Source organism: Ancylobacter moscoviensis (assembly GCF_007559435.1).
GTDB lineage: Bacteria > Pseudomonadota > Alphaproteobacteria > Rhizobiales > Xanthobacteraceae > Ancylobacter > Ancylobacter moscoviensis.
In genome coordinates, this window is sequence record NZ_VMBP01000002.1 from 502,945 (window position 1) to 559,381 (window position 56,437).

The following is a 56,437-nucleotide window of genomic DNA, read 5'->3' on the forward strand; positions in this document are numbered from 1 at the left end:
CGGCGGTGCGCTGCTGCGCGAGAAGATCGTCGCCTCCGCCTCCCGCCAGATGATCGTGATCGCCGACGCCTCCAAGAAGGTGGAACGGCTCGGCGCCTTTCCGCTGCCCATCGAGGTGGTGGATTTCGGCGTTGCCGCCATCCGCCGGGGCATTGATCGCGCCGCCCGCGCGGCCGGCTGCGAGGGGCTGCTGACCCTGCGTCGGCGTGCCGATGGTCATGTTTTCGTCACGGATCAGGGACACCTGATCCTCGATGCCGCCTATCACAGCATCGCCGATCCCCAGGCTCTGGCCGCGCAATTGTCGAGCGTGCCGGGCGTTGTGGAGCACGGCCTCTTCATCAATCTGGCGAGCCGCGTCATTCTCGCGGGCGCCGGCGGCGTGACGGTCATAGACCGCGCGTGATCAATGTTTGTCAGGGAGACATTCATGCGGCTTGATATTGCAGGACGGCTGACCGGTGTGGCGCTGGCGCTGGCCGCCCTCGCGGGCGCAGCTCCCGCATTGGCCCAGAACCAGCCGTTCAACATGGGTGATGCGAAGGCCGGCGCTGCCGCACCGAGCCCGGAGCGGATGAAGCTTGCCAACGAACTGCTCGTGGCCAATGGCGAGGCGACCAGCTTCGACGCCATGATCCCCGGCATTATCGAACAGGCGGCGGGCAGCTTCGTGCAGGCCAATCCGGATCTCATCCGCGACCTGCGCGAAGTCGCCAAGCAGCTCGTGCCCCAGTACGAGAGCCGCCGCAGCGAGATCGTGCAGATCCTGGCCCGCACCTATGCCACGGCCTTCACCGACTCCGAGCTTGAGGAACTGCTGACCTTCTACCGCTCGGCCGTGGGCCGGAAGCTGGTGGAGAACCGCCAGAAGCTGCTCGACGCCGGCCTCAGCGGCATTCAGGCGTGGAGCGCCACCTTCTCCCGCGAGATGGAAGGGCGGGTCCGCGAGGAGATGAAGAAGCGCGGCTTCACCATCTGAGGTGTCACCTTCTCTCCGAGACGCTTCCAATCGGAAATGAAAATGCCCGGCTCACGCCGGGCATTTTGCTTTTGGGAGTATGGGACGGAGCGCCGCGCGGGCGCTCAGTCCTCGTCGCCGCCGACCGGGGCGCGGCGTCCGGTGAGCAGGAAGTAGATCAGCGGCCCGAACAGGGCGAGCGCCGAGAGCGCGTAGAGCGTCAGCGCGATCGGGCTCTGGAACAGCACCACCGGGTCACCGACGCTGATGGCGAGCGCCCGGCGCAGCTGCTGCTCGGCGAGGGGGCCGAGGATGAGGCCGACCACTACCGGAGCAATCGGGTAGTCGTAGCGGCGCAGCACGTAGCCGAGCAGGCCGAAGACCAGCAGCATGCCGAGTTCGACCAGCGAGGGATTGGCGCCGAGCGTGCCGAGCGTGGCGAACACGAGGATGCCGCCATAGAGCCAGGGGCGCGGGATCGCCAGCAGCTTCACCCACATGCCGACCAGCGGCAGGTTGAGGATCAGCAGCATCGCGTTGGCGATGAACAGGCTGGCGATCAGGCCCCAGACGAGCTCCGGATTGGTGGTGAACAGCAGCGGGCCGGGATTGAGCCCGTATTGCTGGAAGCCCGCGAGCATGATCGCGGCCGTGGCCGAGGTCGGCAGGCCGAGCGTGAGCAGCGGCACCAGCACGCCGGCCGCGGCCGCGTTGTTCGCCGCCTCGGGGCCGGCGACGCCTTCGATGGCGCCGTTGCCGAACTCGTCGGGCTTCTTGCAGAGCCGCTTTTCCAGCGCGTAGGAGAGGAAGGTCGGGATTTCCGCGCCGCCCGCCGGCATGGCGCCGATGGGGAAGCCTAGGCCCGTGCCGCGCAGCCAGGGCTTCCAGGAGCGCCGCCAGTCCTCCTTGTTCATGAACACCGAGCCCTTTACCGGCTCGATGGTCTCCTCGGCGCGGTTGCCGGCGGCGACGACCGACAGCGTCTCGCCGATGGCGAACAGGGCGACGGCGAGCGTCGTCACCTCCACGCCGTCCAGGAGGTCGGGCACGCTGAACGACAGGCGCGCCTGTCCGCTCTGCAGGTCGATGCCGATCAGGCCCAGCGCCAGGCCGATGAACAGGCTGGTGAGCCCACGCGTGACCGAGGAGCCGAAGGCGGCGGAGACGGTGGTGAAGGCCAGCACCATCAGCGCGAAATAATCCTCCGGGCCGAAGGAGATAGCGATGTCGACAACCGTGGGCGCGACCAGCGCGAGGCCGATGGTGGCGATGGTGCCGGCGACGAAGGAGCCGATGGCGGCGGTGGCGAGCGCCGGCCCGCCGCGCCCGGCGCGGGCCATCTTGTTGCCCTCCAGCGCCGTGACGATGGACGAGCTTTCACCCGGCGTGTTGAGCAGGATGGAGGCGGTGGAGCCGCCATACATGCCGCCATAGTAGATGCCGGCGAACATGATGAGCGAGCCGGCCGGGTCCAGCTTGAAGGTGACCGGCAGCAGCAGCGCGACGGTGAGGGCCGGTCCGATGCCCGGCAGCACGCCGACGGCGGTGCCGAGCATGACGCCGACGAAGGCGAAGACCAGATTCATCGGCTGCAGGGCGATCATGAGGCCCTGAGCGAGGGCGGCAAAGGTATCCATCGGGCGCGTTCCCTCAGATCAGCCGCTCGAGCGGGCCCTGCGGCAGCGAGAGCTGGAGCCCCTTGGCGAAGATGACGTAGATGACGAAGCACAGCACGGTGCCGGCGAGCAGATGCGCCCAGACCGGCCCCTTGCCGAAGCCCTTCGCGGTGGCGGCGAACAGCCAGCCGGTGGCGATGGAGAAGCCGAGGAAAGGCAGCAGCACGATCTGCCCGATAAGGCCGGCGAGTACCCAGGCCATGGGGCCGATCTCGTCGCGCGGCCGTTCGACGGCGCCCTGGCGGATCGCTTCCACGGCCGTGGCGATGGACAGCAACGCGAGGCCGGCCGCGATGATGGTCGGGAAGGCGGCGGGGCCGACGGCCGAGTGGGCGTTGATGCTGGCGAGCCGCCAGGCGTCCCATCCGACGACGAGCGCCAGCGCGGCGAGCCCGAAGGCGATGACGAAGCCGGCCTTGTCGGGCCGCTTGGTGGTGGTGATGCGAGGATCGCTCATCGGGCTGCTCCCGGCGGGTAGAAACAAGTCTCCCCCGCGGCCTCGCGGCCCGGGGGAGCGGAAGGTAGACGGTCCGGCCACCCCTTACTGGGCGAGGCCGATATCCTTGAGGATCGTCTGGGTGGACGCGATGTCCTTGGCGAGCTGCGCCTCGAAGGCCGGGCCGGAGAGGTAGGTGTCGGCCCAGCCCTTCTGGGCGAGCAGGTCGGTCCAGGCCTTCGACTTAGCCATCTTGTCGACGGTCTCGGTCAGGGCCTGCTTCTGCTCGGGCGTGATGCCCGGAGCGGCGGCGACCATGCGCCAGTTCTGGATCTCGACGTCGACGCCGCTTTCCTTGAACGTGGGCACGTCCTTCGCCTCGGGCAGGCGCTCGGCGCTGGAGACACCGAGGATGCGCAGCTTGCCGGCCTTCGCCTGCGCGTCGTACTCCGACAGGCTGGAGATGCCGACCGTGACCTTGCCGCCGAGCAGCGAGGCGAGGGATTCGCCGCCGCCGGAGAAGGCGATGTAGTTCACCTTGGTCGGGTCGACGCCGAGGGCCTTGGCGATCAGGCCGGCGGTGATGTGGTCGGTACCGCCGGCAGAGCCGCCGGCCCACGACACCTTCTGCGGATCGGCCTTCAGCGCCGCCACGAGGTCCGCCATCGACTTCAGCGGCGAATTGGCCGGCACGGCGATCGCCTCGTATTCGCCGGTGAGGCGGGCGATCGGGGTGACCTGCGAGAGGTTGACCGGCGACTTGTTGGTGATGATCGCGCCGACCATGACGTAGCCGCCGACGATCAGGGCCTTCGGGTCGCCCTTGCTGGTGTTGACGAACTGCGCGAGGCCGATGGTGCCGCCGGCGCCGGGCACGTTCATCACCTGCACGTTCGGCACGAGCTTGTCGGCCTGCAGCACCTGCTGCATCGAGCGGGCGGTCTGGTCCCAGCCGCCGCCGGGGGCGGCGGGGGCGATGATCTTCAGCTCGCTGACCTGGGCGGAGGCGGCGCCGAACGGCGCGACGGCAACGGCTGCGGCGAGCAGCGCTCCGCGGAACATATGCTTCATGGTTTCCTCCAAGGGATAAGTCGGCGGCACATTGGACGCTGGCCGCCGCTTGAACGCCGACTGGAAGCTAGAGCGCGAAGGCCCATCGTGTCGAGTTCCCCGGATGTCTAAGGCTTTTCGCGCGGCAGCTATGCACCGCCTTGACGCCGGGCTCCGTCGGGGCGACATGCCTGAGGCATTCGCAGCGCAGCGGGAGAGCCGGGCAATGGACCATTTCGACGTCGACCTGTTCGTCATCGGCGCGGGCTCGGGCGGCGTGCGCGCGGCGCGCATCGCGGCCGGCTACGGGGCGAAGGTGCAGATCGCCGAGGAATACCGGGTCGGCGGCACCTGCGTGATCCGCGGCTGCGTGCCGAAGAAGCTGTTCGTCTACGCCTCCCGCTTCGCGCACGAGTTCGAGGACGCCGCCGGCTTCGGCTGGAACGTGGAGGGCGTCTCGTTCGACTGGCCGACGCTGGTCGCCAACAAGGACAAGGAGATCGCCCGCCTGGAGGGCGCCTATCGCGCCAATCTGGAGCGTTCGGGCGTCGAGATCATTGCCCAGCGCGCGGTAATCGAAGGGCCGCATGCGGTGCGCCTTGCCGATGGCACGCGGCTGACCGCGCGGACGATCCTGATCGCCACCGGCGCCCGCCCCAATCTCGGCCTCGACTTTCCCGGCCGCGAGCTCGGCATCACCTCCAATGAGGCGTTCCATCTGGAGCGTTTTCCCCAGCGCATCATCGTTCAGGGGGCCGGCTACATCGCGCTGGAATTCGCCAGCCTCTTCGCCGGTCTCGGCGCGCAGGTCACGGTGGTGCATCGCGGCGACAAGCTGCTGCGCGGCTTCGACGAGGACATCCGCGCCCGCATGATCGACGAGATGAAGCAGAACGGCATCGCCTTCGAGCTCAACGCCACCATCGACGGCATCTTCGCCTTCGAGAGCGGCAAGCGCGTGCGGCTGAACGACGGCCGCGACCTCTTCGCCGACGAGGTGATGCTGGCCATTGGCCGCGTGCCGAACACCATCGGGCTGGGGCTCGATACGGTGGGCGTCGAGCTGAACGAGGCCGGCGCCATCGCGGTGGACGCGGCCTCGCGCACCAGCGTGCCGTCCATCTATGCCGTCGGCGACGTCACCGACCGGGTGAACCTCACCCCCGTCGCCATCCGCGAGGGTCACGCCTTCGCCGATACCGTGTTCGGCGGCAAGCCGTGGTCGGTGAACTACGACGTCATCCCGACGGCGGTGTTCACGGAGCCGGAGATCGGCGTGGTCGGCCTCCCGGAGGCCGAGGCGCGCGCGCAGGGGCGGCGGGTCGACATCTACAAGACCGACTTCCGCCCGATGAAGGCGACCCTGTCGGGCCGCGTCACGCGCGTCTTCATGAAGCTCGTGGTCGATCAGGCCGACGACCGGGTGCTCGGCGTCCACCTGATCGGCGAGGGCTCGGCGGAGATCGCGCAGATCGCCGCCATCGCGCTGAACCTGTCGGCGACCAAGGCGGATTTCGACCGCACCATGGCGCTGCACCCTTCCGCCGCCGAGGAACTGGTGACGCTCCGGGGCAAGCACGAGTCGAGCGACCCGCTGCCGGAAGCCTCCACCGAGGCGACCCCGGCGCTTTGAGGCGGCGCGCTTCCCGCGCGCCTACCTCTTCCGGGCAATCGTGCAAGATTGACCCTGCGGCGGCATACTGGCGCTGCCGCGAGCCTTGGGTGTATAAGGCCCGCCTTTCCCGCCGAGGACGAGCTTCGGCGGCGTTTTCTGTTTGTTGGAGGCCGTCATGTCTGATCGCTGGACGCCGGATAGCTGGAGGGCCATGCCCATTCAGCAGGTGCCGGAATATCCGGACGCCGAAGCCCTGGCTTCGGTGGAGCGTCAGCTTGCCTCCTTTCCCCCGCTGGTTTTTGCAGGTGAAGCCCGCCGGCTGAAGCGCGAGCTCGCCAAGGTGGCGACCGGCGAGGCGTTCCTGCTCCAGGGCGGCGACTGCGCCGAGAGCTTCGCCGAGCATTCGGCCGACAACATCCGCGATTTCTTCCGCGTCTTCCTGCAGATGGCGGTGGTGCTGACCTATGCCGGCGCCTCGCCGGTGGTGAAGGTCGGCCGCATCGCGGGCCAGTTCGCCAAGCCGCGCTCGGCGCCGATGGAGAAGGTGGGCGATGTCGAGCTGCCGTCCTACCGGGGCGACATCGTCAACGACATCGAGTTCACCGCGGCCTCGCGCATCCCCGATCCGCGCCGCCAGCTCGAGGCGTACCGCCAGTCGGCGGCGACGCTGAACCTGCTGCGCGCCTTCGCGAATGGCGGTTATGCGAGCCTCGGCAACGCGCATCAGTGGATGCTGGGCTTCATCAAGGATTCTCCGCAGTCCGGCCGGTACCAGGCGCTCGCCGATCGCATCACCGAGGCGCTCGACTTCATGCGCGCCATCGGCATCGATCCGGAGAACCACCCGGAGATGCGCACGACCGATTTCTTCACCTCGCACGAGGCGCTGCTGCTCGGCTACGAGCAGGCGCTGACCCGCGTGGATTCCACCACCGGCGACTGGTACGCGACCTCCGGCCACATGATCTGGGTCGGCGACCGCACCCGTCAGGCGGACCACGCGCATATCGAGTATTGCCGCGGCGTGAAGAACCCGCTCGGTCTGAAGTGCGGTCCCTCGCTGAAGCCGGACGACCTGCTGCGCCTCATCGACACCCTCAATCCGCAGAACGAGCCGGGCCGGCTGACCCTCATCGCCCGCTTCGGCGCGGACAAGGTCGGCGAGCACCTGCCGGCGCTGCTGCGCGCGGTGAAGCGCGAGGGCCGCACCGTGGTGTGGTCGTGCGACCCGATGCACGGCAACACCATCAAGGCGGCCTCCGGCTTCAAGACCCGGCCGTTCGACCAGATCCTCAAGGAGGTGAAGGACTTCTTCGCCGTCCATGCGGCCGAGGGCACCTATGCCGGCGGCGTGCATCTGGAGATGACCGGCAAGAACGTCACCGAGTGCACCGGCGGCGCACGCGCGATCTCGGACGCGGACCTCAAGGACCGCTACCACACCTATTGCGACCCGCGCCTCAACGCCGAGCAGGCCATCGAGATGGCCTTCCTCGTCGCCGAGCTGCTCAAGCAGGAGCGTGCCGGGCGCGCGCGTCCGGTGATCGAAGCCGCGGAGTGAGCAGGGCAGGCCGGGCGAAAAGCCCTTTGCCGGTTCCGGCACCCACGTTAAGGAAACACCGCAGCCTCGGCTGCGGTGTTTTCGTTTGGAGCTCGGCGTGCCGCAGGACGTCTCGCAGCAGGACACTTCGTCTGGGAATGCCGGGCGGCCGGACAACGGCCGCGAGGTCATCTTCGCGAGCGAGAATGTCCGTGTCGTGCGCACGCCCGGACGGCGCACCGATGTCGCCTTCGTTACCTTCGAGGCGCACCAGATCAATCCGCCGCGCGACCGCCAGGGCTTCGGCGAGAAGTTCCTGCAGGACAACGGCTTCACCGCCTATCACCTGCTCGCCAACGACAATTTCTGGTTCCAGTACCCCGAGATGGAGCAAGTGCTCGCGGCGGTGCGGGCGGACGTCGCGCCGGGCACCGAGATCGTCGCCTATGGCGTCAGCATGGGCGGCTATGCGGCGTTCCGCTTCGCCGGGCTTCTCGGCGCGGCGCGCGTCATCGCCTTCTCACCGCAATACAGCATCGACAAGAAGGTAACGCCCTGGGACAAGAGGTGGGACCGGCTGTTCGACCGTCCCCGCCAGGTTCTGTGGGAGCACCTGACGACCCCGCGCGGGGTGCCGATCTATCTCTTCTACGACCCGCACAACCGCGACCGGCATCATGTGCGCCTGCTGGCGAAAGAGGCGGATGTGGTGCGCGTGCGCGTGCCCTATGCCGGCCACGCGACCATCACCGTCTTCATGGAAACCGGCCTGCTCGGCCGCACCATCCTTGACATCGGCGAAAACCGCTTCGACGCGGCCGCCTGCGAGCGCGAGCTGAAGACTCATCTCGAGCGTTCCCCGCTCTATGTCGCCAAGCGCGCGCGCAAGCGGGACCGGTTCCTGCGGCGCCTGCGGGCCGATTTCATCGACTGGTTCGGCTAGAAAGACGTTTAAGATCAGCTTCTTGCCGGATGTTGAGGCGCTCGTGAGGGCGGGGGCATTGCCGCGCTTGGGGGCACTTCGCTAGTTTGCCGGCGATGCGGACGCCTTTTTGCGCCGGATGAGTTTCAGGAGGCTGCCCCGTGCGGCAGACCATTTTCGAAAGTGCTGACGTCTCCGTCGTCAAGGTGCCCGGGCATCGTGAGGATGTGGTGTTCGTCACCTTCGAGTCGTTCAACCCGAACCACAAGCCGGACCGCGCGGGCTTCGGCGAAGGTTTCTTCCGCAGCCGCGGCTTCACCGCCTATCACGTCCTGCCCTCCGCAAATGTCTGGTATCACTATCCGGAAATGAAGGAGGCGCTGGCCCGGCTGCGGGCCGATCTTCCGGCAGGGGCGCGGGTCGTCACCTACGGCATGAGCATGGGCGGCTACGCGGCCTATCGCTTCTCCGACTGGGTGGGGGCGGATGTGGTGATCGCCTTCTCCCCGCAATACAGCATCGATCCGTGGCGGGTGTGGTGGTGGGAGCGCCGCTGGGGCTCGGAAGGCAAGTCCTTCATCTGGGACCGCCAGCCGCCGCGCCGGGAGGCGGTGAAGTATGTCTTCTACGATCCGCTGAACCAGGACCGCCGGCATGTGCGGCGGCTGCGGCGGGAGGCGCCGCTGGAGCTCGTGCGCGCCTATTTCAGCGGCCACGCCACCATCACCTTCGTGCAGGAGTGCGGCATGCTGGAAGCGGCGGTGATCGGCATTGCCGAGGACCGCTTCGATGCGCGCGATTTCGAGCGGCAGCTCTGGCGCCAGCGCACCGCCTCCGCGACCTATCACAAGATGCGCCGGCGCAAGAAGACCGGCATCTTCCGGCGCCTGCGCTACATCTGCATCGAGCGTTTTCTTGCCCGCCGCCTCGGCGTGGCAGAAGGCTCGGACCCGGCCGGCCTGCTGCCCGGCCAGGGCCCGGTTTAGCTCGCGGCGCGGCGCGGGAGGGGCGTCCCCGTCTCGGTCAGCCCCAGCCTTCCAGTACGATCTTGCCGATCGACCGCCCGCTCTCGATGGCGGCGTGGGCGCGCTTGAGATTGGCTGCGTTGATGGTGCCGAAATGGGCGCCGAGCGTGGTGCGCAACGTGCCGGCGTCGACGAGGCGCGACACCTCCTCCAGAATCTCGTGCTGGCGGATCATGTCCGGCGTCTGGAACATGGAGCGGGTGAACATCAGCTCCCAGTGCAGCGACAGGCTCTTGCCTTTCAGCGGCAGCGCATCGAGCGTCTGCGGGTCGTCAATGATGGCGATGCGGCCCTGCGGTTTCGCGCCCTTCACGATCTCCGCCCAGTGCTTGTCGGTGTTGGTGAGCGTGTAGGTGTAGTCGACGAGCCCGAGCCCGGCCGCTTCCAGCTCGGCGGCGAGAGGGCGGGAATGGTCGATCACCGCATGCGCGCCGAGGTCCTCGATCCATTTGCGGCTTTCCGGCCGCGAGGCGGTGCCGATGACGGTCAGCTGCGTGAGCTGACGGGCGAACTGCACGGCCAGTGAGCCGACGCCGCCGGCGGCCCCGACGACGAGCAGCTTCGCTCCCGCATCCTTGGCGGGCACCTGCAGCCGATCGAACAGCCCTTCCCAGGCGGTGAGCGAGGTCAGCGGCAGGGCGGCGGCCTCCGCGAAGCCAAGGCTCTTCGGCTTGTGGCCGGCAATGCGCTCGTCGACGAGATGCAATTCGGCATTGGTGCCTGGCCGGTTCAGATCGCCGGCGTAGAACACCGCGTCGCCCGGCCGGAACAGCGTGACGTCCGCCCCCACTGCCTCGACGATGCCGGCCGCGTCCCAGCCGAGGATGACCGGCGCCTCGTCCGTACCGGCGCGGCGCATGCGTACCTTGGTGTCCACCGGATTGACCGAGACCGCCTGCACGCGCACCAGCAGGTCGCGTGGACCGGGAACCGGGGCGGGGGCGTCGAAATCGAAGAGCGAGCGCTCCTCGGCGATGGGTAGCGACTGGACGTAGCCGACGGCTTTCATGGAGGTCTCCTGCGTGCGGCGCATGTGAGTTGATCGTGGCTCCGAGATGTTGCCATGGGCCGTCGAAGCGCAAGAACGCACGAATTTGTCGGCAGGTATCGAAATTGTAAGTCCCTTCCGCAAACGCCTCGCGCTACCTAGATTTCCGGCTCCGATCGGGAGATGAGGACATGGCGAGGCGCCACGGCAACTATTCGCGCGGCAAGGGCTGCGCCGTCGAGGCGGCGCTGGAGGTGATCGGCGCCAAATGGAAGGGCGGCATCATCTACCACCTGCTTTGCGGCGAGCTGCGCTTCAGCGAGCTGCGCCGGCGCATGCCGACCGTGACCCAGCGCATCCTCGCCAAGGCGCTGCGCGAACTGGAGGCGGACGGCGTCATCTCCCGCACCGTCTACCCGACCGTGCCCCCGCAGGTGGGCTATCGGCTGACGGCCGAGGGCGAGCGGCTGCGCGTTGCGGTTCAGGAGCTTCATGCCTGGGGCGCGCGGCGCAAGCCGCCGGTCGAGCTCGTGCCGGCCGACGCGGTGCCGAGCGACGTCGCGGCGGAATGAGCTTTTCGCCTTCCGGACTCGCCATCGGCGATCCGGCTGATTAGAAGGCCGGTAGCGCCATATCTTCGCCTTGCCGTCGAATCGGGCAGGGTGGGTGTGGCGCGCACGGATGTTGTTCGGACCGCCCATCGGATCATCATGACCACCACCCCGGAGCAGCCCGTCGCGGGGGGCGTCTCGCCCCGGCGGCGCTATTTCGAGCCGAAACGGCGTAGCAAGCTGCGGCGGTGGATCACCGGCACCAGCCAGAAGATCGGCCGCTCCGTCGGCCGCCTGCTGTTCGACACGGAGGGCCGGCCGCGCCCGTGGCTGCGCACGCTGCTGTTCGATGCCTATCAGCGTCCGCGTCCCGGCCTCGAAGGCGTAGTCTTCAAGGAGCCCGGACGTCCGCGGCGTCCCTTCGCCGACTGGCTTTCCCACGCCGACGACACGCTGGCACCGCTGGTCGCGCATCTGCCGTTCCCATCCCCGGACGAAGGCGGGCGCCGCGCCGTGCTCGTGGTCGTGGTCGTGGCGGGCGATGCCGCTCCCGTCGAGGAGCTGGTGCGCACGCTGGCCCTCCAACACACCGTGGTCCTCCTGCGGCTCGACGGCCGGCCGGAGAGCGTCGCCAGCGCGGTGCTGGTGTCGATCGACGTCGCCGCATCTCGCGCCCCGCGCCCGGTGCTGCTGGACGCGCTGGCCCGCCGCGCCGCCGCCTGCCGCCCGCTCTTCGCCGTGACGGCGGGGCTCGACGTGGCCGATGCCGCCGACCTGCTGGAGCAGCGCAACGTCCCGGTGGTGGCGCTGGCCGGGTCGCCGGAGAGCTACGCCGCCCGCCACGAGGCGCTGGAGCGCGTGCTCGACCGCGCCGGCGCCGTGGCCTTCCCGTCGGAAGTGGCGAGGAGTGCCGCGCTTGCGCTGCTGCCGCGCTTCGCCGGCCGCCGGCGTCTCGTCGTCGCGTCGGCGCCGGAAGAGGTCGCCGCCATTGGCCGCGAGATCGGCGCCGAGCTCGACAACGAACTCGCGCTGGTGCTCGCCACTGGGCCGGAGCGGTTGGAAATGCTCGCCATCGTGCGCGAGGACGACCCGCCCGGTGAGATCGATATTCCGGCACGCCTCGCCACGCTGATCGCCAACTGGCGCCGCAAGGCGCTGCTGCGGCGTCACCCGAACCGCCCGCCGCTGCGCCGGCCGTTCTCCGGCTTCCACCCGCTGATCTATGCCGAGCACCATCCCGTCGCCTGCTTCGACGGGCGGCGCTATCCGCTCTCGCACTGGATCGAGCGCGGCCGGCCGGAGGGGCCGTGGACGATGCCGGTCATCGGCCCGCCTGCCGCCCCCGTGGCGAGCGGACTCAGGACCGCGCTGCACGGTCATTTCTTCTACACCGATCTGCTGCCGGAGCTGTTGCAGCGCCTGTCGGCCAACGCCTCGCGCCCCGATCTCTTCCTCACCACCGACACGGCGGCGAAGGTGGAGGAGCTGCGCGCGATGACGGCGGACTATCCCGCGCGCGTGCGCATCGACATCGTGCCGAATATCGGCCGCGACGTCGGCCCCTTCCTCACCGCCCTGCGCGATGCGCTCACCGGGGGCGGCTACGACGTCTTCCTCCACGTGCACGGCAAGAAGACCAAGGGCCGCCGCCGCGCCATCGGCGATCCCTGGCGCAACTTCCTGTGGGAGAACCTGATCGGCGGCGAGCACGCCATGCTCGACGCGGTGCTCGCCCATATGGCGGCGCATCCCGGCGTCGGCCTGGTCTTTCCGGAAGACACGCATCTGCTCGACTGGGCGCGCAACGCCCGCGTGGCCGAGGAGCTGCGCCGCGATATGGGGCTCACCGAGCCGATGGGCACCTATGTCGACTTCCCGGTCGGCAACATGTTCGCCGTGCGCCCGGCGGCGCTGGCGCCGGTGCTCGCCCTCGGCCTCGACTGGCAGGACTATCCCGCCGAGCCGATCCCGGACGACGGCACGGTGATGCACGGGCTGGAGCGCCTGCTGCCGATGGTGGTGCGCAAGGCCGGCTTCGGCGTCGCCGCCGTGCGGGTGCCGGGCGCTGACTGGGATTGATTGCGGGGACCTCTCGGGAACGCTAAATCACCGCCATGTCACAGGAACCTGCCGACCAGCTCCTCATCGCGCTTGCGCAGCTCAACCCGATCGTCGGCGACGTCGCCGGCAATATGCGTCAGGCGCGCGAGGCGCGGGCGCAGGCGGCTGAGCAGGGAGCCGAGCTTCTCGTCTTCACCGAGCTGTTCCTCTCCGGCTACCCGCCGGAGGACCTCGTGCTCAAGCCGTCCTTCCAGGCGGCCTGCCGCGCGGCGGTGGAGGAACTCGCCGCCGATACCGTGGACGGCGGCCCGGCGCTGCTCATCGGCACGCCGTGGCTCGACGGCGGCAAGCTCTACAACGCCGTGCTGCTGCTCGATGAAGGCCGGGTGGCGGCGGCGCGCTATAAGGTCGACCTGCCCAACTACGGCCCCTTCGACGAGAAGCGGGTTTTCGCTGCTGGCCCGATGCCGGGGCCCATCCCCTTCCGCGGCGTGCGGATCGGTGTCCCGGTCTGCGAGGATATCTGGTCGCAGGACGTGATCGAATGCCTCGCCGAGACGGGCTCGGAGCTGCTGCTCGTGCCCAACGGCTCGCCCTATCGGCGCAGCGTCTACGACGAGCGGATGAATGTCGCGGTCGCCCGTGTGGTCGAGAGCGGGCTGCCGCTCGCCTATGTGAACCAGGTGGGCGGCCAGGACGAACTGGTCTTCGACGGCGGCTCCTTCGTGCTCAATGCCGACCGTACGCTGCCCATCCAGCTGCCGAACTTCCAGGAGAGGGTGCGCCTCACCCGCTGGGAGCGCTGGGCCGATGGCTGGCGCTGCGAGGAGGGCGCGCGGGCGCCGCTGCTGCTCGAGGACGAGGCGGACTATGCCGCCTGCGTCATGGGGCTGCGCGATTACGTGGAGAAGAACCGCTTTCCCGGCGTCGTGCTCGGCCTGTCGGGCGGCATCGATTCCGCGCTCGTTGCCGCCATGGCGGTGGACGCGCTGGGCCCCGAGCGGGTGCACTGCGTGATGCTGCCCTATCGCTACACCTCGAACGAGTCGTTGTCGGATGCCGCCGGCGTCGCGCAGGCGCTGGGCGTGCGCTACGACATCCTGCCCATCGCCGAGGGTGTCGAGGCGCTCGAGAAGGTGCTGGCGCCGATGTTCGACGGCCAGCCGCGCGATGTGACCGAGGAGAATCTCCAGTCGCGCGTGCGCGGCACGCTGCTGATGTCGATCTCCAACAAGTTCGGCGCCATGGTCGTGACCACCGGCAACAAGTCGGAGATGTCGACCGGCTACGCCACGCTCTACGGCGACATGAACGGCGGCTATAACCCGCTGAAGGACCTCTACAAGACGCAGGTCTTCCGGCTCTGCGCGCTGCGCAACCGCTGGAAGCCGGCCTATGCCCTCGGCCCCGCCGGTCCGGTGATCCCCGAGAACGTCATCACCAAGCCGCCGACCGCCGAGCTGCGCGAGAACCAGAAGGACCAGGACAGCCTGCCGCCCTACGATGTGCTCGACGCCATTCTGGAACGTCTGGTGGAGCGTGAGCTGCCGGTCGCCGACATCGTGGCGGAGGGGTTCGAGGCGGCGCTGGTGGCGCGGGTCGAGCGCCTGCTCAACATCGCCGAGTACAAGCGCCGACAGGCGGCGCCGGGCGTGAAGGTGACGGCGCGCAATTTCGGACGCGACCGGCGCTATCCCGTCACCAACCGCTTCCGCGAGACCGCATAGCGCCGGGCGCCGGGCCTTCCCGCTGTCGTGATGCGCCGGGTCCGCGCTCCGGTGCTATCACTTGTCCTACCTGCGATTTTGCAGGGCGTGCGGCCGGAGTTGAGGCCTATGACGACGGCGAGGACGGTCTGGTTCGCGATCCTGCTGGCCGGATGCTTCGCTGGCGTGCCGGCTGCCGCACAGGACATGCTGCGCTATCTCGATCTGAACTCGCCGCGTATGACGACGGCGGAGATGAGCCGCGCCGATGTCGAGGCCCGGATCGCTGCCGCAAGGCTGGGCGAGCCTGTCGATCTCGCGGGGCGTCAGCTCAACGGTCTCGATCTGTCCGGCCTCGACCTGACCGGAGCGAATTTCCGCGCCGCCCTGCTCAACGGCGCAAATCTCTCCCATGCGCGGCTTGATGGGGCGGTGTTCGATCAGGCCTGGATGCTGAAGGCTGACCTTTCCGGTGCCAGCCTGAAGAAGGCCCGCCTGTTCGGCACGCAGGCACAGGATGGCCGGTTCGCCGGCGCCGATCTCTCCGGCGCGCGCATCGCGGGCGATTTCTCGCGCGCCGATCTCGCCAGGGCCGATCTCTCCGGCGCCGACTTCAGTGCCGACATGCGCAACCAGTCGATGGGCCTGATGCGCGGCGTACTGAACTCGGCCAATCTCGAAGGGGCCGATCTGAAAGGTGCCAACCTGTCCCGTGCCCAGCTTCGCCATGCCAATCTCAGGACGGCGGATCTGGCAGGCGCCTCGCTTGTCGGCATGGAGGCCGCCGGCACGGACTTCACCGGGGCCAATGTGGCGGGCGCGGATTTCAGGAACGCCGATGTCGACTCGGCGCGGCTGATCGATCTCGCCGGCCTCGCGGAAGCGAAGAATCTGGATGCGGCCCGGAATCTCGGCCTCGCCATACGCAAGTGATGGGCGTGCGGTTGTAAGCCGGTCGCGCCTCGGCGATAAGGCGCGCATCATGAGCATCAAACCCGTCCTGCGCTTCGCGCCGTCGCCGACCGGCCTCCTGCATGTCGGCAATGCCCGCACGGCGCTCTACAACGCCCTTTATGCCCGGCGCGAGGGCGGCACCTTCATCCTGCGCTACGACGACACCGACACGGCCCGCTCGACCGAGGCGTTCGCGGACGCCATTGCCGAGGATGTCGAATGGCTCGGCATTCGTCCCGATCGGGTGGAGCACCAGTCGCGCCGGCTTCCGCGCTATGATGCGGCGGTGGAGCGGCTGAAGGCGCAGGGCCGGCTCTATCCGGCCTATGAGACGGAAGAGGAGCTGGAGACGCGGCGCCTCTCGCGGCGTCGGCGCGGCCTGCCGCCGATCTATGACCGGGCGGCGCTGAAGCTCACCGAGGCCGACCGCGCGCGGCTGGAGGCGGAAGGACGCCGGCCGCATTGGCGCTTCCGCCTCGACGGGCGTCAGGTCGTCTGGACCGACATGGTGCGCGGCGAGCAGGGCGTCGACACCGCTACCCTGTCCGATCCCGTGCTGGTGCGCGAGGACGGCAGCTATCTCTACACGCTGACCTCGGTGGTCGACGATATCGAGATGGGCGTCACCCATGTGGTGCGCGGCGAGGACCACGTCACCAATACCGGCGTGCAGATCGAGATCATCGAGGCGCTGGGGGCGAAGCCGCCCGCCTTCGGTCACCACAATCTCCTGATCCTGCCGAGCGGCGAGGGGCTGTCCAAGCGCCTCGGCCATCTCTCCCTGCGCGCGCTGCGCGAGGCGGGGGAGGAGGCGCTCGCGGTGGCCTCGCTCGCGGTACTGACCGGCACGTCTCTGGCGGTGGAGCCGGTGGCGGATCTCGAAGCGCTCGCCGCGCGGATCGACTTCGCGAAGATTTCCCGCGCGCCGGCCCGCTTCGATCCGGCGGAACTGTCCGCGCTCACGGCGGCGACGCTCCACCATCTGCCCTTCGCGGCGGTGGCGGATCGCCTCGCCGCTCTTGGCGTTGGGGGCGGGGAGGCGTTCTGGCTCGCGGTGCGCGGCAATCTCGCCCGGCTCCCGGATGCCGCCGTGTGGTGGCGCGTGGTCGAGGGGCCGCTTGCTCCCGTCGTCGCAGCCGAGGACAGGGAGTTCCTCGCGGGCGCGGGGGCGCTGCTGCCGGAGGAACCGTGGGACGGCGACGTCTATGCGCGCTGGATGGCGGCGGTGAAGCCGGCGAGCGGGCGGTCGGGCCGCGCGCTGTTCCATCCGCTGCGGCTTGCCCTTACCGGCGCGGAGAGCGGGCCGGAACTGAAGGCGCTGCTGCCGCTCATCGGCCGTGCCCGGGCGCTCGCGCGCCTGCGCGGCGAGCCGGGCTGACGATCAGGCCATCAGGATTTAGTTCAGGTCTCAGGGCTTGGCGCCGGCCGGCGGGTTGGCCGGGCGCGGCTGGGACATCTCGCGCGCGGCGTCCTCGGTGACGACGATGTCGCCCTTGCGCAGCGTCATGTCCTGCTGCTGGCCGAGCGCCTGCGCCCAGTTCATGCCGGCGGGGCGGCAGGAGCAGGCGGCGACGAACTGCTTCTTGTAGAGCAGGGCGTTGGGCAGCGACATGTAGGTCTGCCCGTTGGTGCCGACGGCCTGCTCGATGTCCTCGCCCGGATTGCGATAGGCGAACAGTCGCGCCTCGGTGCCGGGGCACTGGCGCTGGCACTGGGCCTCGTCCGAGGGGAAGCGCGACGGGCTGGCGGAGAAGGAGATCGGGAAGAAGAAGCCGTCGCAGGTGCGCACGCAGACGGTCCGATAGGTCGAGACCTTCGGCATCTCCATCGGCTGAACGTTTTCAAGAGAAGGGGACTCCTCCGGCTCCTGCGGGGTGCGCGGTGCGCCGAAGAGCTGTTCGAAGAAGTTGCGCGGGCGCCTCTGCTCCCCGGCGGCGTCGTTGCGCCGGCCCTGGCCGAGCGCGGCCTGGTACTGCGGGCCACAATTGTTCTGCGCCAGCGCGTAGATGAGTTGGCGGCGCTGGGACTCGGTGCCGCTGCGCTGGCCGCGCGCCTGCACCATGGTGCGGTCGAGCGCCGAGCGCGCCTGCGTCAGGCGGCTGTTGAGCGCCTCGCACTGGGGCGGCAGCTGCGGCTGGAAGATGAGGAAGCCGCGCTTGTCGCAGCCCAGCTGGCGCGCCTGCGCCGCAAGGTCCGCGACCTCCTTCTGCTGGCGCGCGATGGTTCCGCCGAGATTGGGCTGCCCGCCCTGGCCGCTGTCGAGCGCGGAGAGCTGGCCCTCCAGCCGCATGCAGGTCGCACGATCGCCGCCCGGTGCGCCCTGCGCGTGCGCCAGACCTACGGAAGCGGCGAGTGTCGCGGCGGCGAGAAGGCAGGCGGCGAGGCGGGGGCGTTGAAACATCATCAGTCGGGACTGCAATCGGACCTGTCAGACGGCACCACGGAGCGGCACCACGGGCAGGTGTGCCGGAATCGACGCGAAGGCGCAATGAGCACGGCGAGCTTGTCGAAAGTTTGAACCCGCTTTCCGACACCGATGCAACTCTTTCGCGTGGCGATCCGCCATCGTCCCGCGCAAAGGCACCTCTTGCGCGGAAGAACGCCGTTGCGGGAAAGCACGCCATACCCATATGCGGATGCGGTGATGATCCGGAGTTTCCCATCCATGACCCGCGCCGTTCGCGCCGCACTGCGCTCCCTGCCTCTTGCCGCCCTCGTTCTCGCGGGCGCGCTCGGCCTCGCCGGTCCGGCACGGGCACAGGAGCCGGACCTCATCTTCCGCAAGTCGACTGTGTGGAACTTCCTGACCCCCGACGACAAGCTGGCGACCTACGGCATCGACGATCCCGTGGTCGCGGGCGTCGCCTGCCATTACACCGTGCCGGAAAAGGGCGGCATGAAGGGCATGCTGGGCGTCGCGGAGGAGGTGTCGGACATCTCCATCGCCTGCCGGCAGATCGGGCCGATCTCCTTCCGCAGCAAGTTCGGGCAGGGCGATGTCGTCTATCGCGAGAGCCGCTCGCTCATCTTCAAGAAGATGCAGATCGTGCGCGGCTGCGACACCCGGCGCAACGTGCTGGTCTATCTCGTCTATTCGGACAAGCTGATCGACGGCAGTCCGAAGAACTCGACCTCGACCGTGCCGATTATGCCGTGGGGCGCGACGAACGAGGCGCCCAAATGCGCTGATTACCTCAAGTGAGGGCGCCGCGGCTCAGCGCGTGCAGGTGATCGCGACCGAGTCCTGGCAGTTGCTGCCGTAGCAGGCCGTGCGCACCGGAGTGGTGCCGACCGAACCGAGCACCGCGTCCGACTTCACCGTGCCGAAATTGACGGCGCGCTCGTAATCATGGACCCGGCACCAGGCGTCCGCCATGGCCTGTCCGCAGGTCGCGCCCGAGGCGATGCAGGCATCGATGCCGTAGCCGTCCGAGGAATCGATCAGGAACAGCTTGTCGGCTCCCCCGGCGAGCGCGAGGCCGGGCGCCAGGCAGAGGGCAGCAGCAAGAATGGCCGGGCGGAGACGGCGAACGGCGGGGAGCATCGCGGACATGGGACGGATCGTGTGTTGGGGCGGCTAGCGTGGGGCTTGCGGATACACGGCAAGTGAACGCGAATATGGCGGGAAGGTTTGAACCGAGCCTTAACACCGCCATCCGGGCGCCCACTTTCGGCGCGGCGGAGATAGCGCTCCGTCCCGCGTTTCGTCAACCTCGGGCGCAACGGCCTCGTGCGAATGCGCTCATTCCCCGCAAATGAGCCGTTATCCGATGCAAAACCGCGCTCCGGCTTGACGCGGCGGGCCAAACGGACGACAGACGCGGCGCCGTCCCTCGCATCGGACGGCAGGATCCTGAAGGCGAGAATTGATGTCGGGTACGAACGGGCAGGGGCTTCCCGAGCTGAAGCTGTACAACACGCTCACGCGCGCCAAGGAGGTGTTCACGCCTCTCGATCCGGCGCATGTGCGCATGTATGTCTGCGGCCCGACCGTCTACGATTTCGCCCATATCGGCAATGCGCGCCCGGTGATCGTGTTCGATCTGCTCTACCGGCTGCTGCGCCACCTCTATGGCGCCGACCACGTCAAATATGTGCGCAACATCACCGACGTGGACGACAAGATCAACGCGCGCGCCGCCACGGAACTCCCCGGCATCGACCTCAACGAGGCGATCGCCCGCGTGACCTTCACCACCGAGGCGCAGTTCCACGACGATCTAGAAGCGCTCGGCGTGCTTCATCCCGACGTGGAGCCCCGCGCGACCGAGCACATCGCCGAGATGCGCCAGCTCATCGAGATGCTGGTCGCCTCCGGCCACGCCTATGTGGCGGAGGACCACGTGCTGTTCTCGGTGCCCTCCATGCCCGACTACGGCAAGCTCTCGCACCGGCCGCTCGACGACATGCTGGCCGGTGCCCGCGTCGACGTCGCGCCCTACAAGAAGGATGCGATGGACTTCGTGCTGTGGAAGCCCTCCAAGCCCGGTGAGCCCGGCTGGCCGTCGCCGGCGGGCATCGTCGCTCCGGGGCGTCCGGGCTGGCACATCGAGTGCTCCGCCATGAGCTGGAAGCATCTGGGCGAGACCTTCGACATCCATGGCGGCGGCATCGATCTCGTCTTCCCGCACCATGAGAACGAGGTGGCACAGTCGCGCTGCGCCTTCCACACCGGCATCATGGCCAAGGTCTGGATGCACAACGGCTTCCTGCAGGTGGAAGGCGAGAAGATGTCGAAGTCGCTCGGCAACTTCATCACCATCCGCCAGCTTCTGGCGGACTGGCCCGGCCCGGTGCTGCGCCTCAACATGCTGAAGACCCATTACCGCCAGCCCATCGACTGGACGGTGAAGGGGCTGGAGGAAAGCGCGAAGACGCTGGAGCAGTGGTTCGACGCCGCCGCGCCGGATGCCTATCCGCGTCCCGCCCCGGCGGTGCTGGAGGCGCTTGCCGACGACCTCAATACGCCGAAGGCCATCGCCGAGATGCACGCGCTGAAGGATCACGCGGGCAAGAAGGCGCTGGCCGGCACGCTTGCCTTCTTCGGCTTCGAGGCCGCGCCGCTGCATGAATGGGCCGCCGCCCGGGCGCCGGCGCTCGTCATTCCCGAGACGGAGATCGAGGCCCGCATCGCCGAGCGGATCGTCGCCCGGCAGAATCGCGACTGGGCCGCGTCCGACCGTATCCGCGACGAGCTTCTGGCGCTCGGCGTGGCGCTGAAGGACAACAAGGACGGCACCACGAGCTGGGAGCCGAAGCGGTGAGCGATGGGCCCACCGCCGCGCTGCGTCCGGCCTTGCCGGGCGACACGCCGGTGCTCGCCGCCATCGCGCAGGCGGCCATCTTCGAGCTGACCGGCGACGATTACGACGAGGACCAGCAGGAGGCCTGGGCCGCCGCGGCAGGCGACGAGGAAGCGCTGGCGGCGCGGCTCGCCGACCAACTGACGCTGGTGGCCACGCGCGGAGGAATCCCGGTCGGTTTCATCGCGCTGGCCGACAACCGTCTCGTCGACCAGCTCTACGTGCATCCGGACGTCGCCGGCGAGGGAGTCGGCGCGCTGCTATGCGACGCCATCGAAAGGCTGGCGGCCGCCCGCGGGGCGAAAAGCCTCACCGTCGATGCGAGCGACACGGCGCTCGGCTTCTTCCAGAAGCGTGGCTATGTGCCAAAGCATCGCAACACCGTGCCGCGCGGCGGCGTGTGGCTCGGCAACACGACGATGGAGAAGAACGTCGGGGAGCCCGACCCGATCCATTGATCGGGAAATGGTCGAGTCTCTCCCCGGAACGGCTCTCTTTCCCCCGCCATGGCCGGGCTCGTCCCGGCCATTCTCTTTCCGCCGATCCAATCAAGGCGCATCCCGGGGCGTCTGTGGGAATGCGTGCTCTTGCGCGCCCGGCGTCGATGCGCCGCTCACATCCGGTCGAGCACGCGCTCCTCGGCCGCGCCGTGCAGTTCCTGATCGCCGAGATGGGCGACGGCGCCGTGGAGCTTGGGCAGCACGGCGCGCACATTGTGCGCCACCAGCAGTTTCACCGGGCGGGCCGTGTTCACGAAGCCGGTTGCCTGCATGTGATCGAGCAGGCCGAGCAGCGGATCCCAGAAGCCCGAGACGTTGAGCGCCATCACCGGCTTGGAGTGCCGGTTGAGTTGCACCCAGGTGAGTTGCTCGATCAGTTCCTCCAGCGTGCCGATGCCGCCGGGCAGGGCGATGAAGGCGTCCGCACGCTCGAACATCAGGCGCTTGCGCTCATGCATGTCCTTGGTGACGATCAGCTCGTGGGCGTGGTCGAACGCCTGCTCCTTGCCGATCAGGAAGTCCGGAATGATTCCCGTGACCTTGCCGCCGGCCTCCGCGCAGGCGCGGGCCGTGGCGCCCATCAGCCCGACGCCGCCGCCGCCATAGACGAGGCGGATGTCCTCGGCGGCGAACAGCCGCCCCAGCTCGATCGCGGTTTCCAGATAAATGGCCTCGGCTCCCGGAGCCGCGCCGCAATAGACACATACACTTTTGATCTTCGTCATGGACGCCATGGTGCACCGCAGCAGAAGCGCGTTCAAGCGCTCTCGATCCCCTGACATGACATCCCCGCGCGAGAGGTGCAAACCGCGACGGGGCGGAATGGTTCGACGTCAGCAATTCACGGTCGTTTGTTGGAAATTTGTCTTGATCTCATCGTTGATCGACGATAAACGATCACCATGTCCTCCACCGGCACCGACGAACTCCTCGCCTTGCGGCTGCGGGCCCTCGCGCATCCGGCGCGGCTGGCGATCCTGCGGGCGCTGGCGGAGACCGAACGCTGCCAATGTGGCGAGATCGTGCGCGGGCTCCCCCTCGCGCAGTCGACGGTCTCGCAGCATCTGAAGGTCCTGAAGGAGGCCGGGCTCATCACCGGCACGATCGAGGGGCCGCGTTCCTGCTACTGCCTTGACCGGGAAGCCTTCGCATCGCTGGCGCGGCAGGTCGGGCCGCTGCTGGCGCGTCTTTCCGGCGAGGGCGGCGAGCCACGTGCGGCCTGCAGTCCTGGCCCGCAGGAGGATGCACTGGTCTGATCTGGCCTCACGCCTATCTCTACGACGAAAAATCGGGAATCCGGGCGAAAACGCCCGCAGAAAAAACGGAACTGGAAGTCGCATGTCCGCACCTCAGGGCGGAACCGCCGCCGGGCGCCCCTCCAAAGCCTCCGAGATCAATCCGCGGGGCAGCCTGCTGGTCGCCCTGAAGGGGCTCTGGCCCTATCTCTGGCCGGCCGACCGGGCGGACCTGCGCACGCGCGTCGCGTGGGGCCTGCTGCTGCTCGTCCTCGCCAAGATCGCGACCATGGCGACGCCCTTCTTCTTCAAATGGGCGACCGACGCGGTGGCGGAGGGCGAGGGAGCGCGCATCTCGACCGACGCGATCAGCCTGCTCGTCGCCGCGCCACTGGTGCTGACGCTTGCCTACGGCTTCTCGCGCATCGTCATGGCGGCGCTGACGCAGTGGCGCGACGGGCTGTTCGCCAAGGTCGCGATCCATGCGGTGCGGCGTCTGGCGCTGGAGACCTTCCAGCACATGCACGCGCTCTCGCTGCGCTTCCATCTCGAGCGCAAGACCGGCGGGCTGACGCGCATTCTGGAGCGCTCGCGCGAGGGCATAGAGACCATCGTGCGGATGCTCGTCCTGCATCTCGGCCCGACCATCCTCGAATTCGCGATGGTGATCGGCGTGCTGTTCTGGCAGTTCGACTGGCGCTACGTAGCCGCCACGGTGGGCATGATCGTTGGCTATACGGTCTTCACTTTCGTGATGACCGAGTACCGGATGTCGATCCGCGCGGCGATGAACGAGAGCGACACCGACGCCAACGCCAAGGCGGTCGACAGCCTGCTCAACTACGAGACGGTGAAGTATTTCGGCGCCGAGAAGTGGGAGGCCGACCGCTACGACCGCTCCATGGCGCGCTACGAGAAGGCGACCGTGCACACCCATACTTCCCTTGCATGGCTCAATGCGGGGCAGGCGACGATCTTCACGCTCGGCCTCACAGCGGTGATGGCCCTGTGCGTGTTCGACATCCGCGCCGGGCGGCAGTCGGTGGGCTCCTTCGTCATGGTCAACGCCATGATGATTCAGCTCTATCAGCCGCTGAACTTCCTCGGCATGATCTATCGCGAGATCAAGCAGTCGCTGATCGACATCGAGGCGATGTTCGCCATTCTCGCCCGCGCGCCGGAGATCAAGGACGGGCCGGCCGTGCAGCCGCTGGCGCTGACGGGCGGCACGGTCCGCTTCGAGGACGTGCGCTTCTCCTACGATCCCGACCGGGAAATCCTCAAGGGCGTGTCCTTCGAGGTGCCGGCTGGGCGGACGGTGGCCATCGTCGGCCCGTCCGGTGCCGGCAAGTCCACCATCTCGCGGCTGCTGTTCCGTTTCTACGACGTGAATGGCGGGCGCATCCTCGTCGACGGGCAGGACCTGCGCGACGTGACGCAGGAGAGCCTGCGCGCCGCCATCGGCATGGTTCCGCAGGACACGGTGCTGTTCAACGACACGCTGGCCTACAACATTCGCTATGGCCGCGCCGGCGCTTCGGACGAGGAAGTGGCGCGGGCGGCCGAGCTGGCGCAGATCGACGGCTTCGTGCGGCGCACGCCCAAGGGCTACCAGACCGAGGTCGGCGAGCGCGGGCTCAAGCTGTCCGGCGGCGAGAAGCAGCGTGTCGCCATCGCCCGCACCATCCTGAAGAACCCGCCCATCCTCATTCTCGACGAGGCGACCTCGGCACTCGACAGCCATACCGAGCGTGAGATCCAGGATGCACTGGAGCGTGTCTCGCTCGGCCGGACGACGCTGGTCATCGCCCACCGCCTGTCCACCGTGGTCGGCGCCGACGAGATCATCGTGCTGGAACAGGGGCGCATCGCCGAGCGCGGCACCCATGGCGAGCTGATGGCGCGTCATGGCCTCTATCATTCCATGTGGGAGCGCCAGCGCGAGGCCGAGCGCGCCCGCGAGACTCTCAAGGCGGCCGGCGAGGCCGAGGAGCTGTCGGCGGATAAGGCACTGAGCGAGCGCAAGACGACGAGCGACGCGGCGGCGTAGTCTTCGCCTCCAAAGGGTTATGGAGACGGCGATTCCATGCGCAGAGCTGCAAGGTCCGGGGCGGCTCCGCCCGATCCGACTGCGCGCGGAAAGGCGAGGCCGAAGCGCGTCGCCATCGCCTGCCAGGGCGGCGGCAGCCATGCCGCCTTCACCGCCGGCGTGCTGCGGCGCCTGCTTTCGGACGAGTTCCGCGACGGATTTGAGCTTGCCGGCATCAGCGGCACCTCGGGCGGCGCGATCTGCGCGGCGCTCGCCTGGGCGGGACTGGCGACCGGTGGGCCCGAGGACGCGCGGGCACGGCTGGCCGGCTTCTGGGACCACGCCAAGGCCGACACCCCGATCGATGCCTGGCAGAACTACTGGGGCATGGCGCTCGCCAGCCTGCCGTGGAATGTAGACGTCAGCCCCTACCGGCTCGAGAACGGCGCCGACCGGGTGCTTACGGAATGGCTCCGCGCGTTTCTGCATCTGGAGAAAATCGGCGCGCCGGCCCGCCGTCGCGCGCCCGCCCTGTTCGTCGGCGCGACCGATGTGCTGACCGGCGACCGCTGCATCTTCCGGGGTGAGGAACTCGACTATCCCGACCTCATCGGCTCGGCCGCTCTGCCCTTCCTCTATCGGGCGGTGCATACGCGGGGGCATGTGCTTTGGGACGGGCTGTTCAGCGTCAATCCGCCGATCCGGGACCTGCTCGACCTCGCCGTCGACGAGCTCTGGGTAATCCAGATCAGCCCGCTCGCCATTCGCCAGGAGCCGCGCTCGGTGGAGGCGATCCGCGAACGGCGCGACCAGCTCGCGGGCAACCTCTCGCTGGCGCAGGAACTGCACTTCGTCGACAAGATCAACGAGATCCTCGCGCTCAACGGTCCCCTCAAGCACAAGCATCCCGGCGCTCAGGACCGCTACTACACCCCGGTCGCCATCCACCTGTTGGATGCGGGGCTGGAAGATGCGCGATTCGGCTATGCCTCGCGGCTGGATCGCAGCCCGAGCCTGCTCGACGAACTGCTCTCCCGTGGCGAGGAGATGGCGCCGCGCCTTCTCGCGGAGGAAACCCTCTGGCCGCGCCGGGGCGCGCTGGAGGGGCGGACGCTGACCATTGCGCGCCGAAAGCGATGATCGGCGCGGGGCGGCGCGCATCTGTCATTTGACGGGGAAGCGCGCTGGCCCTACCTCTCCCCCGATCAATCATGGGCGGCAGCCGCCCGGGAAAGGCCAATTGATGTCCGTTATCGACTCGATCCGCGGCGGTCTCGCGCCGATCCATCGCGAGGGCTATCCGTTCATTCTGATCGGGGCGGCGGTGTCGTTGCTGTTTCTGTGGTTGTTCCCGCCGCTCGGCTGGATCGGCGTGCTGATCACCGTCTGGATCTGCTACTTCTTCCGCGATCCCGAGCGGGTGACGCCGGTGCGCGAGGGGCTGGTGGTCTCGCCGGCCGATGGGCGCGTCTGCCTCGTCGGCCCGGCCGTGCCGCCGGTCGAGCTCGGCCTCGGCACGGCGCCGCTGACGCGCGTGTGCATCTTCATGAACGTGTTCGACGTGCACGTGAACCGGGCGCCGCTCGCCGGCCGCGTGACGCGCATCGCCTATCGGCCGGGGAAGTTCCTCTCCGCCGATCTCGACAAGGCGAGCGAGGACAACGAGCGCAGCGGCATGGTTCTGGATACGGCCATCGGCCCGGTGGGCGTGGTGCAGATCGCCGGCCTCGTCGCCCGGCGCATCGTCAGCTTCGTACGCGAGGGCGACAGCCTCGCGCCGGGTGAGCGCTTCGGCCTCATCCGCTTCGGCTCCCGCGTCGACGTCTATCTGCCTGCCGGCACGCGCCCGGCGGTCGCTGAAGGGCAGCGCGCCGTTGCGGGCGAGACCGTTCTGGCCGATCTTGCCGTGCAGGGCGCGGAAACCAGCTACCGCGTGGATTGAACAACCAACACAGCGAGCGCGCGTGATGGCCGACCTGTTTCCCCCCTTCGAACCCGATGCGCCGGAGCCGCGCCGCCGCCGTTTCCAGGCGGTGCCGCTGCGGGTGCTGCTACCGAACCTTGTGACGCTGCTGGCGCTCTGCGCCGGCCTCACGGGCATTCGCATGGCGATCGAGGGGCGGCTGGAACTGGCGCTCGGCGCCATCGTGCTGGCGGCCGTGCTCGACGGGCTGGACGGACGCCTCGCGCGGATGCTGCAGGGTACCTCGCGTTTCGGCGCGGAACTGGACAGCCTCTCGGACTTCGTCTGCTTCGGCGTGGCGCCGGGGCTGGTGCTCTATATGTGGGGCCTCGAGACGCTCGGCTCCATCGGCTGGATTTCCGCGCTGGCCTTCGCCATCTGCGCGGCGCTGCGTCTCGCCCGCTTCAACGTGATGCTGGAAGATCCCAACAAGCCGCCCTTCGCCGCCGACTTCTTCACCGGCGTTCCGGCGCCGGCGGGGGCGATCTGCGTTCTGCTGCCGGTCTATCTGGAGCTGATCGGCCTGCCGCGTCTGGTGGCATCCCCGGCGGTCGCGGCCTTCTACTGCCTCGCCATGGCGCTGCTGATGGTCTCGAAGGTGCCGGCCTTTTCCGGCAAGCGGCTCGGCGCGCGGATCCCGCGCGATCAGGTGATGCCGCTCTTCATCTGCGTGGTGCTGTTCGTCGCCGTGCTGGTGACGTGGCCCTGGACGGTTCTGTCGGTCGTCTGCATCGCCTATCTCGCGGCGCTGCCGTTCTCGGCGATGCGCTACGCTCAACTGGCCCGCGAGTATGAGAAGCGGCACCCCGGCGCGGTGAAGATGCACGCGGGCCCGGCGGGCGACAGCCATGACGACCGGCCGAGCCATCTGAACTGACGGCTCTCGCTTCGGCCTTGTGGGGTCGGAAGCGGGGCAGGGGGCCCGTCGCTTCAGCGAGAACGCCTGGCCATGGCCTCGACGCGGGCGGTCAGCGGCGCGCCGGGAAAGGCTTGCCGCAACAGGCGCAGCGCTTCCGCGTCGGAGCCGGGACGCGCCATGTCGAGATGCTGGGTCATGAGCTGGGCGACGGATGCCGGGTCGCGGCGCGCATAGGCGACGCGGCCGCCAGCGTTCTCCCGTCCACTGGCGGGGGACGAGGTACTCACTGTCACGCTTGCTGACTGCAGCATCACAATAGCCTCCGATCGCCAGAGCGAATCAATCAACTTTCTTCATGCATAAGGTGGGCCAACATGCCCGCCAACGCACGAACTATTTTCAGCTTCCCGATGGTGTGAACGCCCGCGATCAAGTGCTCACGGCCGCACTGTCATCTTCGTTCGAGACAATACGAAGACGAGCGGTCGATATTTCGAATATCGGGGAATTTTTGCGTGCCGGCACGTTCGTACGCGCGTTCGCAATAGCGAATTCAGGCGGATGATTTGCTCAAAGCTGGCGCGAATGACTGCATCGGTCCAGTCATTGGGCCAGTAGCGCTCATCAGGAGCGGGTCAGCGTGATCTTGGAGCCGTCGCCGGTCGATACGCCGTCATACTGCCCGGCCGCGACCGGCTGCAGGCGGGCGGTGACCTTGCCGACGTGGTTCTGGAGCACGATCTCGTTGCCCCAGACGTCCCAGCCCTTGGTCATGAAGATGTCGTTCGGGCAGTCGACATCGGCATTGGCGGCAAAGCCGGACATGCCGCGGTCGGTCGAGAGCGTGACCTTGCAGGTCTTCTGGCCGTTGTCCCAGCCATATTTCCAGGTGCCGGCGAGCTGGGTGCGCGCTGCGCCCGGCTCGGCATAGGCGACGCCGCCCGGCGCGGTGGCCGGCGGAGGGGCCAGGGCGACCGGCGTCGCCGCGGCCTGGCGCGGCGTGACGGCACCGGCGGCCGTGGTCGCATTGGCGCCGGAGGCCGTGGTGCCGGGAGCGGGGACGGGGGAGCTTTCGACCGAGCCGGAAGGGGCCGGGGTAATCTGGCTCGTCTCCATCGCGCCGCCGCCCGACGAGCTGCCGAACCCGTCGAGAACGGTGCTGCAACCGCCCAGCATGACGGCGGCGGCGGTCGTTGCCACGACGGCGGTCAGTTTCATCGGTGCTGCACTCCTGTCCGGCCGGCCGATGGCGCGGACGTCTGCCCCACGAATACACGGTACGATGCTTTGTGAGCATTCGCACAATTCCTGTTTCCCCAAGGATCGTGGCACGAGCGTGACCCCCAGGGGGCGAAGTGGCTGCCGTCAACCCCGCATGGACTTATGCTCAACGGGACATTAATGGCCGCCTGTGGTGTCATTGCACCGTCAAACGGTCGGCCCGCCGGCATGGGGCAGGGCGGCCCCCGCGCGAAGGGCGTTCAGTTTTGCGCGGAACTGCTCTATGTGCGACGCAGCGAATGAGCCCGCGCGAACAGGAGCTGCGCCATGTACCAGATGCTGGACCCGTCCACTCTCCGCGTCCTCGTTACCGGAGCGACCTCCGGCATCGGCGCCGCGACGGCCCGCCGCTACGCGCTGGCCGGCGCCCGGGTGGTCGGTACCGGCCGACGCGCCGACCGGCTGATCGCGCTGCGCGACGAACTCGGTCCCCGCTTCCACCCGCTCGAGGTGGACGTGCGCGACAACGAGGCGCTGACGGCCGCGCTCGCGGATGTGCCGGAAGCCTTCGCGCCGTTCAACGTGGTCTTCGCCAATGCCGGGCTGGCGCTCGGGCTGGAGCCGGCGCACGCCGCCAGCCTCGACGACTGGGAGGCTATGGTCGACACGAACATCAAGGGTCTGCTCTACACCGTGCGGGCGACGCTGCCGGCGATGGTCGAGCGCAAGGAGGGGCATGTGCTCTTCACCGGCTCGATTGCCGGCGACTATCCCTATCCGGGTGGAAATACGTACGGTGCAACAAAGGCTTTCGTGAAGCAGTTCACGTTGAATCTCATCGCCGATCTCGCCGGGACGAACGTCCGCGTCACCAATATCGAGCCGGGGATGGTGGAGACGGAGTTCTCGCTGGTGCGCTTCCATGGCGACGCCGCGCGTTCCGACAGCGTCTATGCCGGCGCGCAGACACTGACGTCGGAGGACATCGCCGAGCAGGTCTTCTTCGCCTCGACCCTGCCGCGCCATGTCTGCCTCAACCGGATGCAGGTCTTCCCGACCTGCCAGACCTTCGCGCCGTTCAAGATTACGCGCGACTGAGATTTACAGCAGCACGGCGCCGCCAAGCGCGGCGCCGACGACCACGGCCCAGGCCGGAACGCGCCACAGCACGAGCGCGAGATAGGCGAGAAGGGCCAGCGCGAAGGCCCGGCCCGAGGTAATGCTCGAGGTCACCACCGGATCCCAGAACGCCGCGCCGAGCAGCCCGACGACGGCGGCGTTCACGCCGGCCATGGCGTCGCGCACCCGCCGGTCGGTCGCCAGCCGCGACCAGAAGCGCAGGGCGCCATAGACCAGCAGCGCCGAGGGCAGGAACGCCCCGACCAGCGCGAGCGCGCCGCCGAGCGCGCCGTTGGGCGGGGCCGGCATCATGGCTCCGACATAGGCGGCGAAGCTGAACAGCGGGCCGGGAACGGCCTGCGCCGCGCCATAGCCCGCAAGGAAGATCTCCCGCGTCAGGCCGCCGGGATGAACCAGTTCCGCCTCGATCAGCGGCAGCACCACATGGCCGCCGCCGAACACCAGAGCGCCGGCACGGTAGAGCGTGTCGAATAGCGCGACGCCGCCATTGCCCGATGCCTGCGCCAGAAGTGGTAGTCCCACCAGCAGCACGGCAAAGAGCAGGAGCGCCGCGAGCGAAGCGGTGCGGCCGGGCAGGTGATGCGCGGCCGGCTCGGGGACCGGCGCCGTGTCGAGACGAATGAAGGCGAGCCCCGCCAGCGCGCCGCCGGCGATGACCGCGATCTGGCCGACGGCGCCCGGCACCATCGCCGCCGCGGCGGCGGCGAGCAGGGCGAGGCTCCGGCGGGGCCGGTCGGGGCAGAGGTTCTTCGCCATGCCGAGCACGGCGTCGGCCACAATCGCCGCCGCGGCGATCTTGAGGCCGGCCAGCCAGCCGCCGCCGATGCCCGCCGCGTCGGCGTGCATGACGCCATAGGCGAAGGCGAGCATGATCAGCGCCGAGGGCAGGGTGAAGGCCAGCCACGCCGCCGCCATGCCGGCCGGGCCGGCCCGCATCAGCCCGATGGCCATCCCGACCTGGCTGGAAGCAGGGCCCGGCAGGAATTGGCACAGCGCCACGAGATTGGCGTAGGCCTCTTCGCTCAGCCATTGTCGCCGGCGCACCAGCTCTTCCCGGAAATAGCCGAGATGGGCGACGGGGCCGCCGAACGACGTGATCCCTAGCTTGAGGAACGCGCCGAACACCTCGCGCGGTGTGCCGGCATAGGTGGAGGCATCGGTCTGGGAGCGCGCGTCGGTCATGGTTCGCCAGCGTTAGCGCCCGGCGCGGCGCTTTGCATGCGAAACTTTCATGACGCCGGGGTCAGGCAGCCTCGACCACCGAGGGAGTGGCCAGCGCCGCGCGGAGCATGTCGGCGAGGCGGCGTGCCGCGGCGGAGGCGGTGGGCGACAGGAGCAAGGCGATTTCCGCATCCGGCAGCGGCGGCAATCCCTCCGCCGGGCCCAGGCGGCGCCAGTCGGACGGAGTGGCGCATTCCGGCAGCGCGGTGAGGCACAGCCCGGTCTCGACGACGGCATGGATACCGCCTTGCGAGGAGGAGGTGCAGGCGACGCGCCAGCTCAGCCCGGCCTTGTCGAGCGTGTTGGCGATATGGGGGCGCACCCGGCAGCCGGTGGGGAAGAGCGCGAGGGGGAGCGGGGAATTGCGCTCGGGCCGGTGCCCACGCGCGGCGAGCCACAGCATCTTCTCGCGCTTGAGCAGTTCGCCCGTAGGCCGCGACAGGTCGCGGGTGAAAAGGGCGACGTCGATATGGCCGCGCTCGACCTCGGGCTCGATGTTCTTGGAAAGATCGGAGCGGATGGAGATCTCCACCCGCGGATAGGCGGCGGCGAAGCGGGCGATCGTCGGCGTGAAATAGGCGTCGACATAATCGTCCGGCATGCCGAGGCGAACGCTGCCCTCGGGCGTGCCGCCCTTCAGGTCGGCGAGCGCCTCGCTCTCATAGGCCAGCAGGCGGCGGGCGTGGGCGACGAGACGCTCGCCCGTCTCGGTGAGAGAGATGCCGCGCCGCGAGCGCTCCAGCAGCCGCACGCCGAGGCTTTCCTCGAGTTGGGCGATGCGCGCGGAAACCGCGGACTGCGTGCGGCCCACCCGTTCGGCGGCTGCGGTGAAGCCGCCCGTGTCGACGATGGCGATCAACATGCCGAGGGATTCGGTGTCGAGATGACGCATCGCGGCCTCCGGCCCACGTGAAAGGAGATGCGACGCTCGGGCCGCCGCTGTCCTCATATCAGATTTATAAATGAAACGACAAAATAAATTCGCTTTCGCGATATCAAGGGGAGTTGTAGACGTCTGCCGGCAGGGTCGGAGTCCCGACTCGTGCGCGCCGGCGGGACGGGCTCAACAAGACGTACGCGGCGAAAGAGCTGCCTTTCACAATCTCTCTGTTCCGGTCGAGTTCGGCAATGTCTCCGCCCCCCGCCGCCGTCGTCGTGTCCCCGTCTTTCGGGGAGGTCGTCGATTCCGTCCCGGTGACGACGACGGATGAGGCCCAGCTGCGCCGTCAGGCGTTCTTCGCCGTGGTGTTCGCGGCACTGTGCATCGGCTTCTCGCCGGTGCTGGTGCGCTATGCCGATGTCGGACCGGCGGCGACGGGTTTCTGGCGCCTGTTCTTTGCGCTCGGGCCCACGGTGGTGTGGGCCTTTGCCGAACGACGGGCGGCAGGTCGCCGTCCTGGCGCTGCCGGCGCCAGGCGCGGGCCGTCGGCTCGCCAGTTCCTTCTCGCGGCGATCGCCGGACTGTTCTTCGGCGCCGATCTCGTCGCCTTCCATAGCGGCCTCGCCCGCACCAGCACGGCGAATGCGGTGCTGCTGGGCAACCTCGCCGTGGTCTTCGTCTTCGTCTTTGGCTGGGTCTTCCTGCGCGAACGCCCGACGCGCGGGTTGCTCATCGCGCTCGTCATGGCGCTGAGCGGCACGCTGCTCATCATCTCCAGCAGCGCCGTCAGCGGCGCGGCGAGCGGGCGCTACGCGGTGAGCGTGGCGGGCGACGCGCTCTGCGTGGCGGCCGCTCTGTTCTACGCCGGTTACATGCTGACCACCCGGGCGGTCCGCCGCGCCGGGACGGGCGATGCGGCGCCGCTCGGCGGCGGCATGGCCTCGCTCATCGCCACCAGCTCCGGTGCCGTGCTCTGCATCGGCTGGGCGGTCGCGACGGGGGAAGTTCTCATCCCGCAGAGCCTGCAGGGCCTGCTGGCGGTCATCGGGCTCGGCCTCATCGCCCATGCGACGGGTCAGGGGCTCGCGACCTTCGCGCTGGGGCGCCTGCCGGCGGGGCTCATCTCCGTCGTCCTGCTGCTGCAGATCGTCGTCGGCGTTGCCCTGGCGGCGCTGCTCTTCGGCGAGGTTCCCTCGCTGGCGGTGTTCGCCGGCGGGATGCTCGTGGTGGCCGGTGTCGCCACCGCGCGTCCGAACGGCCGGGCGGCCTGAGCGGGTGTCATTGGCGTTGTTGTCGGCGCTCTTGCGGAGGAGGGGCTGCGGGTCTACCTCCAGATCGCAGCAAGGAGCATGACGATGCAGCCCAATCCGTTCGGTGGCGTGATCGAGAATCTCTCGGTCGAAGAGGTCAAGGCCGGTCTCGAAGCCGGGACCATCCTTCTGGTAGATGTGCGGGAGCCGAACGAGACGACCGCCGAGAGCATCCCCGGCGCGGTCGATTTCCCGCTCTCGAGCTTCGACGCGCACGCGCTGCCCGATCCCGGCGACAAGATGCTGGTGTTCTCCTGCCGCTCCGGCCAGCGCTCCCAGAAGGCCGCCGCCGCGGCGCAGGCGGCGGGCATCGACCTGCATCGCCACATGGCCGGCGGTATCCTTGCATGGAAGGCGGCCGGTTTTCCGACCGAGCAGGGCTGATCTGAATTTCGGGATCTTTCGCGTTCATGAAGCGATTCAAGAACGGAAGAAATCCGCTTTATTTCAAGACATTGTCGGTTGTCCCGAACAGATTGAGTCATCTGTTCGGGAGGTCCTATGGTGAGGACATGCCAGCAAGGACGTACCGTCCGGCGCCTAGTTCACCAGCCGCCCGATGACCTGCCGCGTCGCCTCGATCAGCCGCTCGACCTGCGTCTCGGTGGTGGCGGGCGATGCCAGCATCATGTCGTGGAAGGGCGAGATCAGCACGCCGCGCACCAGCAGCGCGAGATGGATCGTCGCCTCCAGCGCGGGGTAGTGGGCGCCCTTGGCCTGACGGCCGTCGGTGAGCGGAGCCGGCGCGCGCACCACCTCCACACGCGCGCCGCAGCGGGCGACGTGCCAGGGCAGGCGGGCATCGGCGAGGATCTCTGAGAGGCCCGCCGCCATCCGGCCGGCCAGCCGGTTCATATGCGCATAGGCATCCCCGGTCGCCACCTGCTCCAGCGTGGCGCGCAGCGCCGCCAGCTGGAGCGGGCTGCCCGACAGCGTGGTGCCCATGCCGGAATGGCCGTCGGGCCGGTTGGTGCGGGCGGCGCGGAAACGCTCGGCCGTTGGCTCGTTCATTCCCCACACGGCGGCGGGGATGCCGCCGGCGATGGCCTTGCCGGCCACGAACATATCCGGCTGCAGGCCGTGCTCGCGCGTGTACCCGCCCGGACCCGTGGAGAGCGTGTGCGTCTCGTCGATCAGCAGCAGCGTCCCGTGCCGCCGGGTGATCTCGCGCAGCCCCTCGTGGAAGCCGGGCTGCGGCAGCACCATGGCGCAGTTGGTCATCACCGGCTCGGTGATGACGCAGGCGACGGTGTTGTCGGCCAGCGCCGCCTCCAGCGCGTCGAGGTCGTTGAAGGGCACGACGCGGGTGAGCTGGGAGAGATCGCGCGGTTCGCCCATCAGCGCCGGCCGGTTGCCAACCCGGCCATCCGGGCCGATCTCGACGAAGGTCTCGTCCACCGCGCCGTGATAGGCGCCGTCGAAGACGAGGATCCGCGGGCGGCCGGTCGCGGCGCGGGCGGCCCGGAGAGCAAAGCGATTAGCGTCGGTGGCCGTGGTGGCGACCTGCCAGTAGGGCAGGCCGAAGCGCTCGGCGAGAAGATCGCCGACGATGCCGGCATCCGGGCTCGGCAGCATGGTGGCAAGGCCGGCTCGCGCCTGCCGGGCCAGCGCTTCCGCCACCGGGGGCGGCCCATGCCCGAAGAGCGAGGCGGTGTCGCCGAGGCAGAAGTCGTCGTAGCCGTGCCCGTCGACATCGACGAGCCGGGCGCCCTGCGCTTCCCGGATGACCAGGGGCACCGGCGTCGACCAGTCGACCATCCAGTGCATCGGCACGCCGTCCAGGAGATGAGCGGCGGCGCCCGCCGCGGCGCGGGTGTTGGGCCGGGTGCCGAGATACAGCGCCTCGGCCTCCGCCCGCAGGGCGGCGGTGCGCGCCGGGCTGACCCCCGGTCCTTCGGCGATCGACGTCGCGACGTTCATGTCCGGACCGTCCGCATGGCTCTCGCTGCACTAAAGCATGTTTTGCGGGCCTGTGCCGCCGACGCCTGCGTGAAGACCGCGCTACGGGGGCGGCTCAGCGCACCCAGCCCCAGCGCTTGAGCTCGGCATAGGTGTCGTCGAGCGTCCTGCGGGCGCGGGCGACGAGTTCGTCGATCTCGCCATGGGAGATGACCAGCGGGGGGGCGATGATGAGACGGTCGCGCACGGCGCGCATCACGAGGCCGTTCTTGAACGAGAAGTCGCGGGCCAGCGTGCCGACCTTACCCACATCGGCGAAGCTGGTGCGGCCGGTCTTGTCCGGTGTCAGCTCCAGCGCGCCGACGAGACCCGTCATCGGCGCCTCGCCGACCAGCGGATGGTCCGCCAGCGCGCTCCAGCCGGCCTTGAGATAGGGGCCGGCATCGTTCGCGACATGGCCGACCAGATCCTCGCGCACCATGATGTCGAGATTGGCGATGGCGGCGGCACAGGCGGCCGGGTGGCCGGAATAGGTATAGCCATGGTTGAAGTCGCCGCCTTCCAGCAGCACCTCGGCCACGCGGTCGGCCACCATCACGCCGCCGAGCGGCATGTAGCCGGAGGTGATGCCCTTGGCCATGACGAGAATATCCGGCTCGGTGCCGAAGGTCTCGCAGCCGAACCATTTGCCGGTGCGGCCGAAGCCGCAGATCACCTCGTCGGAGATGAACAGGATGTCGCGCTCGCGGCAGATGCGGGCGATTTCCGGCCAGTAGGTGGCCGGCGGGATGATGACGCCGCCGGCGCCCTGGATCGGCTCGGCGATGAAGGCGGCGATGCGGTCCTCGCCCATCGCGTCGATGGCGGCCTCGAGCGCCTGAGCGGCACGCAGGCCGAATTCCTCCGGCGTCTCGCCCTGGCGGGCCTCGCCCCACCAGTAGGGCTGGGCGATGTGCAGGATGTCCGGGATCGGTGCGCTCTGCCCGTGCATCGGCGCCATGCCGCCGAGGCTGCCGGCGGCGACCGTGGAGCCGTGATAGGCGTTGCGGCGCGAGATGATGATCTTCTTCTCCGGCTTTTCCTTGATCTGGAAATAGCGGCGGACCAGCTTGATCACCGTGTCGTTGGATTCCGAGCCCGAGCCGGTGAAGAACACCCGGTTGAACTGCGGCGGCGTGAGCTCGGCGAGCTTGGCGGCGAGCTCGATCGCCGGCTTGTGCGTCGTCTTGAAGAAGGTGTTGTAATAGGGAAGTTCCGTCATCTGCTGGGCGACGGCATCGACGATCTCCTGCCGCCCATAGCCTACATTGACGCACCACAGGCCCGACATGCCGTCGAGGATGCGGTTGCCGTCTGAATCGGTCAGCCACACCCCCTCCGCCTTGACGATGATGCGCGAGCCCTCGGCGTTCAGCGATTTCATGTCGCTGAACGGATGCAGGTGATGGGCGGCATCGAGCGCGCGCAGTTCGGCGGTGGAGGCGGGCAGGGACATGGGACACCGGAGGCGTGAATGAAGGTGGGGTGCAGAATGTGATCACATTTTGCGTGCGTCAAGCCGTCCGTCGTGGCACAAGAACCTTCGATGCGGCGCCGGGAGCGGTTCAGGCAACAGGCTTGACCTTTCCCCGGGGGCCGTGAGCACAATCGACGTGACGACGTTAATCAGGGTGGATCATGCCATTGCCCGATGCCGTGGGCACCGCCACGGCCGCTGCGAGCGAAAACGACCCTCTCACTGACGAGTTTGGCGCCTATGTCGCCGCCCATGGCGCGCCGGAGATCGTCGAGGTCCTGCTGCCGGACACCCACGGGGTGCTGCGCGGCAAATGGATTCCCGGCGGAGCGGGCGGCAAGATCTGGGGCGATGGCGTCGCCATTCCGCTCTCCATCTTCGGCCTCGACATCTGGGGCCGCGAGGTCGAGGAAACCGGCATCCATATCGAGACCGGCGACCGCGACGGCATCTGCCGTCCCGTGCCTGGCACGCTGACGCCCGTTCCGTGGTCGCCGCGCCCCGCCGCGCAGGTGATGCTCACCATGCATGAGCCGGACGGACGGGGCGGGGAGCGCCCGTGGGAGCTCGATCCGCGGCACAAGCTCGCCGCGCAGGTCGCGCGTCTCGCCGCCCTCGGCCTGCACCCCTGCGTCGCCTTCGAACTGGAATTCTACCTGCTGAAGCCCGGCGCCGGTCCGAACGGCGTGCCGGAACCGGTGTTCCCCGCCTCGGCGAGCGGGCCCGCGCGGCAGAACATGTACTCCATGTCGGACCTCGACGCCTTTGCCCCGCTGCTGCACGACATCCGCGAGGCCGCCCGCATCCAGGGGCTGCCGGCGGACACGGTGATCTCCGAGGCGGCGCCCGGCCAGTACGAGGTGAACCTCTATCACCGCCGCGACGCCATGGCGGCGGCGGACGACGCGATCCTGCTGCGCCGCCTCATCGACGGCGTCGCGCGCAAGCACGGCGTGCGGGCCAGCTTCATGGCCAAGCCCTTCCTCGACTTCGCCGGGTCGGGCATGCACGTCCATGTCAGCCTGACCGACAGCGAGGGCGGCAACGCCTTCGGCGCCGGTGAGGACGGCGACCGGCTGCTGCGCCACTGCGCCGCCGGCCTGCTCGACACGATGATCGATACCGCCGTCCTCTATGTGCCGAGCTATAACGGCTTCCGCCGTCTCGTGCCGGGCAGCTACGCACCCACCAGCATCTCCTGGGGCTATGACAACCGGGCGGTCGCGGTGCGTGTGCCGAATGGCCCGCCCAAGGCGCGCCGGCTGGAGCACCGCATCGCGGGGGCGGATGCCCACCCGCATCTGGTGCTGGCGGCGATCCTCGCCGGCATGCTGGAGGGCATCGAGCGCGGGCAGGAGCCGCCGCCGCCGCTGACCGGCAACGCCTATGAGCAGGAGGCGCCGCGGCTCTCCTACGACATGGGCGAGGCGATCCGTTCCTTTGGTGGATCGGACTTCGTGGCGCGCGCCTTCGGCGCCGAATACCAGCGGGTGTTCGCCATCATGAAGGAGGCGGAGCTCGCCGCCTTCGAGCGCCGCATCGGCCCGCTGGAATACGAGACCTATTTGTGAGCGTGACCACAGCTTGAGCAGAACACGGGGACATTCTAGCCTTGAAGCGGAGTGTCCTCACCGCACTCAAACAACTCACTTCCGAGGAGAATAGGATGTCCCGCCTCCTAACGACAATCGCGGCAGGCCTGCTGACCGCGCTGGCCGTCGTGCCGGCGTCGGCGCAGGAGAAGGTCGTGAACGTCTACAACTGGTCCGACTATATCGACGAGTCGGTGCTGGAGGAGTTCACCAAGGAGACCGGCATCAAGGTCCGGTACGACGTCTTCGACAGCAACGAGGTGCTGGAGACCAAGCTGCTCGGCGGCAAGACCGGCTATGACGTGGTGGTGCCGACCGGCTCCTTCCTGCAGCGCCAGATCCAGGCCGGCGTCTTCCTGAAGCTCGACAAGGCGAAGCTGCCGAACCTGCAGTACCAGTGGCCGATGATCGCCGAGCGCCTGGCAGTCTACGATCCCGGCAACGAATATGCCGTGAACTACATGTGGGGCACCACCGGCATCGGCATGAATGTCGACAAGGTGAAGGAGCGCCTCGGCGACATCCCGCTCAACACCTGGGACATCATCTTCAAGCCGGAGATCCTCGGCAAGCTGAAGGACTGCGGCGTCTACATGCTCGACGGTCCCGAGGAGATCATCCCGACCGCGCTGCGCTATCTCGGCAAGGACCCGAACTCGAAGGATCCGAAGGACATCGAGGCGGCGGGCAAGCTGCTGATGCCGATCCGTCCGTTCATCAAGAAGTTCGACTCGTCCGGCTACATCAACGCCCTCGCCGGCGGCGACATCTGCATCGCGACCGGCTGGTCGGGCGACGTCTTCCAGGCCAAGGCCCGCGCCGAGGAAGCCGCCGAGAAGACCGGCAAGCCGGCGGTCAACGTCGAGTACGTCATCCCCAAGGAGGGCGCGCTGATGTGGTTCGACAACTTCGCGATCCCGAAGGATGCGCCGCATCCGGAAGAGGCTCTCGCCTTCATCAACTTCATGATGAAGCCCGAGGTCGCCGCCAAGAACGCGAACTACATCTCCTATGCCAGCGGCAGCGAGGGGGCGCAGAAGTTCATCGACAAGGCGATCCTCGACAATCCGGCGATCTATCCGGACAAGGAGACGCAGGGGAAGCTCTTCACCGTCACCACCTATCCGCAGAAGGTGCAGCGCGTCGTCACCCGCACCTGGAGCGACTTCAAGCGCGGCAAGTGACCGCCTGGCGGTGATCCGCCTCCCAGCCTGAAATGCGAAAGGCGCCCGGTCGGTCCGGGCGCCTTTTTCGTTGGGTGGTTGGGGCTACATCCGCCAGCGCTTATAGAACCAGGTCCACTGGTCGGGGTGCTCGCGCACCCAGCCCTCCACCACGGAGGTGATCATCTGCATCGAGCCGTCGATGTCGATCTTGCCCTTCGCGTCGCGGGGAAGGTTCAGCGCCGGCGTGCATTGGATGCGGAAGCGCCCGCCCGGAAGGCGGATCACCCGGACGCCGTGCACCGGGCACTCGTAGAGCCGCGCGAGGCGGGCGATGGTCGGATTCGACGAGCAGGGATGACCGAAGAACTGCACGGTCGGCCCGCCGCGCCGCGCCTGATCGACGAGGATGCCGAGATGCTTGCCCTGATCGAGCACGGCGGCCAGCTCGAACACCGCCACATGCGAGGCGGCGACGAGGTTGCCCATCACGCGGCTGCGCGCCTCGAACAGCAGGTCGGCGAAGAAGGAATTGTCCGGCGCGCGGAACAGTACCGCGCTGTCGAGCCCCTGCGCGGCGGCGGCGATGGCCGGCAGCTCCCAGTTGCCCAGATGCGCGGTGAAGACCAGCGCCGGCTTGCCGTCGACCCGCATGGCGACGAAGTTGGAAACGCCCGTCGTCTCGATCCGGCTCTTCGACGGCTCCCACATATTGTATTGCCAGATGCGGTCGAGATGGACGAACTCGCCCGCCATGCGGCCGAGATTGTCCCACATGCCGACGGCGATCGCCTCGCGCTCGGCCTCGGTCTTCTCGGGGAAGGCGAGGCGCAGATTCTTCAGCGCGATGCGGTGGATCGAGGTGTAGCGGCCGAGTTTGCGTGCCCAGAAGCCGCCCTGCCACGAGGCGAAGCGTGGGGGCTGCAGGCGCATGAGGCGCATGAGCGCCCAGACGCTGGCCGACAACGCGGCGTCGCGCACCCGCAGCGTCCAGGGCAGGGGGCGGCTCATCGGCGGCTCATCGGGGTTTCATTCCGGGGCTCGGCGGGCGTCAGAAGGTGATGACGACCTTGCCGAACACCCGGCGGGTCTCCAGGCGCTCCAGGCCGGCGCCGAAATCCGCCAGCGGGAATTCGGAATCGATCACCGGCAGCACGCCGCGCTCCATGCGCTTCAGACCGTCGGCGATGGCGCGGATCGGCGCGCCGAAGGAGCCGATGATGCGGTACTGGCGCTGGAAGAGCTGCATCAGGTTCATGTTGACCGAGACGCCCGAGGTCGAGCCGCAGGTGACGAGGCGCCCGCCGGGCTTCATCGACAGCAGCGAGCCGTTCCACGTCTCGGCGCCGACATGCTCGAACACGACGTCGACGCCCTTCTTCTTGGTGATCTTGCGGACCTCGTGCTCGAAGCGGTCGGTGCGGTAGTTGATCGCGTGGTCGGCGCCGAGGGCCAGCGCCTTGGCGCACTTCTCGTCGTCGCCGGCCGTGGTGATGACGGTGCAGCCGATCTCCTTGGCCATGCGGATGGCCACGGTGCCGATGCCGGAGCCGGCGGCGTGCACCAGCACGGTCTCGCCGGGTTCGAGCTTGGCATTGTCGAACAGCATGTGCTCGACGGTGGAGAAGGTGACCGGCGCGCAGGCGGCGTCGACCCAGGAGATGCCCTCCGGGATCGGCACGCAGAGCCGCTCCTTGATGTTGAGCTTGTCGCGGGCGAAGCCGTCGACGTGGAAGCCCATGACGCCGGCGACCTCCTCGCAGAGATTGTCGCGGCCCTGCCGGCACATCTTGCACTGGCCGCAGGTGAGGGCGCCGTACATGGCGACCTTCGAGCCGGGCTTGAAGCGGGTGACGCCCTCGCCGGTGGCGATGACCTCGCCGACCGCCTCGGCGCCGACGACGAGCGGCATCTTGCGCTTGGCGAAGGCCATGCCGCGCCAGCCCCAGACGTCGATATGGTTCAGCGCCAGCGCCTTGATGGAGACCTGCACCTCACCCGGCTCCGGCGCACCCGGCTCCGGCAGATCGGTAAGGATGAGTTCGCGGTCGGACACCAGCTGAAGCGCGCGCATGAACAACTCCAAAACGACGGCGAGGGCATCATCGGTCCGCCCCGTTCCCGATACGGGAAGAGGCGCGGGTGGATGCCGCCCGCGGAAGGATGAGGGTGGATAACGAAATCAGCGCTGGATGGCTAGTGCGGCGGTGAGCCCGCCATCCACCGGCAGGGTCGTGCCCGTGATGTAGGCGGCCCCCGGCGACAGGAGGAAGGACACCAGCGCCGCCACATCCTCCGGTCCGGCGAAGCGGCCGGCGGGGATCTGCTTCTCGACATTGGCGCGATAGGCGGCATAGGGCGCCAGCATGGCGGTATCGACGAAGCCGGGCGCCACGACGTTCACGGTGACGCCGCGCCGGGCGCTCTCGATCGCCAGCGTGCGGCAGTAGCCGGCCAGCGCGGCCTTGGAGGCGGCATAGATGGCGTTGCCGGCATTGGCGACATCCGCCGCGATCGACCCGATGGCGACGATGCGTCCGGCGCGGGCCCGCGTCATCGGCCGGACCAGCGCACCGACCAGCTTCACGAAGGACCAGTAATTGACCTGCATGAGCTCCTCGGCCTTGCCCTGATCGACGAGGGCGGCGAGCGTGTCGTAGCTCATGCCGGCATTGTGGATGAAGCCGTAATAGGCCGGCTCCTCCGCGAGCGTGGCGGCGAAGGCTTCGACGGCGGCCTTGTCGGCGAGGTCCAGCAGGCGTGCCTCGACCGCCGCGTCGGGCTTGTCCGCCTTGATGGAGGCGATGAGTGCCTCGGCCTCGGCTTCCGCCGTGCGGACGGTGAACAGGACGTCGAAACCGGCAAGCGCAAGGGCGCGTACGATGGCGGCACCGACACCACGGCCGCCGCCGGTCACGAGGACGCGCTGGGTCATGGGAGGTTCCTTCTGTCGCCTCGTCGCGCGGAACGGGCAGGGCGCGGAGGCATGAAACAGTGATGGCCGGGACGAACCCGGCCATCGGCAGATTTCGGAGCTGTCAGCCGGGCGTCACGCAGGCTCGCCGGTCAGGATCAGGCAGACATTCTGCCCGCCGAAGCCGAAGGAGTTCGACATCACGCGCTTCACCTGCGCATCGCGGGCCACGTTGGGCACCACGTCGAGCGGAATGGCGGGGTCCGGCAGCTCGTAATTGATGGTCGGCGGGATGCGGCCCTTGGCGATGGTCAGCAGCGAGATCACCGCCTCGATGGCACCGGCGGCGGTCAGCGTGTGGCCGATCATCGACTTGTTGGAGGAGATCGGGATTCCGGCCAGCCGCTCGCCGAACACGGCGCTCATGCCGGTGAACTCCATACGGTCGTTCTCCGGCGTCGAGGTACCGTGGGCGTTGATGTAATCGATGTCGTCCGGGCTCACGCCGGCATCGGCCAGCGCCTGCCGCATGCAGCCGATCACCGGCTTGGCGTCCGGCGAGGAGCGGGTGCGGTGGAAGCTGTCGGCCATTTCGCCGACACCCTCGACCACGCCGAGGATCTTCGCCCCGCGCGCCGTGGCGTGCTCGAGGCTTTCCAGCACCAGCGCGCCGGCGCCTTCGGCGATGATGAAGCCGTCGCGGTTCTTGGCGAAGGGACGCGAGGCCGCCTCGGGAACCTCGTTGTTGGTGGAGAGCGCCGAGAGCAGCGAGAAGCGGATCAGCGCCTCCGCCGTCACCGAGCCGTCTGTGGCGATGGAGAGGGCCGCGTCGCAGTCGCCGCGGCGGATCGCCTCGACGCCGAGCTGGATCGAGGTGTTGCCCGAGGCGCAGGCGGTGGACAGCGAGATCGGCTGGCCACGCGTGCCGAATCGGTCGGCCAGATGGTCAGCGATGGAGCCGTAGAGGAACCGCTCGTGCCAGGCATCGTGGCCATTGGCCTCGGCGGCACGCAGCAGGTCGTCATAGGACACCGGACCGTTCGGCGCGGCTTCCTGCGCGAGGATGCGGCGCTGCGGCCATTCCAGCTCGATCGGCGGGACGGCGCAGAAAAGCGGGCCGGGGAAGTTGCCCTTGGAGCCGATGCCGGATTCGGCGACCGCCTCCTCCGCCGCCAGCTGCGCCAGTTCCTCGGAGAGGTCCGGCGCGGTGCGCCCGCTCTCCGGCAGGAAGTCGACCGTGCCGGCGATGGTGGTGCGCAGCGTGTCGATCGGGAAGCGGGTGATGCGGTGGATGCCGGAGGTGCCGGCAGTCAGCTTCGCCCAGTTGTCCGCCTTGCCCTGGCCGAGCGAGGTCACCATGCCCATGCCGGTGACGACGACGATCGGCCGGCCGGCCTTGTCGGTATAGGAAGCCATAGTCTGCTCCTCGGAAGCGTATGCTTCCGCGTGGTGGGTCAGTCGGCGCGCTCGACGAGCGCGACGCCTTCTCCACGCCAATGCCCCACTGCGGTGACGATGGCACGGGATATGGTGCCGTCGAAAGGCTTTTCCAGCGGCTCGCCGGCCAGCGGGGCGAAGAGCCGTCCTTCGGAGACGGAGAGCGCCGCAAGCGCCAGCGCCACCGGCATCTGGGCTTCCAGTCCGTGGCCGACGCGGTCGGTCACCGAGCGCACCGGCAGGCCGGAACGGGCGAGCACGGCGGCTTCCGCCTTCGTCGGCTCGGGCGCGCCGGTGGCGGCGGAGAAGATGGCGGTGTCATCGGTGATTCCGGCTTCCGCGGTCTTCAGCATCTCTTCCAGCGTCGCCTCGACGGCGCCGGCCTCGCTGCGGCGGGCGCGTTCCGACCACACGCCGGAAAGCTTGGCGATGGGCCTGGCGCCGCGCGCCGTGGCGTGTTCCGGCGATTCCAGCACCAGGAAGGCGCCGGCCGAGCCGGTGGCGATGCCCTTGGGGTCCGCCAGCACCGGCGCCCAGGGGGCGTGCATGGCGAGGCGCTTGAGCGCGAAGAGCAGCAGCATGTCGCGCCGCTCGGCGTTATAGGCGCCGCCCACCAGCGCGATCTCGCTGGTGCCGGCCGCGATGCGCGACCAGCCGATGCGCACCGCGTCGGTGCCGGAGCTTTCCTCGCCCATGAAGGTACGCGAGGAACCGGTGACGCCGTGGACGATGGAGATATTGCCGGCCAGCAGGTTGGAGAGCTGGGCCAGGAACAGCGTCGGGCGCAGGTTCGACTGGAGCTGCTCGTTCAGGAAGACGTCGGGATTCGCCTGCTTCTCGATCTCGGTGAGAATGGCGCCGTCGACCGATTGGTCGCGTTCGCCGCCGCCCGCCGCGACCACCATGTCGGTGGCGCCGAGGATTTCCTTGTTGCCCTTCAGGCCCGCCGAATCCAGCGCGAGGCCGGCCGCATAGGTGCCGATGCGCTGCCAGGGCTCCATCTGCCGCTGGTCGCCCCGCTTCGGGATCTGCTGGTCGAAATCGACCTTGGCCAGCGGATGCACGACGTAGGGAACGAAGCTGTTCTCGTCGACCACGGGGCCCGTACCGCCGGCAAGGGCCTGCCAATGGGCTTCCAGACCTTCACCGAGCGAGGAAACGAGCCCGATGCCGGTGATCCAGACGTCGCGACGATTAGACATGCGTAAGCTTTCCTGGCCGCTCGGTCCCGTCGGGCGTGGGCCCGTCTCCCATCGGCATGCAGATGCGCTCGGCAGTCGAGAGCAGGTAGCCGCGGAGTTCCGGGGCAGGGAACGGCATGGTCTTGAGGGTGATGTCGGCGTTGCAGACGAGCTTGCCCTCGACGCGCCCTTCGGCCTTCAGCCGGGCAAAGCCCGAGCCGTCGTGCTCCATGCGTGCGAACACCTCGATGACCTGCCCCGGTGTCACGAAGGTGCGCAGCTTGCCCTTGTCGACCGAGGCGAGGAACGCCATGCGGTCATAGTTGTGGAGGCGCAGAAGCAGCATGCCGCAGCTCTGCGCCATGATCTCGAACAGCAGCACGCCGGGCAGCAGCGGGTGCCCCGGGAAGTGGCCTTCGAAGATCGGGCTTTCGGTCGGGACGGTGTTGGCTGTCCTCAAGGTGCGAGCGTCGAGGTCGAGCTCGATCACCTTGTCGATCATCTGGAAATATTCGAGCCGCATCACCCGTCCCGCTTAAACCCTGCCGAACCGCCCGATCAGGCGGTCTTCGCCGCGATCAGCTCATCGATGCGGGCGCAGAGATTCTTGAGCACGAAATACTGCTCGGTCGTCGCCTTGCCCTCGTTGACTTCCTGCGTCCACTGCTCAAGCGGCAGCTTGATGCCGAAAGCCTTGTCGATGGCGAAGGCGATGTCGAGGAAGTCCAGGCTGTCGATGCCGAGATCGTCGATCGCGTGGCTCTCGGGCGTGATGTTCTCGCGCGGGATGTCGCACGTCTCGGCAATGATGTTGGCAACGGTCTCGAACGTGGTCGACATGAAATGCCTCTAGTCTCGGCGGCCGCGTCCGGCCACGGTTGCATTGGTTCTCCCGCCGCTCCCGCGACGACAGGCCCCCAAACGGATGACGGCCCGTATACCTAAGGGCGAACGGCTATTCAATGGCGGCGGCGCGGCAATCCTCGGCTGTGTGACATCCATGCCGATCGTCCCGCTTGAGCGTTGTCATGGCACGGAGGCCGATTCAGGCTTATCGTTCCGCCACTGGTGGAATAGCGGGTTTCGGGGTGGGTGCCATGGTCGCGTTGTCTTCGGCCTTTTCGTGGCTCGGGCGCGGAGTGGCCGCGCCGCTATTGGCAATGGCGCTGGTGGGGCCGGGCCTCGCCCAGAACACGCCGCCCGCGGTTCCCAAGCCGCCGAAGCCGCCCGCCGCCGCGACCGCGCCGCAGCCGGCAAAGCCGGCGGCGCAGGCCACCCCAGTGCAGGACGCATTGCCCAGAACCTATTCGCGGCAGGATCTCATCGAGGCCGCCCGGCGGTTGCAGGCGCTGCTCCAGCGCGAGCGCGGACCGCTGCCCAAGCCGGCGGCGCAGATGCGCAAGGACGCCGATGCGGCGCTGGGGAGCGGGGACGCGCGCAGCGCCGCCGAGATCTATGGACGGCTGGCGCAGGCATCGCCGGCCGATTCCGCCGCCTGGATGCGCTTCTCGCGCGCGCTCACCCGCATCAAGCCGAACGATGACGAGAGCGCCGATACCTTCCTCGAGCGTGCACAGGCCGCCGCCTTCCTCGCCTATCGCGCGGCGACGACGCGGGTGCAGCAGGCCGAAGCGCTGTTTGCCATCGGCCACCTCTATAATCAGCGCTCGCTCTGGCGCGCCGCGCTCGACACGCTCAGCGCCGGCCTCACCTATGCCAACGTGCCCGACCAGCGCGCCTTCTACGAAAAGCTGCGTGAGGAGCGCGGCTTCCGCATCCTCGACTACAGCGTCGATTCGGATGCCTCCAGCCCGCGCATCTGCGTTCAGTTCTCCGAGCCGCTGGCGACCGGCGGCAAGGATTATTCCGCCTTCGTGACCCTGAGCGGGCCGAACGGGCCGATCGACAAGCCGGCGGTGACGGCGGAGGAGAGCCAGCTCTGCGTCGAGGGGCTGAAGCACGGCGACAGCTATGACGTGAAGCTGCGGCAGGGCCTGCCGTCCTCCATCGCGGCCGAGCCGCTGCGCGAGAGCGCCGACCTCACCATCTATGTACGCGACCGCAAGCCGGGCGTGCGCTTCACCGGCCGCAACTATGTGCTGCCGCGCACCGGCCCGCGGGGCATTCCGGTGGTGAGCGTCAACACCTCGCGCGTTGGGGTGGAGCTTTATCGCATCGGCGACCGCAGCCTGATTCCCACCGCCCTGGACGGCAGCTTCCGCCGCGATCTCGGCGGCTACGATCTCCAGCAGCTCAAGGACAGCCGGGCCGAGCTGGTCTTCTCCGGCGAGTTGGAGACGGCGTCGCCGCTGAACGAGGACGTCACCACCTCCTTCCCCGTGGACGAGGCGGTCGGCACGCTGGCGCCCGGCGTCTATGTGCTGGCGGCGCGCCCGGGCGGCGAGGCGGCCAACCCGAACGACGAGTGGGGCACCCGCTCGACGCAGTGGTTCGTGGTCTCCGACCTCGGCCTCACCGCCCTGTCGGGCAGCAACGGGCTGACCGTGCTGGTGCGCGCGCTCGGCACGGCGCAGCCGCTGGAGGGCGTGGAGCTCCGCCTGCTCGCCAAGTCCAACGAGTTGCTGGCGACGGCCCGTACGGATGCTTCGGGCGCTGCGGCCTTCGACGCCGGGCTCGTGCGCGGCAAGGACGGCTTCGCGCCGGCCGTCGTCGTGGCGCAGGCGAAGGAGGGCGACTATGCCTTCCTGTCGCTGGAAGATCAGGCCTTCGACCTCACCGATCGCGGGGTCGGCGGACGCGCCGCGCCCGAGAAGATGGATGCCTTCGTCACCACCGAGCGCGGTGTCTACCGTTCCGGCGAGGAGGTGCACGTCACCGCCCTGCTGCGCGATCCGCAGGTGAAGGCGGCGCCCGGCGTGCCGCTGACCCTCGTCTTCAAGCGTCCCGACGGCGTGGAGGAGCGCCGCGTGCTGGCGGAGGACGGGGGCGCGGGCGGGCGCAGCGTGTCCTATGCCCTGATGGGCGACGCCATGACCGGCACCTGGCGCGTCGAGGCTTATGTCGACCCGCGCGGCGCGCCGGTCGGCTCCACCACCTTCCTGCTGGAAGACTACGTGCCGGAGCGTCTGGCGCTGGACCTTTCCACCACCGCCACCGACATCGCCGCTGCCGCACCGGTGAGCGTGGCGGCGGATGGGCGCTGGCTGTTCGGTCCGCCCGCCGCCGGCCTCGAAATCGAGGGCGAGATCGAGGTGCGTGTCGCCGATGCCCGCCCGAATCTGGCCGGCTGGCGCTTCGGCCGCCCGGATGACGGCTTTACCCCCGTGCGGCAGCCGCTCGCCGACGCGCCGTCCACCAATGCGCAGGGCAAGGCGAGCCTTTCCGTGGCGCTGCCGGCGCTGCCGTCGACGGCACGGCCTCTGGAGGCGGAAATCTTCGTCTCCCTGAACGAGGGCGGCGGGCGCGCCGTGCGCCGCTCGCTGGTGCTGCCGGTGCGCGCGGCCGGCAACGGCATCGGCGTGAAGCCGCTCTTCGACGGCGCGGGTCCGGGGGAGGGCTCCAATGCCGGCTTCGAGGTGCAGGCGTTCGATGCCGCCGGCAAGCCCGTCGCGCTCAGGGGCGCGCAATGGGCGCTCTACCGTATCGAGACGCGCTACCAGTGGTACCGGCTCGACGGCAACTGGGATTTCGAGCCGGTCGAATCGATCGCCAAGGTGGCGGACGGCACGTTGGAACTCGGCGAGGGCGCTCCGGCACGGCTGGAGGTGCCGGTCAACTGGGGGCGTTACCGGCTGGAGGTGAGCGACGGCAAGCTCGCCACCGCCGTGCCCTTCGAGGCCGGCTGGGGCGGCGGCGCGACCGCCGACGCGCCGGATCGGCTGGAGGTCGGCCTCGACAAGGCGCAATACGCGGACGGCGAAGCGCTGAAGGTAAACCTCACCAGCCGCCATGCCGGCTCCGCCACCGTGCTCATTGTCGGCGACGGCGTGCTGGCGTCGAAGACGCTCGACGTGCCGGCCGGCGACAGCTCGGTGGAGTTCGACGTGAAATCCGGCTGGGCGCCGGGTGCCTACGCGCTCGCCTTCCTGCACCGGCCTCTGGACGTGGCCGGCGGCCGCAATCCGGGGCGCGCCATCGGCCTTGCCTGGTTCGGCGTCGACCGGGCCCAGCGCGTGCTCGACGTGAAGCTGGAAGCGCCGGCGCTGGTACGGCCGGAAACCACGGTCTCCGTGCCGGTCCAGGTGTCCGGCGGCGGGCAGGGTGAAGCCTATGTGACGCTCGCCCTCGTCGATGTCGGGATTCTCAACCTCACCGGCTTCAAGACGCCGGACCCGGACGGCTTCTATCTCGGCCAGCGCGCGCTCGGCACGCAGGTGCGCGATTTCTACGGCCAGCTCATCGACGGCATGCTGGGCAGCCGTGGCCGCCTGCGGTCCGGTGGCGATGCCATGGAGGGCGGCCTGCAGGCCGAACCGCCCACCCAGCCGCCGCTCGCCCTGTTCTCCGGCATCGTGAAGCTCGACGGCGCGGGACGGGGAAGCATCGACTTCACCATACCGCCCTTCGACGGTACGGGCCGGCTGATGGCGGTGGCCTGGTCCGGTGCGGCGGTGGGGCATGCGCAGGCCGATGTCACCATTCGCGATCCGGTGGTGATCACCGCCACCCTGCCGCGCTTCCTCGCGTCCGGCGACCGTTCGACGCTCAACCTCGCCATCACCAATGTGGACGGCGAGGCAGGCGACTATGCGCTTGATCTGGTGACGGAAGGTCCAGTCTCCATCGCCTCGGCGCCGAAGACCGTGCCGCTCGCCAAGGACGGGCGGCAGGCCTTCGGCGTGCAGCTCGACGGCAAGGGCATCGGCGAGGCCAAGGTTTCCGTCCGGATCTCCGGTCCGGGAGGCTTCAGCATCGTACGCGACTACCGGCTGAATGTGCGGCCGGCCTATCCGGCGATCTCCCGCCGCAGCGTGCAGACGCTGGAGCCCGGCGCCAGCCTGTCGCTCAGCCGCGATCTCGTGGCCGATCTCGTGCCGGGTCGGGGCGGCGTGACCGTCTATGCCGGGCCGGATCCGGCGCTCGACGTGCCGGCGCTGTTCGGCGCGCTCGACCGCTATCCCTTCGCCTGCTCCGAGCAACTCACCAGCCGGGCCATGCCGCTGCTCTACCTCAGCGACTTCGGCACGCCCTCGCGCTTCCGGCTGACGCAGGAACCGGCCGAGACGGTGAAGAACGCCATCGCGCGGCTCGTCGCGCGGCAGGGTTCGGACGGCTCCTTCGGCCTGTGGGAGGCGGGCGGCAACGATGTCTGGCTCGACGCCTATGTGACGGACTTCCTCACCCGCGCCCGCGAGCGCGGTTACGAGGTGCCGGAGCAGCCCTTCTCCATGGCGCTCGACTGGCTGCGCAACACGCTTTCCTATGCGACCGACGGCGCTACCGACGACGGCACCGCCTACGCGATCTATGTGCTGGCGCGCAATGGCCGGGCGCCGCTCGGCGACCTGCGCTATGTCGCCGACGCCAAGCTCGACGAGGTGAAGAGCCCGATGGCGCGCGGCCAGCTTGCCGCCGCGCTCGCCATGCTGGGCGACAAGGGGCGGGCCGAGCGGGTGTTCGGTGCCGCGCTGGAACTGCTGCCCGACGCGCCGGAAACGGTCGCGACCGGGCGGCCGGACTTCGGCTCCATCCTGCGCGATGCGGCGGGCGTGGCGACGCTCGCCTCGGAAGCCGGGTTCACCGGCACCGCGCGCACCGCCCGGACGCGGGTCGCGGCCGCCTTCGTCGATGCCGGTCCGACCTCGACGCAGGAGGATGCATGGCTACTGCTCGCCGCCCGTGCGGCGCGCGAGGGGCGGGGGATCGCGGTCGATGTCGATGGCGTGGCGCATTCGGGCATCTATGAGCGCGCGCTCACGCCGGATGAGCTGGCAACGCCCGTCGTGCTGACCAATCGCGGCACGGCGCCGCTCGACGTGGCGGTGTCCATCGACGGGCCGCCCAGCACGCCGGAGCCGGCCTCGGCCGAGGGCTTCGCGCTCACGCGCAGCTACTACACGCTCGACGGGACGCCGGCCGACCCGGCCAAGGTGGCGCAGAATCAGCGCCTCGTCGTGGTGCTGGAGGCGCAGGAGGACGATGCCGGGCCGAGCCATGTGCTGCTGGTCGATCATCTTCCGGCCGGCTTCGAGATCGACAACCCGAATCTCGCCGTCGGCGCGGATACGGGCGCGCTGGCCTGGCTCGGCGACACGACGCAGCCAGCGCACGCCGAGTTCCGCGACGCCTTCTTCGCCGCCGCCTTCGACCGCACGCAGGGCTCGGAGGAGCCGGAACTGCTACGCGTCGCCTATATCGTGCGCGCGGTCTCGCCCGGCAGCTACGCGCACCCTCCGGCGATGGTCGAGGACATGTACCGGCCGGGCCGCTTCGCCCGCACCGAGGCGGGGCGCACCGAAGTGACGGGTCCGGCGAGGTGAGGGGCGGGCGATGAGACGCACGCTGGCGCGGAGTGGCGGGATTGCGCTTCTCGGCGCCATGCTGGTGGCGGGCGGGGGCTATGCCTGGCTCGTCGGCGCGCGCGCGGCCGCTCCCCCGCCGCCGGAGCCGGCGCTGTCGGTCGAGGTGCTGGATCGCGAGGGACGGCTGCTGCGCCCCTTCGCGCTTGCGGACGGGCGCTGGCGGCTGAAGGCGCAGGCCGGCGAGGTCGACCGGCGCTTTCTCGACATGCTGGTCGCCTATGAGGACAAGCGGTTCTGGCAGCACGGCGGCGTCGATCCGGTGGCGCTCCTGCGTGCCGCCGGGCAGATGGCGCTGCATGGGCGCATCGTCTCGGGCGGCTCAACGCTGACCATGCAGGTCGCCCGCCTGCTGGAGCCGCGCGAGGGCCGTGGCCTCGCCGCCAAGCTCGGCGCGAAGCTGCGCGAGATGCGCCGGGCGATCCAGCTGGAGGCGCGGCTGACCAAGCGCGAGATCCTCGGGCTCTACCTCACGCTGGCGCCCTATGGCGGCAATATCGAGGGCGCGCGCGCGGCGAGCGTCGCCTATTTCGGCAAGGAGCCTCGCCGCCTGACGCTGGCCGAGGCGGCGCTGCTGGTGGCCCTGCCGCAGGCGCCGGAATCGCGCCGGCCGGACCGCCAACCCGAGCGCGCCGGCCGGGCGCGCGAGGCGGTTCTGGCCCGGCTCGGCGCGACGGGCCTCTTCGATACGCCGGAAGCTGAGTTCGCGGCGCGCGCGCCGGTTCCCGCGCGTCGGCTCGCCATGCCGATGCTCGCCGCCCACGCGGCCGAGGCGGCACGGCGCGAGCGGCCGTCGGTACCGGTGCACCGTCTTGCCATCGAGGCATCGGCGCAGATGCGGCTGGAAGAACTGGCCGCCGAGCGGGTGCGCGAGCTTGGCGCGGGCGTCTCGCTGGCCATGGTGATGGTCGACAACGCCACCGGCGATGTTCTCGCGCGGGTGAGCGGCGCCGATCCGCTCGACGCGAGCCGGGCCGGGGCGGTGGACCTGACGCGCGCCGTGCGCTCTCCCGGTTCGACGCTGAAGCCTTTCATCTACGGCCTCGCCTTCGAGGACGGCATCGCCCATCCCGAGACGCTGATCGAGGACCGGCCGGCGCGCTTCGGCGCCTACCGTCCGCGCAATTTCGACCGCGATTATCAGGGCACGGTCTCGGTCAAGCAGGCGCTGCAATTGTCGCTGAACGTGCCGGCGGTGGTGCTGCTGCAGGCGGTCGGCCCGCAGCGGCTCGCCAGCCGTCTCGGGCAGGCCGGCTTCGCGCTGAAGCTGCCGCCCGGCGAGATACCGGGGCTGGCGGTGGGGCTGGGGGGCGTGGGAATCAGCCTCGACGCGCTGGCGGGGCTTTACGCCGGCATCGCCAATGGCGGCGAGGCGCATCGCCTGCGCGAGCGGGTGGACAGCGCGGTGACGGATGGAGAGGAGGCGCGGCGTCTGATGAGCCCGGTCGCGGCCTGGTATCTGGCGCAGGCGCTGGTCGGCACGCCGGCGCCGCGTAACGAGCGGGCCGGGCGCATCGCCTTCAAGACGGGCACGTCCTTCGGCTATCGCGACGCCTGGGCAGTGGGCTTCGACGGGCGACGCACGATCGCGGTGTGGGTGGGGCGCCCGGACGGCCAGCCGGTTCCGGGGATGATCGGCCGCGAGGCGGCGGCGCCGATCCTGTTCGAGGCGTTCGCGCGGCTGGTGACGCGGCCGGCGCCCTTCGGCCCGGCACCGCGTGAGGCGCTGAACACGCGCAACATCGACCTGCCCCCACCGCTCCGGCGTTTCGGCCGGATGGCAGGTCAGGTCGGGATGGCAGACGGGCCTCGGATCGCTTTTCCGCCCGATGGGGCGAGCGTGGAGCGCGACGCGGATGAGCCGCTAGCGCTCAAGGTGAGCGGCGGCACGGGCCGGCTCACGGTCTTCGTCGACGGTGTTCCGTCCGGCACGCCCGCCAGCGCTGCCGCGTTCTTCTGGCAGCCGGCGGGCACGGGGTTCGTTCGCCTGACGGTCATGGATGCCGCGGGAGCGTCCGACAGCATCACCTTGCGTATTCGCGAGCCGGCAGGCGTTGCGGGCACGCCGGCAGGGCAGCTCAGCGGCCGTTGACGGCGACGCGGGCAATGTCCTGACGGGTCAGGCCGCGCGTGGCGAGAGCCGCGTCCGACAGGCGGGACAGGGCCTCATAGCGCTGGGCGATGCGACGGCCTTCGCCAACGGCTTCGAAGAAAGCGGCAACGCCTTCGACAACGCGCGAGAAGAAGTCCGGCGAGGTATGACGGCTAAGAGTAACAGTGCTCATTTGAGCCTCCAGGGTATTCTGTATGCCAGGAATATAGAGACTCTTTCGCACTGCAAAAGGCTGAATGCTGCATGACAGCACTGACATCAGCGCATGGATCGAGGCGGGCTCGATCTGATGCAGGGCCGCATTCTGCACCATAAGAAGGCAGAATGGGCGTTGATAAGTGTTATAAGACCATTAACAGACAAGGTGACGTTGGGGTCTGCAAGGATTGGTTGTGGATGAGCTATGCGCTGATATGGGTGCTGGCGACATCTCTTCCGGGCACATGGAGATGCGGGGCACCGGCCACCCGACAATACCGACGGGGTTCCCGGAAACCTGGCGCGATGGGCGCCTTTGTCTCGCGGCGAGGTGCAGGCGGGAAGGGAAATCCGTCCGATGTTCCGAGCGTCGGTCGGTTCGGATCGCGTGGATTTTCGAGATGGCTGGGGGACCAGGATTCGAACCTGGACTAACGGAGTCAGAGTCCGCAGTTCTACCGTTAAACTATCCCCCACCAGACACCTTGGTAACGCGAGCGCATGCGGCTCGGTTCGGCGGCCGGCGGCCGGGTTGCAGACCCGGCGGCGAACGCGGGGGATATAGCGTCTCATTCGGGCGCGGTCTACCCCCCGGTCCCGCTCATGTGGATATTCCGCCGCAAGGCCCTTTCCCGCCCTGTCGGGCTTTGGGGAGCTCTGCTTGCCGTCATTATCTGACAATCGGGCGACTTTTCCGTAAGGCGGCGTCAATAACGGCTCCGTGCGCGCTGCTTGCCGTGGAATGATGGGGCCATGCCGCCTTCCGGCGATTGTCTTTCTCGCGCGGGTGGGGCTGTATCTGCCGGGGATTGCCCGGCGCTGCCGTCGATCCCGTCTGCGCGCCGCGGCTGGCGCGCGTCATTCTGGGATTCGCCGGAGGTAGAAAATGTCCCTTGCCATCAAGCTTGCCGCGCCGCTCGCGCTGCTCACGCCCTTCATGATCGTCGGCGGGGCGGGCGCGCAGACGGCGCCGGCCGGGCAGGCGGGGAGCACCGCCCCGGTCCGCACCGAAACGGTCGTCTACGACAACTGGGTCGTCACCTGCCGCGACCGGCTCGAAAAGGGCAGCAAGAAGACCTGCTCGGCGAGCATGCAGATCAAGGACAGCAAGTCCAACAACATCGTGCTGGTCTGGCAGGTCGGCCGCAATCCCGCGGGTGAGCCGACCCACGTCATCCGCACGCCGCTCGGCGTGCGGCTGAAGGACGGCGTGCAGGTCGCGCTTGGCGGCGGCAAGCCCCGCAAGCTTGATTACGCCTCCTGCTCGCAGCAGGGCTGCGAGGCGATCGCCCCCTTCGAGGATGGACTGTCCAAAGAGCTGGCCGGCGCGAAGGAAGCGGTGGTGAGCTTCACCCTGGCCAACGGTCAGGCGATCAATGTGACGGTGCCGCTCAACGGCGTCGACAAGGCGCTGCCGGCCCTGAAGGGCTGATCCGGGCCGTTCCTCGGCAGGGCGGGGCGCGACGGTAGCCCCGCCTTCGGTGCGCGGCAGGCATGAAGCCGATTGCGCCCGCGCTCGCGAATGTTACATTTCACGTGAGATGTTGAACAATTCGATCCCGATCGCCGCTTTCGGTGGTCGGGGCGGCGGCTTCGGCCGAGGAATCTACAATGGTCGACGAGACCCGGATCTGGGCCGGCGAGCGGGTGACCGAAAGGTCCGCCCGCGAGGATAGGCCGCATGCGCGCGTGCGCCATCGCCACTGGCGCGGCCGGCGCGGAAACGGTGGCACGCGCCCGGAGGAGGCGGCGGCCGACGGTTCCGGCCAGCAGCGTCCGCGCGGCAGCGATCCCTGCTACGCCGCGCTCGATCTCGGCACCAATAATTGCCGCCTGCTGATCGCGCGGCCGACCGGCAACAGCTTTCGGGTCGTGGACGCTTTCTCGCGCATCGTGCGCCTCGGTGAGGGACTCATCTGTTCGGGAAAGCTCGGCGACGCGGCGATGGACCGTGCGGTCGATGCGCTCAAGGTCTGCGCCAGCAAGATCGGCGCGCGCAACATCGCCGACAGCCGCCTGATCGCCACCGAGGCCTGCCGCTCCGCCGTGAACGGCGAGGATTTCATCCGCCGGGTGGAGCGCGAAACCGGCCTGGCGCTGGAGATCGTCGACCGTGAGACGGAGGCGCGCCTGGCCGCCTCCGGCTGCACGCCGCTGGTCGATCCCTCTTCGGACGGCGCGGTGCTGTTCGACATCGGCGGCGGCTCGACGGAGGTCGTCTGGCTCGACCGGGTGGAGACGCGCGACGGCGGACCGCCGGCGGCGGTGATCCGCGCCTGGGTGTCGGTGCCGCTTGGCGTCGTGACGGTGGCGGAGCGCCACGGCGGCGTGAAGGTGACGCGCGACGATTTCGAGGCCATGGTCAACGAGTTCAGCCCACATCTGGCGGGCTTCGTGAAGGCGGTGGGCCCGCATAATTGCGGCCGGCTGCACCTGCTCGGCACCTCGGGCACGGTGACGACCATCGCCGGCGTCCATCTCGACCTGCCGCGCTACGACCGTTCGCAGGTCGATGGTACATGGCTCGGCGCCGAGCAGGTCCGAATCGTGGTCGACCGGCTGCTCGCCATGCCGTTCGCCGAACGGGCGGCCAATCCCTGCATCGGCGTGGAGCGTGCCGATCTGGTGCTGGCCGGCTGTGCGATTCTCGAAGCGGTGCGCCGCGCTTTCCCGTGCGATCGGTTGCGGGTGGCGGACCGTGGTTTGCGTGAGGGTATCCTGGTGGAATTGATGCGTGCCGACGGTGTCTGGCGTCACAGGGCCGGAGCGCCGACGTGATCGACAAGCCCCAGCCCCGCAAGG

At 68.9% G+C, this 56,437-nt stretch carries 50 protein-coding genes and 1 tRNA gene (2 of these 51 running past the window's edge); 29 read left to right on the forward strand and 22 right to left on the reverse strand.

Annotated features, from left to right (window positions below; genetic code table 11):
- On the forward strand, positions 1–406 hold the 3' portion of the coding sequence (rpiA, locus tag FO470_RS08485; RefSeq protein WP_144342507.1) for a ribose-5-phosphate isomerase RpiA. Its footprint begins 296 nt before the window's first position; only the last 406 of its 702 coding nucleotides appear in the window; the start codon falls outside the window, past its left edge; it ends in the stop codon at positions 404–406.
- Between the two features lie 24 nt (positions 407–430).
- Entirely contained in the window at positions 431–979 is a 549-nt protein-coding gene (locus FO470_RS08490; RefSeq protein WP_244616590.1) for a DUF2059 domain-containing protein, read from the forward strand.
- A gap of 104 nt (positions 980–1,083) precedes the next feature.
- Here FO470_RS08490 and FO470_RS08495 read toward each other — a convergent pair whose 3' ends face one another.
- The 3 genes from FO470_RS08495 to FO470_RS08505 all read right to left on the reverse strand — a co-directional run bounded on the left by FO470_RS08495 (position 1,084) and on the right by FO470_RS08505 (position 4,141).
- Positions 1,084–2,595 carry a tripartite tricarboxylate transporter permease gene (locus tag FO470_RS08495; protein WP_144342509.1) on the reverse strand — a complete coding sequence of 504 codons (1,512 nt, stop codon included), beginning with the start codon at positions 2,593–2,595 and terminating at the stop codon, positions 1,084–1,086.
- A 13-nt stretch (positions 2,596–2,608) separates the two neighbouring features.
- The gene (locus tag FO470_RS08500) at positions 2,609–3,091 is read right to left on the reverse strand and encodes a tripartite tricarboxylate transporter TctB family protein (protein WP_144342510.1); all 483 of its coding nucleotides are present in this window, start codon (positions 3,089–3,091) and stop codon (positions 2,609–2,611) included.
- 84 nt (positions 3,092–3,175) lie between these two features.
- On the reverse strand, positions 3,176–4,141 hold the full coding sequence (locus FO470_RS08505) for a Bug family tripartite tricarboxylate transporter substrate binding protein (RefSeq protein ID WP_144342511.1): 966 nt from the start codon (positions 4,139–4,141) through the stop codon (positions 3,176–3,178).
- Positions 4,142–4,346: 205 nt separating this feature from the next.
- On the opposite strand from FO470_RS08505, the gene gor reads away from it, so the two are divergent.
- The 4 genes from gor to FO470_RS08525 all read left to right on the forward strand — a co-directional run bounded on the left by gor (position 4,347) and on the right by FO470_RS08525 (position 9,183).
- Complete coding sequence (gor, locus tag FO470_RS08510) at positions 4,347–5,753, forward strand: glutathione-disulfide reductase (RefSeq protein ID WP_144342512.1); 1,407 nt, start codon at positions 4,347–4,349, stop codon at positions 5,751–5,753.
- A gap of 157 nt (positions 5,754–5,910) precedes the next feature.
- Positions 5,911–7,296 (forward strand): class II 3-deoxy-7-phosphoheptulonate synthase, encoded by a 1,386-nt coding sequence (locus FO470_RS08515; RefSeq protein ID WP_144342513.1) that lies wholly within the window; start codon positions 5,911–5,913, stop codon positions 7,294–7,296.
- 97 nt (positions 7,297–7,393) lie between these two features.
- Entirely contained in the window at positions 7,394–8,218 is an 825-nt protein-coding gene (locus FO470_RS08520; protein ID WP_144342514.1) for an alpha/beta hydrolase, read from the forward strand.
- Between the two features lie 140 nt (positions 8,219–8,358).
- On the forward strand, positions 8,359–9,183 hold the full coding sequence (locus FO470_RS08525; protein WP_144342515.1) for an alpha/beta fold hydrolase: 825 nt from the start codon (positions 8,359–8,361) through the stop codon (positions 9,181–9,183).
- Positions 9,184–9,220: 37 nt separating this feature from the next.
- On the opposite strand, the gene FO470_RS08530 is transcribed toward FO470_RS08525, so the two are convergent.
- Positions 9,221–10,231 carry a zinc-binding alcohol dehydrogenase family protein gene (locus FO470_RS08530; RefSeq protein ID WP_144342516.1) on the reverse strand — a complete coding sequence of 337 codons (1,011 nt, stop codon included), beginning with the start codon at positions 10,229–10,231 and terminating at the stop codon, positions 9,221–9,223.
- A gap of 170 nt (positions 10,232–10,401) precedes the next feature.
- Between FO470_RS08530 and FO470_RS08535 the strand changes: the two genes are divergently transcribed.
- The 5 genes from FO470_RS08535 (at position 10,402) to FO470_RS08555 (ending at position 16,860) form a co-directional block, all read left to right on the forward strand.
- Positions 10,402–10,782, forward strand: coding sequence for a winged helix-turn-helix transcriptional regulator (locus FO470_RS08535; RefSeq protein WP_144342517.1), 381 nt, complete (start codon positions 10,402–10,404; stop codon positions 10,780–10,782).
- Positions 10,783–10,920: 138 nt separating this feature from the next.
- Entirely contained in the window at positions 10,921–12,840 is a 1,920-nt protein-coding gene (locus FO470_RS08540; RefSeq protein WP_144342518.1) for a rhamnan synthesis F family protein, read from the forward strand.
- A gap of 35 nt (positions 12,841–12,875) precedes the next feature.
- Complete coding sequence (locus FO470_RS08545) at positions 12,876–14,549, forward strand: NAD+ synthase (RefSeq protein ID WP_144342519.1); 1,674 nt, start codon at positions 12,876–12,878, stop codon at positions 14,547–14,549.
- 108 nt (positions 14,550–14,657) lie between these two features.
- Entirely contained in the window at positions 14,658–15,461 is an 804-nt protein-coding gene (locus tag FO470_RS08550) for a pentapeptide repeat-containing protein (RefSeq protein ID WP_144342520.1), read from the forward strand.
- A 49-nt stretch (positions 15,462–15,510) separates the two neighbouring features.
- Positions 15,511–16,860, forward strand: a complete 1,350-nt coding sequence (locus FO470_RS08555) for a glutamate--tRNA ligase (protein WP_144342521.1) — start codon at positions 15,511–15,513, stop codon at positions 16,858–16,860.
- A gap of 30 nt (positions 16,861–16,890) precedes the next feature.
- Here FO470_RS08555 and FO470_RS08560 read toward each other — a convergent pair whose 3' ends face one another.
- Positions 16,891–17,883 (reverse strand): DUF2865 domain-containing protein, encoded by a 993-nt coding sequence (locus tag FO470_RS08560; protein ID WP_246659522.1) that lies wholly within the window; start codon positions 17,881–17,883, stop codon positions 16,891–16,893.
- A 264-nt stretch (positions 17,884–18,147) separates the two neighbouring features.
- Here FO470_RS08560 and FO470_RS08565 point away from each other — a divergent pair, with 264 nt between their 5' ends.
- Complete coding sequence (locus FO470_RS08565) at positions 18,148–18,684, forward strand: CreA family protein (RefSeq protein ID WP_144342523.1); 537 nt, start codon at positions 18,148–18,150, stop codon at positions 18,682–18,684.
- A gap of 12 nt (positions 18,685–18,696) precedes the next feature.
- Here the strand turns inward: FO470_RS08565 and FO470_RS08570 are convergent, their stop codons facing one another.
- Positions 18,697–19,035 carry a hypothetical protein gene (locus tag FO470_RS08570; RefSeq protein WP_244616592.1) on the reverse strand — a complete coding sequence of 113 codons (339 nt, stop codon included), beginning with the start codon at positions 19,033–19,035 and terminating at the stop codon, positions 18,697–18,699.
- A 316-nt stretch (positions 19,036–19,351) separates the two neighbouring features.
- Between FO470_RS08570 and cysS the strand changes: the two genes are divergently transcribed.
- Both cysS and FO470_RS08580 read left to right on the forward strand, forming a co-directional pair.
- Positions 19,352–20,746, forward strand: coding sequence for a cysteine--tRNA ligase (gene cysS / locus FO470_RS19660; RefSeq protein ID WP_144342524.1), 1,395 nt, complete (start codon positions 19,352–19,354; stop codon positions 20,744–20,746).
- The gene (locus FO470_RS08580) at positions 20,743–21,243 is read left to right on the forward strand and encodes a GNAT family N-acetyltransferase (protein WP_244616594.1); all 501 of its coding nucleotides are present in this window, start codon (positions 20,743–20,745) and stop codon (positions 21,241–21,243) included. Before cysS ends, FO470_RS08580 begins: the two co-directional genes overlap by 4 nt.
- 155 nt (positions 21,244–21,398) lie before the next feature.
- Here the strand turns inward: FO470_RS08580 and FO470_RS08585 are convergent, their stop codons facing one another.
- Positions 21,399–22,010: an LOG family protein gene (locus FO470_RS08585; protein ID WP_144342525.1), complete on the reverse strand. Its 612-nt coding sequence runs from the start codon at positions 22,008–22,010 to the stop codon at positions 21,399–21,401.
- Positions 22,011–22,187: 177 nt separating this feature from the next.
- On the opposite strand from FO470_RS08585, the gene FO470_RS08590 reads away from it, so the two are divergent.
- The 5 genes from FO470_RS08590 (at position 22,188) to pssA (ending at position 27,389) form a co-directional block, all read left to right on the forward strand.
- Complete coding sequence (locus tag FO470_RS08590) at positions 22,188–22,541, forward strand: ArsR/SmtB family transcription factor (RefSeq protein WP_144342526.1); 354 nt, start codon at positions 22,188–22,190, stop codon at positions 22,539–22,541.
- An 82-nt stretch (positions 22,542–22,623) separates the two neighbouring features.
- Entirely contained in the window at positions 22,624–24,570 is a 1,947-nt protein-coding gene (locus FO470_RS08595) for an ABCB family ABC transporter ATP-binding protein/permease (RefSeq protein WP_144342527.1), read from the forward strand.
- A gap of 36 nt (positions 24,571–24,606) precedes the next feature.
- Positions 24,607–25,689 (forward strand): patatin-like phospholipase family protein, encoded by a 1,083-nt coding sequence (locus tag FO470_RS08600; protein WP_144342528.1) that lies wholly within the window; start codon positions 24,607–24,609, stop codon positions 25,687–25,689.
- Between the two features lie 103 nt (positions 25,690–25,792).
- Positions 25,793–26,491 carry a phosphatidylserine decarboxylase gene (locus FO470_RS08605; protein WP_144342529.1) on the forward strand — a complete coding sequence of 233 codons (699 nt, stop codon included), beginning with the start codon at positions 25,793–25,795 and terminating at the stop codon, positions 26,489–26,491.
- A 25-nt stretch (positions 26,492–26,516) separates the two neighbouring features.
- On the forward strand, positions 26,517–27,389 hold the full coding sequence (pssA, locus tag FO470_RS08610; RefSeq protein WP_144342530.1) for a CDP-diacylglycerol--serine O-phosphatidyltransferase: 873 nt from the start codon (positions 26,517–26,519) through the stop codon (positions 27,387–27,389).
- Positions 27,390–27,442: 53 nt separating this feature from the next.
- Here the strand turns inward: pssA and FO470_RS08615 are convergent, their stop codons facing one another.
- Positions 27,443–27,658 carry a transferase gene (locus tag FO470_RS08615; protein WP_244616595.1) on the reverse strand — a complete coding sequence of 72 codons (216 nt, stop codon included), beginning with the start codon at positions 27,656–27,658 and terminating at the stop codon, positions 27,443–27,445.
- A gap of 337 nt (positions 27,659–27,995) precedes the next feature.
- The gene (locus tag FO470_RS08620) at positions 27,996–28,589 is read right to left on the reverse strand and encodes a protease inhibitor Inh/omp19 family protein (RefSeq protein ID WP_144342532.1); all 594 of its coding nucleotides are present in this window, start codon (positions 28,587–28,589) and stop codon (positions 27,996–27,998) included.
- Between the two features lie 330 nt (positions 28,590–28,919).
- On the opposite strand from FO470_RS08620, the gene FO470_RS08625 reads away from it, so the two are divergent.
- The gene (locus FO470_RS08625; RefSeq protein WP_144342533.1) at positions 28,920–29,690 is read left to right on the forward strand and encodes an SDR family NAD(P)-dependent oxidoreductase; all 771 of its coding nucleotides are present in this window, start codon (positions 28,920–28,922) and stop codon (positions 29,688–29,690) included.
- Positions 29,691–29,693: 3 nt separating this feature from the next.
- Here FO470_RS08625 and chrA read toward each other — a convergent pair whose 3' ends face one another.
- Together chrA and FO470_RS08635 are read right to left on the reverse strand one after the other, a co-directional pair.
- Positions 29,694–30,914, reverse strand: coding sequence for a chromate efflux transporter (gene chrA, locus FO470_RS08630; protein WP_186291886.1), 1,221 nt, complete (start codon positions 30,912–30,914; stop codon positions 29,694–29,696).
- Between the two features lie 61 nt (positions 30,915–30,975).
- Entirely contained in the window at positions 30,976–31,845 is an 870-nt protein-coding gene (locus FO470_RS08635) for a LysR family transcriptional regulator (RefSeq protein WP_144342534.1), read from the reverse strand.
- A gap of 236 nt (positions 31,846–32,081) precedes the next feature.
- Here FO470_RS08635 and FO470_RS08640 point away from each other — a divergent pair, with 236 nt between their 5' ends.
- The gene (locus FO470_RS08640) at positions 32,082–33,104 is read left to right on the forward strand and encodes a DMT family transporter (protein ID WP_144342535.1); all 1,023 of its coding nucleotides are present in this window, start codon (positions 32,082–32,084) and stop codon (positions 33,102–33,104) included.
- A gap of 84 nt (positions 33,105–33,188) precedes the next feature.
- Positions 33,189–33,527, forward strand: a complete 339-nt coding sequence (locus FO470_RS08645) for a rhodanese-like domain-containing protein (RefSeq protein WP_144342536.1) — start codon at positions 33,189–33,191, stop codon at positions 33,525–33,527.
- Positions 33,528–33,683: 156 nt separating this feature from the next.
- Here the strand turns inward: FO470_RS08645 and FO470_RS08650 are convergent, their stop codons facing one another.
- Positions 33,684–35,063: an aspartate aminotransferase family protein gene (locus FO470_RS08650; protein WP_144342537.1), complete on the reverse strand. Its 1,380-nt coding sequence runs from the start codon at positions 35,061–35,063 to the stop codon at positions 33,684–33,686.
- A 94-nt stretch (positions 35,064–35,157) separates the two neighbouring features.
- Complete coding sequence (locus FO470_RS08655) at positions 35,158–36,537, reverse strand: aspartate aminotransferase family protein (protein ID WP_144342538.1); 1,380 nt, start codon at positions 36,535–36,537, stop codon at positions 35,158–35,160.
- Positions 36,538–36,719: 182 nt separating this feature from the next.
- On the opposite strand from FO470_RS08655, the gene FO470_RS08660 reads away from it, so the two are divergent.
- Both FO470_RS08660 and FO470_RS08665 read left to right on the forward strand, forming a co-directional pair.
- Entirely contained in the window at positions 36,720–38,129 is a 1,410-nt protein-coding gene (locus FO470_RS08660; RefSeq protein ID WP_186291887.1) for a glutamine synthetase family protein, read from the forward strand.
- Between the two features lie 95 nt (positions 38,130–38,224).
- Positions 38,225–39,334: a polyamine ABC transporter substrate-binding protein gene (locus FO470_RS08665; protein WP_144342539.1), complete on the forward strand. Its 1,110-nt coding sequence runs from the start codon at positions 38,225–38,227 to the stop codon at positions 39,332–39,334.
- An 84-nt stretch (positions 39,335–39,418) separates the two neighbouring features.
- On the opposite strand, the gene FO470_RS08670 is transcribed toward FO470_RS08665, so the two are convergent.
- The 7 genes from FO470_RS08670 to FO470_RS08700 all read right to left on the reverse strand — a co-directional run bounded on the left by FO470_RS08670 (position 39,419) and on the right by FO470_RS08700 (position 45,685).
- On the reverse strand, positions 39,419–40,324 hold the full coding sequence (locus FO470_RS08670; protein WP_144342540.1) for a lipid A biosynthesis lauroyl acyltransferase: 906 nt from the start codon (positions 40,322–40,324) through the stop codon (positions 39,419–39,421).
- A 40-nt stretch (positions 40,325–40,364) separates the two neighbouring features.
- Positions 40,365–41,387: a zinc-binding dehydrogenase gene (locus tag FO470_RS08675; protein WP_144342541.1), complete on the reverse strand. Its 1,023-nt coding sequence runs from the start codon at positions 41,385–41,387 to the stop codon at positions 40,365–40,367.
- A 108-nt stretch (positions 41,388–41,495) separates the two neighbouring features.
- Positions 41,496–42,248 carry an SDR family oxidoreductase gene (locus tag FO470_RS08680; protein ID WP_144342542.1) on the reverse strand — a complete coding sequence of 251 codons (753 nt, stop codon included), beginning with the start codon at positions 42,246–42,248 and terminating at the stop codon, positions 41,496–41,498.
- 114 nt (positions 42,249–42,362) lie between these two features.
- The gene (locus tag FO470_RS08685; RefSeq protein ID WP_144342543.1) at positions 42,363–43,643 is read right to left on the reverse strand and encodes a beta-ketoacyl-ACP synthase; all 1,281 of its coding nucleotides are present in this window, start codon (positions 43,641–43,643) and stop codon (positions 42,363–42,365) included.
- A gap of 38 nt (positions 43,644–43,681) precedes the next feature.
- Positions 43,682–44,866 carry a beta-ketoacyl-ACP synthase gene (locus tag FO470_RS08690; protein WP_144342544.1) on the reverse strand — a complete coding sequence of 395 codons (1,185 nt, stop codon included), beginning with the start codon at positions 44,864–44,866 and terminating at the stop codon, positions 43,682–43,684.
- Positions 44,859–45,368: a 3-hydroxyacyl-ACP dehydratase FabZ family protein gene (locus FO470_RS08695; RefSeq protein WP_144342545.1), complete on the reverse strand. Its 510-nt coding sequence runs from the start codon at positions 45,366–45,368 to the stop codon at positions 44,859–44,861. Before FO470_RS08695 ends, FO470_RS08690 begins: the two co-directional genes overlap by 8 nt.
- A 35-nt stretch (positions 45,369–45,403) precedes the next feature.
- On the reverse strand, positions 45,404–45,685 hold the full coding sequence (locus tag FO470_RS08700) for an acyl carrier protein (protein ID WP_013165771.1): 282 nt from the start codon (positions 45,683–45,685) through the stop codon (positions 45,404–45,406).
- A gap of 257 nt (positions 45,686–45,942) precedes the next feature.
- Between FO470_RS08700 and FO470_RS08705 the strand changes: the two genes are divergently transcribed.
- Positions 45,943–51,285: an alpha-2-macroglobulin family protein gene (locus FO470_RS08705; RefSeq protein WP_144342546.1), complete on the forward strand. Its 5,343-nt coding sequence runs from the start codon at positions 45,943–45,945 to the stop codon at positions 51,283–51,285.
- A gap of 10 nt (positions 51,286–51,295) precedes the next feature.
- Positions 51,296–53,416 (forward strand): penicillin-binding protein 1C, encoded by a 2,121-nt coding sequence (gene pbpC / locus FO470_RS08710; protein WP_246659523.1) that lies wholly within the window; start codon positions 51,296–51,298, stop codon positions 53,414–53,416.
- Here pbpC and FO470_RS19665 read toward each other — a convergent pair.
- Positions 53,403–53,750, reverse strand: coding sequence for a hypothetical protein (locus FO470_RS19665; protein ID WP_246659524.1), 348 nt, complete (start codon positions 53,748–53,750; stop codon positions 53,403–53,405). The two genes, pbpC and FO470_RS19665, sit on opposite strands and share 14 nt — an antisense overlap.
- A gap of 287 nt (positions 53,751–54,037) precedes the next feature.
- Positions 54,038–54,111, reverse strand: a tRNA-Gln gene (locus FO470_RS08720).
- Between the two features lie 410 nt (positions 54,112–54,521).
- Between FO470_RS08720 and FO470_RS08725 the strand changes: the two genes are divergently transcribed.
- The 3 genes from FO470_RS08725 to FO470_RS08735 all read left to right on the forward strand — a co-directional run.
- On the forward strand, positions 54,522–55,067 hold the full coding sequence (locus tag FO470_RS08725) for an invasion associated locus B family protein (protein ID WP_144342547.1): 546 nt from the start codon (positions 54,522–54,524) through the stop codon (positions 55,065–55,067).
- 179 nt (positions 55,068–55,246) lie between these two features.
- Positions 55,247–56,413 carry a Ppx/GppA phosphatase family protein gene (locus tag FO470_RS08730; protein WP_144342548.1) on the forward strand — a complete coding sequence of 389 codons (1,167 nt, stop codon included), beginning with the start codon at positions 55,247–55,249 and terminating at the stop codon, positions 56,411–56,413.
- Positions 56,410–56,437, forward strand: the beginning of a protein-coding gene (locus tag FO470_RS08735; protein ID WP_144342549.1) for an RlmE family RNA methyltransferase. 704 nt of this gene lie beyond the right edge of the window; the window shows 28 of its 732 coding nt (coding positions 1–28); its start codon is at positions 56,410–56,412; its stop codon lies off the right edge, out of view. The genes FO470_RS08730 and FO470_RS08735 overlap by 4 nt, the downstream gene beginning before the upstream one ends.

Coding starts and splice junctions, on each gene's coding strand:
- FO470_RS08490 (WP_244616590.1), top strand. CDS start 431: ATGCGGCTTGATATTGCAGGACGGCTGACCGGTGTGGCGCTGGCGCTG.
- FO470_RS08495 (WP_144342509.1), bottom strand. CDS start 2,595: ATGGATACCTTTGCCGCCCTCGCTCAGGGCCTCATGATCGCCCTGCAG.
- FO470_RS08500 (WP_144342510.1), bottom strand. CDS start 3,091: ATGAGCGATCCTCGCATCACCACCACCAAGCGGCCCGACAAGGCCGGC.
- FO470_RS08505 (WP_144342511.1), bottom strand. CDS start 4,141: ATGAAGCATATGTTCCGCGGAGCGCTGCTCGCCGCAGCCGTTGCCGTC.
- gor (WP_144342512.1), top strand. CDS start 4,347: ATGGACCATTTCGACGTCGACCTGTTCGTCATCGGCGCGGGCTCGGGC.
- FO470_RS08515 (WP_144342513.1), top strand. CDS start 5,911: ATGTCTGATCGCTGGACGCCGGATAGCTGGAGGGCCATGCCCATTCAG.
- FO470_RS08530 (WP_144342516.1), bottom strand. CDS start 10,231: ATGAAAGCCGTCGGCTACGTCCAGTCGCTACCCATCGCCGAGGAGCGC.
- FO470_RS08535 (WP_144342517.1), top strand. CDS start 10,402: ATGGCGAGGCGCCACGGCAACTATTCGCGCGGCAAGGGCTGCGCCGTC.
- FO470_RS08540 (WP_144342518.1), top strand. CDS start 10,921: ATGACCACCACCCCGGAGCAGCCCGTCGCGGGGGGCGTCTCGCCCCGG.
- FO470_RS08545 (WP_144342519.1), top strand. CDS start 12,876: ATGTCACAGGAACCTGCCGACCAGCTCCTCATCGCGCTTGCGCAGCTC.
- FO470_RS08550 (WP_144342520.1), top strand. CDS start 14,658: ATGACGACGGCGAGGACGGTCTGGTTCGCGATCCTGCTGGCCGGATGC.
- FO470_RS08555 (WP_144342521.1), top strand. CDS start 15,511: ATGAGCATCAAACCCGTCCTGCGCTTCGCGCCGTCGCCGACCGGCCTC.
- FO470_RS08560 (WP_246659522.1), bottom strand. CDS start 17,883: ATGTTTCAACGCCCCCGCCTCGCCGCCTGCCTTCTCGCCGCCGCGACA.
- FO470_RS08565 (WP_144342523.1), top strand. CDS start 18,148: ATGACCCGCGCCGTTCGCGCCGCACTGCGCTCCCTGCCTCTTGCCGCC.
- FO470_RS08570 (WP_244616592.1), bottom strand. CDS start 19,035: ATGTCCGCGATGCTCCCCGCCGTTCGCCGTCTCCGCCCGGCCATTCTT.
- cysS (WP_144342524.1), top strand. CDS start 19,352: ATGTCGGGTACGAACGGGCAGGGGCTTCCCGAGCTGAAGCTGTACAAC.
- FO470_RS08585 (WP_144342525.1), bottom strand. CDS start 22,010: ATGACGAAGATCAAAAGTGTATGTGTCTATTGCGGCGCGGCTCCGGGA.
- FO470_RS08590 (WP_144342526.1), top strand. CDS start 22,188: ATGTCCTCCACCGGCACCGACGAACTCCTCGCCTTGCGGCTGCGGGCC.
- FO470_RS08595 (WP_144342527.1), top strand. CDS start 22,624: ATGTCCGCACCTCAGGGCGGAACCGCCGCCGGGCGCCCCTCCAAAGCC.
- FO470_RS08600 (WP_144342528.1), top strand. CDS start 24,607: ATGCGCAGAGCTGCAAGGTCCGGGGCGGCTCCGCCCGATCCGACTGCG.
- FO470_RS08605 (WP_144342529.1), top strand. CDS start 25,793: ATGTCCGTTATCGACTCGATCCGCGGCGGTCTCGCGCCGATCCATCGC.
- pssA (WP_144342530.1), top strand. CDS start 26,517: ATGGCCGACCTGTTTCCCCCCTTCGAACCCGATGCGCCGGAGCCGCGC.
- FO470_RS08620 (WP_144342532.1), bottom strand. CDS start 28,589: ATGAAACTGACCGCCGTCGTGGCAACGACCGCCGCCGCCGTCATGCTG.
- FO470_RS08625 (WP_144342533.1), top strand. CDS start 28,920: ATGTACCAGATGCTGGACCCGTCCACTCTCCGCGTCCTCGTTACCGGA.
- chrA (WP_186291886.1), bottom strand. CDS start 30,914: ATGACCGACGCGCGCTCCCAGACCGATGCCTCCACCTATGCCGGCACA.
- FO470_RS08635 (WP_144342534.1), bottom strand. CDS start 31,845: ATGCGTCATCTCGACACCGAATCCCTCGGCATGTTGATCGCCATCGTC.
- FO470_RS08640 (WP_144342535.1), top strand. CDS start 32,082: ATGTCTCCGCCCCCCGCCGCCGTCGTCGTGTCCCCGTCTTTCGGGGAG.
- FO470_RS08645 (WP_144342536.1), top strand. CDS start 33,189: ATGCAGCCCAATCCGTTCGGTGGCGTGATCGAGAATCTCTCGGTCGAA.
- FO470_RS08650 (WP_144342537.1), bottom strand. CDS start 35,063: ATGAACGTCGCGACGTCGATCGCCGAAGGACCGGGGGTCAGCCCGGCG.
- FO470_RS08655 (WP_144342538.1), bottom strand. CDS start 36,537: ATGTCCCTGCCCGCCTCCACCGCCGAACTGCGCGCGCTCGATGCCGCC.
- FO470_RS08660 (WP_186291887.1), top strand. CDS start 36,720: ATGCCATTGCCCGATGCCGTGGGCACCGCCACGGCCGCTGCGAGCGAA.
- FO470_RS08665 (WP_144342539.1), top strand. CDS start 38,225: ATGTCCCGCCTCCTAACGACAATCGCGGCAGGCCTGCTGACCGCGCTG.
- FO470_RS08670 (WP_144342540.1), bottom strand. CDS start 40,324: ATGAGCCGCCCCCTGCCCTGGACGCTGCGGGTGCGCGACGCCGCGTTG.
- FO470_RS08675 (WP_144342541.1), bottom strand. CDS start 41,387: ATGCGCGCGCTTCAGCTGGTGTCCGACCGCGAACTCATCCTTACCGAT.
- FO470_RS08680 (WP_144342542.1), bottom strand. CDS start 42,248: ATGACCCAGCGCGTCCTCGTGACCGGCGGCGGCCGTGGTGTCGGTGCC.
- FO470_RS08685 (WP_144342543.1), bottom strand. CDS start 43,643: ATGGCTTCCTATACCGACAAGGCCGGCCGGCCGATCGTCGTCGTCACC.
- FO470_RS08690 (WP_144342544.1), bottom strand. CDS start 44,866: ATGTCTAATCGTCGCGACGTCTGGATCACCGGCATCGGGCTCGTTTCC.
- FO470_RS08695 (WP_144342545.1), bottom strand. CDS start 45,368: ATGCGGCTCGAATATTTCCAGATGATCGACAAGGTGATCGAGCTCGAC.
- FO470_RS08700 (WP_013165771.1), bottom strand. CDS start 45,685: ATGTCGACCACGTTCGAGACCGTTGCCAACATCATTGCCGAGACGTGC.
- FO470_RS08705 (WP_144342546.1), top strand. CDS start 45,943: ATGGTCGCGTTGTCTTCGGCCTTTTCGTGGCTCGGGCGCGGAGTGGCC.
- pbpC (WP_246659523.1), top strand. CDS start 51,296: ATGAGACGCACGCTGGCGCGGAGTGGCGGGATTGCGCTTCTCGGCGCC.
- FO470_RS19665 (WP_246659524.1), bottom strand. CDS start 53,750: ATGGTGCAGAATGCGGCCCTGCATCAGATCGAGCCCGCCTCGATCCAT.
- FO470_RS08725 (WP_144342547.1), top strand. CDS start 54,522: ATGTCCCTTGCCATCAAGCTTGCCGCGCCGCTCGCGCTGCTCACGCCC.
- FO470_RS08730 (WP_144342548.1), top strand. CDS start 55,247: ATGGTCGACGAGACCCGGATCTGGGCCGGCGAGCGGGTGACCGAAAGG.